This window comes from Pseudomonadota bacterium, from assembly GCA_026388255.1.
GTDB lineage: Bacteria > Desulfobacterota > Syntrophorhabdia > Syntrophorhabdales > Syntrophorhabdaceae > JAPLKB01.
Window position 1 is genome coordinate 1 of the sequence record JAPLKC010000134.1, and the last position, 45,001, is coordinate 45,001.

Sequence of the window (45,001 nt, forward strand, 5' to 3'; positions counted from 1 at the left end):
AAAACAGACATGGGTGTGAAATGCTTTAACTGCGATTCCTTCCAAAGACGTTTTTTCTGGTGGGACAGATCAGGGAAAGGACGAAGGGTGTTTTATTGTCAGCACTGCGGGAAGCATTTATATAGGAGTGAAGGCTGACCATCCTGAAAATTTGTATAGAGTAAGTCAATGATATATTCGGTTTATCTGACGTAATAAACGACCGTTTATATAGAGCAGTTTTTTACTATGAAAGTAACATTAATCTTTTGAATTATTGAACAAAAAAACTATAAAAAAGGGGTTTATATAGACAATGAAAATTATAGCGTATCTTAGGGTTTCTACAAATACCCAGGATCTCAATAATCAGAAATTTGAGATACTAAATTATACAAACAAAAACAACCTTAAGGTCGATGAATTCATCGATGTTGAAGCATCCAGCAGGAAGGACTCCAATACAAGAAGGATAACGGAACTCTTGGCTAAAGTGAAAGATGGTGATATGATCATAACCGCTGAACTCTCAAGATTAGGCAGAAGCATTGTTGAGGTGATAAATATTGTAAATGAATTGATAACAAGAAACATCCGTCTCATAGTTATCAAGCAGGCACTTGATATTAAGGGAAGCCATGACATGCAGTCAAAGATTCTCATCACCCTCTTCTCCCTATTAGCAGAACTTGAAAGGGATCTCATATCGGAGAGGACAAAATCTGCCCTTCATGCGGCTAAAATAAACGGAAAAATACTCGGAAGGCCAAAGGGCAGCATATCTAAAAGTAAGCTTGACGGTAAAGAGGATGAGATACAGATGTTTATACAGAAGAAGGTAAGCAGATCAGCCATTGCAAGGATACTTAATACAAGCAGGACGAACCTTAAAGAATTTATAAGAAAGAAAAGGCTTGCGCAGGAGAAATCCACCATATGAAAAAAATTTGTTATAATTTAATCTGTATTTCGGTAAGCAATGCGATTGTTCAAGGATTTGTTTTCTAAAGAATCTGATGGTTCAAAACTATATATCGATTTTTCAATGCTTTGGACTAATTTTTCCTTGAGGTTGTTGAATACCTTAACCCAATCTTCAATTGTTTTTCCGGGAAATAGTCGCCGGTCATAATATTCATCGATTGTGTCATCAATTAATAAAATAAGTTCCGTAGGTCGTAGAGCTTCCATCTCATAGTGTTCGTATATATCAAATATTTCATTGTTTTCTGCATGCTTCCCTAAAATCTTGGCCAGAGGATGAGGTAGTATATTAGGAATGTGCTCAAAATTTATCCCTATATGTCGAATTAACGATACCCTGTTAGAAAATTGTTTTGCTACACATTCGTACATCTTGCGGCCTGCAGCGCCCCAATTACCCAAATATAAAATGACGAATTCCTTTGGCTCACGCAGCGACATCTCTTCAAATCTTTTATAAGCATCCCGTAATTTTCTTTCAGAAAATATGTCATTGGCATGACAGACTCGAACCTGCCTTGGATTTCCAATCTCATTTCGAATGTATTCAGCCAGATCCGGGTGTTCAACCCAAAGCTCAATGCAATATCGCTGATGGCTCCATAGTTCAAAAGATGGAAGATTAAGAGAATTTCTTACCTGTATTGAAAGATATTTTTTCGGATTCAATAAATTTGCGTTAATGCCATAGTATCCAGTTTCCCTTGATATTTTGCTGCAAGACTCACCATATTTTTTGACCGTGTCAATTGCAAACCCATCATCACGAGTCTGTGGAAAAATGTGTCGCATGTAGGAACCCCAGGTATGTTCGATCAGACCTTCTTTAGCCAATAGATAATATATTTGCTTATTTGTTAATGACCTGTAATATCGCTTATAAAATTTGAATACTTCATCTGGATCGTTTGTGTTTAAATATTTAATAGCTTTTTTCATTTTCATTCCGTATACCTCCTATATTTTATTTTGTCATTGCGGTTCATTAACTTCACCTTCTTGCATTTTTTATTAACGCTTCGCCTCAGGGGCTGGCGATAAATGTTTGAGCGGTCCTTGGTAGCCCATATAATTGGGTTGATTATTTTTTTAATATTTTTGTTTAATTTGAAGATTTGATGTGTTTTTTTATTTTCCATAAAAGTGTATTACTTACTTCACACAAAAAATTAATTGTCAGTAAGTTTATGATCGGTACCATAAGTTGATCCTTTTAGCCAACTTATGGTACCAAATGACAAAGACCAACTTATGCTACCCACTGTAGTTTTACGAAAATTATCTCAATTTTGGTGATAATACGGAAAAATTGAATGATAGAGATAGTAGGTTAGCACCTGTAATTCTTAAAATAATTGCCCAAGTTAAATTAAAAACAGGCTTAAAAAATGGTATTTGCTACGCCTACAAGTCGAGCATTGGGTATATCATAAAGAACCGTGGATTACGTAAGGAAATATACACTTTGGTCCGCAATGCAACAAAAGCAACAAGGCTACAACCGCAAACGTTCATTAAATTTGGCCAAACCGGGCAGCGTTGTATTTAATGCTCCAGATCGGCATCCCACCATATACAAAAGTGACCCTAAATCGTTCCGGATTGTCCCTTTTTCTATCCACAACGGGTATTTCCGTTATCGAAATGCCCGAAGGCATCTGAGCCTGTAAACCATAGGCAGTAATTTCTTCAACAAAACTGCAGAGGCGGTCCAGCATATAATCCACAAACTGAGAAACAGGTTGACTAAAGATTTGCGGTTCCACCGCCCCAATAACATCAGAGACCGCTTGGTAGGTCATTCTGGGCAGCATCCACCCTTCATGCAGGTCATTTCTGACCATAATCAGGCGCTCAGACCATTTTCGAGTTTCCCGAAGGTAGGCAGCTAATTCCGGTTGTGTTTTTGCGAGTGCTGTAACTCTATTCTCAAAGGTTCCTTGTTTCTTATACAAGAAGCTAATATCCATCTTCATAACCATCATAAGTTTTTGCATACCATCTTTAAGCACCCTCACGGAGCCGTTAAGGAACTCTTCAACTTGTTTCCTCAATTTACTATCAATTGGTTCATCAATCCTAATTACGTGACCGTGTAAGCTGGCAATTTCACCTCGTGACACCTTGTAATTATGTTCGGCCAAAATTTGAGTGATTTCCTTTGATGTGGTCCGGACGTTCATCAGTGTCTCTACAACAAATTTATAAATCTTGTCAAACTCTTCAGATTTTTTGTCATCCGTAAAAACAGCCTCTCTGAGATTCAGAATCCCGACAAACAAACGAGCAATAAAAGGCGAAGCTGTGCCTTCATCGGCAAATTTTATGACAGTCCACTTCGGTTCCTCTGGTCTTACCACCAAGTTGGTTTGCTTCTGAATGCGCACCAACATTTTGTTAAACTGGGCTTCTTTTATAGGAAGAACGGTTGAAATTGCTCCGTTGGACTGTCTTATGATCTTTGCGTTCATTACCTCTGCTCCGAGAAATAAAAGAATTCCTTCCAAGGGTAGCTTCCCGACCAGTTGCACTATTCCGCCATCCTGCCAGGGAATAAATCGCAAATGAGAAACAAGATTTCCTTTGTTATCCTCAAGGCGGAACAAAGGAGGAGCGACTATTCCTCTTTCCCATAGTTCGTTACGCGCAGGGACCAGGTCACCGGTCAGGTTGAATTGGTATGCACCAAGTGTGATCCCAAGAGGTGCAACGCCTTCCAAAACTTCGTCCATGCTATGCATTATTGTTCCTGGAGAAAATGTCTGCAAGTGTGCGAATACAGAAGCGCACATCCTGTTCAATGAAAGCAACCCAAGGCCACGCGCAAAGACATGAACATACATGGGAGGGACATAGGAATAAGCAGTGTTGGGAAGGAACAAATCGCCTTTTATGGGCTCGCCAGGAAACGCCATCGTATAGCTAACCGAGCCCTGCGTGAGGATTGCGACCATGTCCGGCCACTCTGCAGACGGGCGGCTTTGGTTCAATACAATCATTTGTTCCCCGATTGCCTCGATTGGACCAACAGAGTCTATGGCAAATATGATGCCCAATGGCGTGATATTTATCGGATATTTTACGTCTGGCACTGGATCTCTTTCCAAGCGCTTGATCGCAGCAATGTGTTCATATCCTGCACGGAGTTCTTCTGGGCCGAGAGTCTTTACTGCATATATGGCGCACGCGGCTGCATCCGCATCGACCTTAGCTGGTTGTCTCTGTGCTTGGCCTGTCGAGGCCATATAGATGAGTGAATCGAAGGTTGTAGTATTCCCGACACTGTCGGTCATATAAGCAGGGCCTGCTTTAAATGGCCAGGTCAGAAATAGATTCAAGGTCTTATTTAGTTGTTCTGCAATGGTTTCACCAGAAATCTGCACTGACTTAAGCAGGGATTGGGCTGCCAAGTGGATGTGGTGTGCGACGGAATTCTGTGTCGATTGCTGATCACTCACTTTCTTAGTCCTTTTGATATAAAAGCAGCGAAACCAAGGTCAGTATTTTGTTTCGTGCAGTATGATTTTGTGGATGTTGTTAGACAACATTACAAACTCCCTGATCCTTGCTTTGATGGGTTTCCAAAGTTGGTTCCTCTGCCTGTTTATCGCCCATACGTCCATTGTCCTCCGATTTCACTCCTATTTCAAAGCGAGAATTCTCGGGAAGCATTGTCAAATAACATTTAAAAGAGGCCATCCTCTGCCGAGAATCAGAAGCACTGGTTTCATATGCCCAGTTGACTACTACCCTCCTTTGATCGAAAGTAAGTATTAAAGTATTTATTATAGATGTCTTTATTTTAGTTCTCATACCCTGAAAACGGAAAAAACACGTGCTCGTGGATCTTTTTTTAGATTTTCCGTCCAGTTATCTCTTTGATCGTTTATCCAGCCCATTTCTCCAAACAATTTGAGCAGTAATGCTGCGGCTCTTCGGCCATCGGAATTGGGTGCTTGGACAAGTTTTCCGATAATTTTGTCCAACATATTCAAAATGGAATTGATGTCTTTATCTTTTTTATCCTTTAAGATTTCCATCAGGCGTTTACCTTTTTTCCGTTGTGGCATAATCATCACATTATAAGACCTCTCCGCAACTTCTTTTAACACTAAAGTGTCAGTGGCTGTCCTAGCATAGATTGCATTTAAGGCATTAAGTACAGAAATAGACTGGTCATTGGTTCCAGTAATATATAAGGCTAAGAGCATCTCCCACAATATCGGCAGAATTGCCTCTTCTGTCTCTGGAATCTCGTCTTGTATCCACGAAAACATATCTTTACAAATAGATAACGAAACTCTGTGAAGAAATCTTGACAGCGCTGCTGTTTTGACAAATCGAGTAGCATCTTTTACATCAGAGACAATTGACATTCGTGAAAATGGACTATCTATGCCGGGAAGATGCTCTGGCATGGGTTGATAATTTCGGCATAAATCAATCAACCAAATACCCGCTTCATCAATGACATTTTTATCTTGTTGACTGGTTATTATGCTCCAAATAGGAAGCAAAGTGATAAAATCACGTTCGGAACAATAACTATTGCCTATGGCTGCCTTGATGGCTTTGTCAATGCGAGCCAACTCTTTTTTACTTAAGTTACCCCAGTTCATTCGTCGAAACAAATGCGTTTGAAGATCCAACATTCCAATGCGAATTTGTGGTTTGGCCCTTCTATTGGCAACAGATTGAGCGTATTGAAGATATTTTACAACGTATGCCTCCCTTAATTTACTACCTTCAAGCGTATTACTCACGGCACTATTATCTTCATCTACCGATAGCAATAAAGCACGATCATACATCATTTGAGCAGCTAAAGCGGGGTCTTTTTCAAGAAAGTCAAGGATGAGAAAAGCATATTCTCTTAAATCAGAACGTTCCAAGGATGCGTTATATACAATCGAATATCCATATGGATAAAGATCATTTTTGTTTCTATTTATGGCAATAGTGTTCGCCCATTTATGAGCAAGATCTTTGGGTGCCTTGATCAAGGCCTCTTTAAGCATTGCGTTGGAAATATTCCAGAAAAAAGGATTATGAAATAAATCAGTTAGCAAAATATCTACGATATCCCATTTTTTTCTATCCAAATCGTTCCATTTAAAAATGTCTTCCCACCAATTTAACATCTTCATGTCAAAGCCCCAAAATGCTTCCTTTTCTGAGAACACAACAATGGCGATCTTGAAAACATCCTCAAGGCAATTCAGGGGTATCGCATCACTTACAACACTGAAGAAATTTACAAGACCGCGTGTTTCGATAGGACGTCTTGATTTTAATAGAGATTTGATTAGACTCTCAATTTCGGATTTTGCATCTTTCATCAATTCAAGACTATATATTGCCCTCTTGACATCATTAAAATGCCGCGTTTTTTCATTTTGTAGCGACCAACCTTTGACGGCATTAAATATGCCATTTCGTAAATCATCAGCCCGACATGCAACAATAGGCTTATCTTTGTAATCAATGGAAAATAAACCAAGGAAAATAGATGCCTTGCTCTGCGTATTTAATGATTCTAAGTAATTCCGGAGGTCCCAATTGCGAAGGGCATTGATTTCTGAAATAAGTGGTAGTCGCCATAGTTGGACAGACTTTGAGCCTATAGGCTTTCCATGCTCAGCATCGGAAAAGGCATCATTTAATACCAGCGAGAACTCTTGATTTCGCAGTCGTCCAAATAACCATTGTTGGTTTTCCATGTATAGTCTTTGGATTCTGTATACGCCTGGAAATTGGTCCGTGTCCAACCTAACAATAAATCTTGTCATGTTAATGAGACTTTGGACGGGATAGAGTCTATCTTCATCCTCCTGTGCTAGCTTTGTTAATCGGGGGAGCAATCTTTTCATTTCATCAACATCTATGCTGTAGAAGGCATTCCAAAATTCTTCTAAGGCGTTTTCAGCCTTATAAGGAAACGCACCTGGCTCAAATAGGCAGGTATGTTGTTTTTCTGTCCTTTCCCGGGTCGTCATTATCATTTTTTGCAAATCCTCATTCTTTGCATACAATGCGTGAGATTCCCATCGCTTACAAAAGGAATGCCACATCAAAACATTTGAAAAACCTTCCTTTTTATCGGGATAAAGATAATGGACAAAATCTATGACAAGAGGAAGAATCATACAGAGGATTTCATTGGCGTATTGATCGTTCTTCGCCGCGAAAAAGGATTTTGGGATCTCTTCAAGCGCTTTTATGTCCGCCTCCCATTTTTCCCCATTAGGCATTAGGACATCAATAAAAAACTGTATTATAGTGTGCCAAGCATCATTATTGCCTGTATTGCTCGTTTGCGGCTTTTTGTTGAAAGATTCCCAAGCACCATCAAGAACGATACTGAAATCCTCTTCCTCCAGCATCCAATAGATTACCAAGTAAAAAGCCCAGGCCAAATCTTCGAGATTGACAACTGGAATCACTCCCTTGTTTGCTTCCTTCCTTAAAGCTATCGCGGCGAGTTGCCGTGCCTTGGCACCCTGACCATCGAGATGAGCCCTAATCGCTGAATCTCGTAAATATTTAATTGACTCGCAATGGGAAAGTTCCGTCGTCATAGGTTGGCCTCAAAAATGCTTCTGAAGGTAATTTCCTCATCAGAAAGGGGCTCCGGTCGATCATCGGATAGTCCAATGAGTCGATAGTAATTCACAAGGTCTAATGTCCTAAATGTTGCGTTGCCTGTAATTTTACCCCATTTTTTTCGAACGTCAGCATTCGGTTCTCTGGCAAATGAAAAGACGCTCTGTAAAAGACGCTCCGGTGTGCAATCCCAAAAATCACGCAGCGATGGCAAATTCCAGGGGATAGATACCATCTCGTCTTCTTCGTTATATGTGGGATCACCCAGATCTGCTTTTAGAGCGGATAAATCATCATTATATAGGAGAGTGGATGAAAATTGATTTTTCAAGGCATCGATTGCATTTTTATGTCTTGATCCACTTTGGCAGCCACTGGGATCATTTAATATCTGTATTCCTCTTTGATCTGTTCCATATTGCAGCCATCTGAATGTAACTGTAAATTTGTTTTTCTTGATATATACGCGTTCTTTTGTCAATAAATGACGAATCCAATGAGCTTTATTCAAAACATTTCCTTGTCTGTGAAGAAGAAGGGTTTCAGTATCGCATCTCAGAGAATCTTCATCCAATATGTCACACACAGCGACAACAGCAGCAATACCGCAGGCGCGATCAGCGGAAATTTTATAGCCGTCTGCCGACATATAAGGCACCATTTTTCTTATATTTGGATAGTGTTGCGATTCCTTTTGCCACGACCATTCTTCATGGGCCATGGAGATGTAGCATAGAAGATCAAAAAACTTTGACTGGGCAAATTTTGTATATCCCTCAGCCTCTAAAATTCGCTTTAATAATCGTCTTAAACGTTTACAGTGGGTTTTCCTGACCCAGTTTGCCACATTTGACATGCCTTTCGTCGATTGTGCTGTCTCCATATCCAATGGATCTTGGGATAGCATCCCCAAGTCATGCGTAAGTATGGCAAGAATTAGCAATGTTGCTTCGTCTGGATTAAGTAATTCCACTAAAAATTTGTCATCACCCACAGTCCATTGATCGGCTCTATCTACCAAACTGACAAGATGTGGGATTCCATGATCTGTGAATTCCGGAAGATGACAACTCTGGACAAGAATATCTACAACCTTCAGCACATCCCGGATAATATTTGCAGCACCTCCAGGCAATGATGCTTCCAAGGCCTTTCTACATAGATTGGTGGACAAGATGAAATCGGAAGCAACTCGAAGATCGGTTTTGAAATCGAGAATATTAATGGCCATTATTATTCACCCTTCTGTAAAAACTAACTTATGTGAAGCAAATCTGATCAGTTCTATATGACAAAATTACTATTTATCTTAATATATTGCAATATAGCTCAAAGAGCAAAACAAAACAGAATAAACTGCCATTAAATAATAAATTCCGATTGTAATGGAGATACTTAATAAGAAATTCAAAAACTCTCTTTCAGCTACAAATGTTTACAGCCTATCTTTTAGCAGTTATTATGGACAATTTTTCTCTTCTATGTTTCAACCGGTTATCAATAAGCTGGCAAAATATATTTTCCGGAGTCTATTATGCGGAAGTAATATATAGGTAGACAGTAATTTTATTAGGTGATCGAAAAAATAGCCCCAGGGGTAAAAAATATCTATACAAGGGGCGCATTCAATCCCAAGACTTCGCTATGGTTAACCGAACGAGCCTTGAAAAATACAATATATATAATATGACTAACCGGGTGCAGCCCGGCACAGATTATTTATTATCAAAATGCATAGATTGACCATTTCATATATCTATCCGATTCATCAACATCCATACTGACTACAATAAAAAGCATACAGAGACTTTGACGACTATCTTCACCAAATTATATAGAAACTACATGCCGGCATAGTTTTCCCGGCATGTAGAGATAACCCATAAACTATCCGACCTATGTCGCTCATATTTGATGATTCATTTATTTTGTACGAAGCTACCCATATTTGTAAAAGTTTACAAATGATGCCCAACAGAGGGCCATATTTCATTTATATGATATCAAACAGGTTTTTATGAGTCCTTTCTGCCAGTAAACGGTCAGAATGAACCCAAAAAAACAAAAGGCAAAAAATCCCGCAATACAGTAGTGCAGTTTGTTTTAAAAGATTAGGGATGACAGCTGCTAACCCTTGAACAGCTGATGGACCAAACCTGGGAGCCGACCGCCCAAAAAAGACGGCAAGGAGGCATGTTATGACAGGCAGTGTAATAGGACAGATCCAAGCTTTGTTTCAGAAAAGCGGTATCATAAGTATAGGCACAAAAAGGCACCAAGCAAAAGCATTTGCAAGGGCTGCGGGAGCCAGTACAAGTCAGGAGGTTGCGGATAAATGCTTAATAACCTCATACGAAACATTGGACAAATACAGAAATATAGCAATTCTCTTAGGAAAATATATAAAAACAGAATACAGACAATGGAATGTCGAATTGACAACTGCAAATGATATAAAAGATTATCTGGAATTTGTCATCGATGAAGGCCTATCTTTACGGACCTTTAAAACTTACGCAGCAGGGTTGGGCAAGCTTGCAATGGCTTTAAACATGTATGCGGTAAAGTTCCATAAAGCAAATAAATACGATTTTAGTGAGGCGATAAACAGCCTTCGCCCCATTGCCAAAGCGGAACTGGACCTCAAAAAGGAAACCCGTGAATATGCAAATCCAAAAGCATTGATCGAGGTTATTCGGGATCCTCTGCTTCGGATAGTGGCATTAATTCAATACGAAGCTGGCGCAAGAATCCGGGAAGCTGCATTAATAAAGTGTTATCAGCTATATGGTACTTGTATTGATGATGTAACCGGAAGGGAAGTGGGCAGAATATTCCTGCCTTCAATTTCCACCAAAGGTGGCAGGGAGCGCGAAGTTTATGTTTCCCTCCAGACCTATACAGATCTATCCCGGATACTTGATAGTAATAATGGAGTGCTGAAGATAGACCACGATCATTATCGGTATAAACTGAAGAAGGCAGCAGAGGCGACCAATCAGAGGTACACAGGGAGCCATGGTTTGCGACATAGCTTTGCCCAGAGGCGGTTACAGGAATGTTATCACAAAGGGATGGGTGAAATTACAGCTAAATTGAGGGTGGCACATGAAATGGGTCATTCCCGACCAGCAATTACAGGGTTATATCTGAAAAAACCAGCTGGTATTCTTGGAGATATAAGCAAGCAGAGATGATATATGGATAAGTTTTAATAATTAAACGAAAGGGCCGCGGAGAATTCCAGCGGCCCTTTTTTATTGTGTATGGAACACTCAATATTGTGTATCCGGCAAAGACTGGCAGATCATCGGTCCACCCTCTTCTTCGAGCTTTTCATAAATGTTCTTCAGACCTGTATGGCTTATTTTATGTCCAGATTGGTGTGACATTTTTTCGGCTATCGTTCTCCAAGGCTCCGGCTTGGGCTGTTTATCCCTCAACATCTTGATATCACAATAATGCTGTTCGGCTAACATTTGCACAACTGATGGCTTGCGTGATGCCCTGGCTTTCCTGTGCGTCTTTTGCAAGGCATCTACTTGCCCTGCCTCTTTCATTGTCATTCTCCTTGATGGGGCAGACGGGTTTTGAGCTATCTTATACTCTCTTACCGCTAAAATAAATGTGGCATGGTAGTAGGCGGGGGTTCGAGAGTTGTCTTTCTGGCAACTTCTTTTTTGGGAGACTTTCGTATGAAGGCCATGTACAGCAATCCGCTCTTCTGGCAACAGGTTTGCGTAGTATTCCATAAGCCGTTCATGGTCTCTATCTGTTAATTGGGTAACGTTTCGAACATATTCTATGTCTGTCATTTTCACTCCTTTCATTAAGAGTTTCTATCGAGATTTCTTCGGTCTTCATATGGTCACTTCTATATAATACTTCTCTTATGCAATACAATTCTATCGGGGTGAGGTTGAAACATGAGCTGTATTAATATCCGCAATAATCATTATAGGTCAGGACAGGAAATGATCCAGGTGACCAAACCGCCATTATAACATCAATAGGAATTATATTTATTGTTTTTCTTGCCTTGACTACCTTTAATCCATTTGATAACATTAGAAAAAACAAGTTTTGGGGATTATGGGGAAAAGATTTCTCATGGGATATGGAGGCATGGTCTATCGGTGCGGCCTATAAGATGTACATGGCAGGTGAGAAGTTTTTCAGGTACTATAAACAATTGAAAGAATCGGTATATAAGGAAAAGAGTGAACTGGAACTTGTTGAATAAACAATGCATCTTATTCGGGTGTAAATTTGCAAGAAACGTGATACTGACTATTAATTATGCCGGAAAGACAGATTATGAGATTGGAATATTGAGACTATACAAATTGTTATGAATACAGACCTGACTTTTATTACTAACGAGAAAGGCCAAAGCCTTAAAAACCGTTTCGAGACGCTCATTAAAGACACACGCTTCTTTGACTGTCTTGTCGGTTACTTTTATACCAGCGGTTTTTTTAACATTTATAAATCTCTCGAAGACACAGAACTGATAAGGGTTTTGATCGGCATCAGTACAGACCGCCAAACCTTTGATCTTATTCAAAAAGGTGGGGAACCGCAGCAAAGAGAACTGCAATTCTCTCATGCTGAAACGAAACAACGCCTCGAAGGTGAAATTGAAAAAGAGTTTGAGCATTCCGACGATAATCAGAACATTGAGGAAGGGGTGGAGAATTTTATTGAGTGGATACGAAATAATAAACTCCAGATCAGGGCATTTCCTTCAGATAAGATACACGCTAAGGTTTATATCATGACTTTTAAGGAAGGCGATCGTGATATGGGTCGTGTAATTACCGGCTCCAGCAACTTTACGCAGGCCGGATTCATAGATAATCTTGAATTCAATGTTGAACTGAAAAATCGCACTGACTTCGAATTTGCTCTCAATAAATTCAATGAACTCTGGGCTGATTCAGTTGATGTCAGCGAAAAATATATCGAGACGATCAAAACTAAAACATGGCTCAACCAGACCATCACGCCCTATGAACTTTATCTGAAATTTCTCTACGAATATTTCAAAGACGAACTCAGCCTGACAGATGAAATCTTTGTTCGTTATTTACCTGAAGAATTCATGAAACTGGAATACCAGGAGCAGGCTGTTCTAAATGCAAAGAAAATTCTTGAAGAATACGGTGGCGTATTTGTTTCAGATGTAGTAGGTCTCGGAAAGACCTACATTTCTGCGATGCTCGCGGGACAGCTTGACGGCAGGACGCTTGTTATCGCCCCTCCTGTCCTTCTTGACACCAACAATCCCGGCTCATGGAGCAATGTCTTTTCTGATTTCCGTGTTCCTGCCGATTTTCAATCAATTGGAAAGCTGGACGATTTACTGAAAAAAGGTGTTGAAAAATATGACAACATAATTGTTGACGAAGCACATCGTTTTCGCACAGAGTCCAATGTAACTTATGAAAAATTGGCGGAGATATGTCGCGGCAAACGAATCATCCTTGTCACTGCTACTCCTTACAATAATTCACCAAAGGATATACTTAGCCAGATAAAGTTATTTCAAAACGCGAAGAAAAGTATAATCCCAAACCTCCCAAATCTGGAAGCTTTTTTCAATGGATTAGATAAGAGGCTGAAAAACCTTGATCGCCAGAGAGATTACCAAGAATACATAAAAAGGGTCAAAGAAAATGCTAAGGAAATCAGAGATAAAGTCTTGAAATACCTCATGGTCCGTCGTACCAGGATGGAAATAACGAGGTTTTTCTCTCAGGACCTTGATAGACAAAATCTGAAGTTTCCCGATGTGGAGGTCCCGATACCGCTTTTCTACGAGTTGGATGAGCATGAAGATAATGTCTTTAGCAAAACAATTGAACTTGCTGCGCAGAAGTTTAACTATGCCCGCTATATGCCGATGCTTTACTACAAAGGGAAAATCGATCAGCTCGAAGAGCAGTCTCAGAAAAACATGGGTAAATTCATGAAGATATTGCTCGTAAAGCGTCTGGAAAGCAGCTTTCATGCATTTAAAAATTCTATTGCCCGCTTTATACATTCCTACGAGCAGTTTATCCAGGAGTATGATAAGGGCAATGTCTATGTGAGCAAAAAGTACGGGAATAAAATATTTGAACTGTTAGAAAATGATGATGATGAAGCCATTCAACACCTCATCGAAGAAGGGAAGGCGCAGATATATGATGCTTCCGATTTTAAAGATGATTTTAGGCCTGTGTTACAGGCTGATCTCGATATCCTCCGGGAAATCAAGGAATTATGGTCATCAATTACCAGAGACCCGAAGTTACATTCCTTTCTTACAGAGCTTCAGAAGAATCAGGATTTGCAGAAGAATAAGCTTATTATTTTTACTGAATCAAAAGAAACTGCAGAATATCTTGCCGGTCATATTAACACCAGGCTTAAGGGGGAGGTTCTTTCATACAACGGTTCATCAGGAGAAGCCGTACGGGATAAGGTTATTGAAAACTTTGACGCAAAGGTGAAACATAAAAAAGATGATTACCGTATACTGGTTTCAACGGAAGTACTTTCCGAAGGCGTCAATCTTCACCGGGCCAATGTGGTTATCAATTACGACATTCCCTGGAATCCTACACGCATGATGCAGCGCGTAGGCCGTATTAATCGTGTGGATACATCCTTCGACAAAATCCATACCTTCAACTTTTTTCCAACTAAACAATCGAACGACCAGATCAAGCTGAGAGAATCGGCGGAGTCAAAGATCAATGCCTTCCTGACACTCCTTGGAGGTGATGCTGCGCTTCTCACAGAAGGCGAACCTATTGGGTCTCACGAACTTTTTAATCGCCTCCTCAGTGCAAAAACCATTACCGGCGAGGACGAAACAGAAGAGAGCGAATTAAAGTATCTGAACATTATTAAAACCATTCGTGATGAGCATCCCGAAATTTTTGATAAAATAAAGCGCCTTCCAAAAAAGGCCCGTACCGCAAGGGAAAACAGAGAATATCACAATACGCTTTTAACTTATTTTCGTCGTGGAAAGCTGCAAAAGTTCTTCCTTGCCGGTAATGTCCGCGATGCCCGGGAACTTGATTTTTTAACTGCTGCCAAGCTTCTTGAGGCCGGGCGCGAAACAATTCGCCATAAAACAGGTTCAGATTATTATGAGTTGCTTTCCAGGAACAAGGAAGCATTTCTGTTTGCTACCAATGAGGAGATGCCTGAAATAACTGCACGAGGGGGTGGCAGGGATAGTGCCTCGCAACTACTGCGTATTCTGAAAGCGGTAATGAAAGACCGCCGTAAACTTACTGAAGACCAGGAGATATATGTTAAAAAGATTATGCTACGGCTGGAAGAAGGGGCTTTACCGAAGCAGACCGCCAAAGAAACCCTTAGGTCTCTTAATGAACTTAAGGGCGGCCTGGTTAACCCGTTAAAGGTGCTTGGGGTGTTGCAAACTTCCATATCTACAAGGCTGTTGGAAGAACATTTTGCCGCAGGTGCAGGTGCTAGAACCGGCAGGAGAGAAGTAATCCTGTCGCTTTATTTAACTGAGCATTAGGGGGGATTATGGAAGAAACAAAAATCGCATTATTCAAAGGTAAAGGGATTCGTAAAACCCTATACGAAAACGAGTGGTGGTTTTCTGTAGTCGATGTATGCGTTGTATTGACTGAAAGTGCAGACGCGGGAGCATATTGGAGAAAGTTGAAACAGAGACTAAAGGAGGAAGGAAGTGAAGTCGTGACGTTTTGTCACGGGTTGAAGTTGCTTTCGCCCGACGGACAGCACAGGGAGACGGACTGTGCCAATACGGAAGGCATTTTCCGTGTTATCCAGTCAATCCCTTCCCCTAAAGCTGAACCTTTCAAACGCTGGCTGGCCAAAGTGGGATATGAGCGTGTTCAGGAGATAGAAGATCCTGAGCTTGCTACAAAGAGAACCCGGCTTCTGTATAAGCTCAAAGGATACCCTGATGACTGGATTGAAAAAAGGATGCGCGGTATTGCCATCCGTGAAGAGCTTACCGATGAATGGCAGAATCGCGGAGCGCAGGAAAAAAGGGATTATGAGATTCTCACCGCTGAAATATCAAAGGCAGCATTTGGACTAACTCCAACAGAATACAAGAAACATAAAGGATTAAAACGCGAAAACCTCCGCGACCATATGGACGATTTTGAACTTATCTTTACTATGCTCAGTGAGCGGGCCACAACTGAAATCCACCGTACCGAAGATTCGCAGGGTATGAAAAAGCTCAAAGAAGACGCGAAGGCAGGTGGCGATATTGTCTCCAAGGCAAACTATTTAAGAAAACCTATGGAAAAGAAAAGGCTGCCGAAGAAAGCAAAGTAATGGACAGAGACCAGGCGCAAAGTATTGTCAGAGAAACATTGGAGAGCCCTTTCGACAAGGGCAGATTTACATATTTCATCAAGAACCTCCTTAACTCAATCGAAGAAGCCCCATTTTCCTATAAGGGTAATTTTATTCCAGATGCGTACGACCAATACATAAGTGTCCTTGAACGTATTGGCAAATATTCCGATGGTGAGCATAAGATTGACATCCTTGTGGTGAAGCTTAAAAAAGAGACTTCCATCGAACGTGCCCGCACCATGCAGAGAAATTTCATTGCTTGGTATCTGAACGGCAGCCGCGGCGGAGATATGAAAGACGCGGCGCTTGCTGCCTTTGTTTCACCCGATCAGGAAGACTGGCGATTTTCCCTCGTCAAGATGGACTATCGCGTTGAAGAAGGCAAAAACGGGAGAATGAAGATCAAAGAAGAATTCACCCCTGCCCGCAGGTGGTCTTTTCTCGTAGGCAAGAATGAAAACAGTCACACTGCACAAAGCCGGCTTGTTCCGATCATGGCCGACGATGAGCACGACCCAGCCCTTTCCCGGCTTGAAGAAGCCTTCAACATTGAAACGGTCACCAGAGAATTCTTTGAAAAATATCGTGAACTTTTTTTATGGACCAAAGAAGCCCTTGATAAGATTGTCTTTGAAAATCAGGCGGTCAAGACTGATTTTGAAACAAAGGGCGTCAACGCTGTTGATTTTGCCAAGAAGCTGCTCGGTCAGATCGTCTTTCTCTATTTTCTTTAGAAGAAAGGCTGGTTTGGTGTTGAGCGCGATGCCGACTGGGGCACAGGGCCAAAGAATTTTCTCCGTGAGCTTTTTATGGGCAAACACGGAACATACAATAATTTCTTCAATGAAATCCTCGAACCGCTCTTTTATGAAGCACTGGCGAGGGAGAGAGATGGCGATTTTTACAGCCGTTTCAACTGTAAAATTCCCTTCTTGAACGGCGGCCTCTTTGATCCCATTGGAGGCTATGACTGGGTACATATGGACATTCTTCTGCCCAACGACCTTTTTTCGAATGATAACAAAACCAAAGAAGGCGACAGCGGCAATGGCATCCTCGACATATTCGACCGTTACAATTTTACCGTTAAAGAAGATGAACCCCTTGAGAAGGAAGTGGCCGTTGATCCTGAGATGCTCGGAAAAGTTTTTGAAAATCTCCTGGAAGTAAAAGACCGCAAATCGAAAGGCACCTATTATACGCCCCGCGAGATCGTCCACTACATGTGCCGACAAAGCCTTATAAACTATCTCTATAATGAATTATCTGCCGGGGTTGTTGCCTACGAAAAAGTCGGCGAAGAGCAGCTTGACATGTTCGGCAATAAAGCAAAGACAGGACAACTGGATTTGACTATAGAATACATGTCGGGACCTGCCATTCCTAAAAAGGACATAGAAACGCTTATCCATTACGGTGAGCAGTTGGGTGAAAACGAAGCGACAGTGGAAGCAAAAGGCAGGGAAACCGATAGATACTCCTATCAGTTGCCTGAAAGCATCCGGCAAAATGCCCGGATCATAGATGACAAGCTTGCTGCCATAAAGGTTTGCGACCCTGCTATCGGGAGTGGCGCCTTTCCCGTGGGAATGATGGGTGAGATTGTCAAGACCCGTAATGTCCTCTCTGTCTTTATAAAAGAGCCTTCGCGGACAATTTACCATTTTAAGCGCCATTGCATTGAGAAATCCATCTATGGCGTTGATATTGACCCCGGCGCGGTAGAAATAGCAAAACTCCGTCTCTGGCTATCCCTTGTCGTAGATGAGGATGATATCCGGGAGATCAAGCCGCTGCCGAACCTTGACTACAAAATTGTCTGCGGGAATTCCCTTGGAAGCGTCAAAAGGGACGTACTGAACGATCGTCTTTTTGCCGAATTGGAAATATTGAAGTCGCACTTTTTCGACGAGACAAGCCCTGGAAGAAAAAGGGAGGAAAAAACCCGCATTGACGCATTGATCGCGAAACTGACAAATAACGATACCCATTTTGACTACAACATCTTCTTCAGCGAGGTCTTCGACCATCGGGAAGGTTTCGATATCATCATTGCCAATCCCCCCTATGTGCGACAAGAGGGGATAAAAGAGTTAAAACCCATGCTTTCTAAAGAGTTCGGTAAATTCTACTGCGGTACTGCCGACCTTTATACATATTTCTATAAACGGGGTATAGACCTATTGAAATCAGGCGGTCATCTCTGTTTCATCGCTCCCAACAAGTTCATGCGCGCAGGCTATGGGAAGAACACGCGGGAGTTGCTGACGGGCGTAGTTACGCCAAAGACAGTCATCGATTTCTGTGACCTGCCTATCTTCGATGCCACCACATATCCTTCAATCCTGCTTGTGGAAAAGCGTCGCCCCGGGCCGAAAGAGACAACCCTTGCCGCCACTTTTACCGACGCTTCACAACTGGAGCGGCTGGAAGAAGCCCTTGACAAAAAAGGTTTCTCCATGCCAGTTACGTCTTTGAGGAAAGAAGGCTGGGCACTTGAAAAGCCGGAAGTCTTATCCCTTATGGAAAAACTCCGCAAAGCCGGTACGCCTTTAGGTGAATATGTGAAGGGCCGGTTTTACCGGGGCATATTAACCGGACTTAACGAAGCATTTGTCATTGACGAGACAACGAAGAAGCGGCTTATTGCTGAAGACCCGAAAAGCGCAGAACTAATAAAACCCTGGCTCCGGGGACGGGATATCAAGAGATGGAAGGCGGAATGGGCAGGGTTGTATCTTATTACCATCCCAAGCAGTGCCAATAGGGATTGGCCCTGGTCAAATGCAAAGACAGAAAAAGCGGCGCATGACGTTTTTGAGCAACACTATCCTGCCATCCATTGCCACCTTACGCAATGGGAAGATAAACTGAGAAAAAGGGACGATCAAGGCAAATACTGGTGGGAGCTGAGGTCATGCGCGTATTATGAGGAGTTTGAAGGGCCAAAGATTATTATCCCTGCAATCACGAGTGGTGTTGAATATGCTATGAATAGAGATGGATTTTTTTCTAATGATAAGACCTCGATCTGTGCTTGTGACAATCCCGAATATGTTTGTGGGCTGTTGAACTCAACTGTTTTATGGTGGTTTATCAAACAGCTTGCCGCTACTCGACGTGGAGGATACTATGAATTCAAACCTATGTATGTCGAACAACTTCCAATGCTGCCTGCCACCCCATTCCAGCAAGCCCCCATCATCGCCCTCGTCAATCAAATACTCGTTGACCCTGACTCCCCCGACGTCTCCCGCCTTGAAGCCGAGATCAACAACCTCGTCTATCAACTCTACAACCTCACTCCTGACGAAATCGCCATTGTTGAGGGTAAAAGAGGCAAGCAATAATGTTTTGGTTAGATGATGATTACAACAGCCCATTTAACGGTGCCGACATATATCTGGAGATTGACAAGTTCCAGGACTCATGCGGTAAACTGAACATTAAAGCAAATGACAAAGCGCTGGAGGCATATGACAAGCACGGGCTGATATGTCCGCTTTACCGCATAAACAGACCAAAGGATTACCTGCAAACAATATTTGAGCAAACATATGGGCCTCAGGATGTTAAGGTGGTTTCAGTGCCTGATGAGCATGGAAATCTTTTGCAATTTGAATATGAGGAGTTAAACCGGTGGCACATAGAAATATTGCCCGAATTTGAAATAACGTTAAAGGAAGGCCATCCGCTTGATCAAGCCCACAAAAGAGGCGAATGTTTTGTCGAAGTCCCATCAAAGGACACATTTAAAGACTGGAAAGAATATGAGCTTAGGCTGCAAATGACAGTCGATGGAGCATCTATCAGACATATGGAATCAACTGCCAGACACTTCTATGCCCCATGGCAGATTTACTTAATTGAGGAGGCCAACCAGTGGCATACCCGTACGATCAACGTTCTCGTGCCTCTTGGCGAAAATGAGACATATATCCTGAGCGAAACTCCCCGAAAGCTTTCGCTTACGGACTGGCAGGAACAGTTCAAATCCCTCTGGGTATATCGGTTCAAGGAGAGTCTTCTTTTCAGAAAGACTTCTTATTTTGTAAAAGAGAACATTCTGGAGGAAGATGATGCGAAAAGATTTTACAGTGATCGTAGTAAAATAGCGGAAACCATAAGCAACCAACATTCATATGAGTCATGGATAGGCTTTCTTAGGACGCTATGCGGTCTCTACTTCAATTATCGGGGAAGGGAGAAATATAAACTTTCGAATGAGGTAAAGAAGGACATAAGTGAAACAGTCAGCCTTTTGAGGTTTGGATTGGGGAAGAAATACAGGGATATAATCAATGATGTAGGGATGATCCTTGGCGGACAAGAGTTCTTCTACGTTCCACCCCTTGAGAGGATATATCCGGAATATGAAAGCTTTTTAAGAAGAGAAACAAAATCATCTTTGGATAGCGTTCTGGAAGACTATAACAAAGAAGTTCCTGCTGTTTTAAAACTTGGTCAGGGCGCTGTTGATGACATTATAGACCACGCATTCAAGATAGGGAATGAGACACTCCTTGTTTCAGTCATCGGCATTAATAAAGAATACTTCTCGCCATCATATTTCGGTGAAGAAGGAATCTGGTCCTACATGCGGTCACTTGCGGTAGCTGTTGAATCATGGGTAAAAGAGATAGCAAGCAAGAATGATTTCAGGCCAGCTATTGTGTTTTTGGCGACCGGAGATTTTGACTCATGTTGTGATCAATTGCAGAAGAAAGTAGGGAAGACAAACATGGATGTTCAAAGCTACGTTGAGTTAAGGCAATTTCTTGATGAACTCAAGACCGTGAAATTCATAAAAAAATCAAAGGATTTGACATGGATGAAATATTTAATCAGGGCTTATCTCATAAGAAACTATGTTGCCCACCATACAAAACTGGAGCCTGAATTGTTTGGAAAAAACTTAATAGATTTGTATAGATCATTGTTGTTTTTAGTGTTTTTTTCATGGAAATCGAAATGAGAATCTATGACTATAGTCCTGTATTAAATCCAAATCGCTACCTTGCCTATCAACTTTACAGCCTCATAGCCCAAGAGATCGAAATGATTGAGGGGGATAGTTATGTCAGATAATTTTTTCTATCAAAAGAAGGAATGGTCAAAGTACAAAGACTTAATTCTTGGTTATTATTTAACCCCATATCTGGAAAAAGTTAAATATCTGAAGAAACCAATACTCATCATAGATTGTTGTGCAGGACCAGGGTTGTTTGATGATGGATCAGACGGCTCGCCGCTGATAATTGCCAAACATGTTAAGACCCTATACGATAAAGGGGTTAATATAAAAGGCTTGTTTCTGGAAAAGAAAAAGAAATTCTTTGCCAAGCTTCAAAATAATCTCGGACCATTCAGTGCCTATGCTGAAGCCAAACATATAGATTTTATGGGTTACCTTGAAAACGTACGATCGATGGCGAAGAACAGCACTATTTTTCTCTATGTAGATCCATATGGAATAAAAGAACTTCTATTCTCTGAACTTTCCGAAATTTACAATGCAATAATGGAACACAATTCGAGTGTCGAAGTATTGCTTAATTTTAATAGTCCTGCATTCGTTAGATGCGCGCTGGTTGCTCTTAAGATGGATACAAAAGATTTTGATGTCGAAATAGATGACGATTTTCTCGATGAAATTATTTTTAATGTGGAGGGCATGACAACGGACCAAATGGATGCAATAGCCGGTGGTAACTACTGGAAAAGCGTGGTGTCCGATCTGAGCCTTTCTTTCTTTGAGAAAGAACAAAAAGTTACGGAATTCTACATGAAGCAAATGAACAAATATTTCCCAAACGTTTGCAATTTCCCGATACAAAAAAAGTACGGACAACTACCAAAGTACAGGCTTATTTACGGGACAAGGCATGAAGATGGTATTCTACTTATGAACGATACAATGTATAAAGCACGAGAACAGTTTCTGAACAATGAATTTGCCGATGGGAGACTATTTGACACGCGACCGCATGAAGAATTAAAAGATATATCATTGTTCACAAAGCGTCTTTTTGAAATAACCGAAGAAAATAAACCTATATCGAGAAAAGATTTGAAAATAAAAGCTATGCAAGAGTTTTTTTGTTGTTATAATAGCAGCGATTACTCAGAGACTATTAAAAAACTTCTCATTGGATCAAAAGGAATGAAATTATACAGCCACTCTGGGAAAACAAGGATTAACGATGATGTGTTGCTCTCGACAAAGCCTTTTACATAATCACGACGAAACCTCATTAGTTTCTGAACTCTGGGCTCTCCGTGACAAATGCGACAAGAAAAGGGCCGAAGAGATTGCCGAACGGTCACTTATTCCTCTCAAATGGATTGACAAAGCGCCGTCCCCCAACGGGGAGAAGGGTATCGAAAAGCTCCTGGCCGAAAGAGGGGTACTCCTGCTTCGCAATCGAACTAGTCCTTTTATTGAGCAATTTCAACACCCCATCGGGCGGTGCGCCAAATTCTACAAACTCACCGCTTACAACAACTGTAACTTCTGGTGTGAATACTGTTATCTCTATTTGACGTTTCGCACAAATCCTATTTCGGCACATTTTGTAAATTATGAAAAAATGTTCAAAGAGATAGTTGCCTTTGATAAGAGCGATATACCAGAAGTGTTACGGGTACTTAATCTTGGAGAGTTATGTGATCCTTTAGCTGTCGAGAATGTAACTGGATTTGCGGAAAAACTCATACCATTTGTGGCAGAAAATACCACGAAAACAAAATTACTCTTTCTCACCAAGAGTGATAATATTGAAATATTGCGACATCTACCCCATGGTGGAAAATCAATAATGTCCTTCAGTGTCAACACCGATAAAGTCTACAAAAACCTTGAGCACCGCACGGCATCGCCAGAAGCACGATTGCTTGCCGGGCAACAATTACAAAAAGACGGATATGAGATTCGCTTGCGCTTTGACCCCATTATCATTTATGAAGGATGGAAAGAAGACTACCTTGCCCTTGTGGATAATATCTTCCGCTATGTTAAGCCCAATCGTATTACTATGGGCGAATACAGACCATCTAAGGGTCTGGCAAATCATATCCGTTCTCGCTTCCCGGAATCTGCTCTGTTACAGATAACAAATGGACTTATCAGCGATGGCGTGAAGCTTAGGTATCCGGAGAAGAAGCGCGTTGCCGCTTTCCGCGCCATACTTGATAGGATAAGACAACACGATTCAGAGGTTAAAATCAGCCTGTGCAAAGAGAGTCCTGCGATATGGAAACAGTTGGATATGAAGTTAAACGGGTTATACTGTAATTGTTTGGGTTAGCAAAAGCCTCATCATCTACAAGAAAAAGGATAATATTGAGATAGGTGCGGACAATATGATCAAAAAGTTGAAATAACTAATTTTACCAATGTTTTTATTATGACCTGCCCACAAGCACTGTACACCAGGCTGTAAACTAAAATTTTAAAAACATGGTAAGCATGGACATCGCTTCATGATATATAATTGATTGATATAATGGTAAGTCTTTGATTTTGTTTGAAATGGGGAAAGTGCCAAAAGTGTCTCATAACCCTTTTCTCCCTATTAGCCGAACTTGAAATGGACCTCATATCGGAGAGGACAAAATCTGCCCTTAATGCAGCTAAAATAAACGGGAAAATCCTCGGAAGGCCAAAGGGCAGAACATCTAAAAGCATGCTTGGTGGTAAAGGATGAGATACGGATACTCATGCAGAAGAAGGTAAGCAGATCGGCTATTGCAAGGATACTGAATACAAGCATCCTCTGGATCAATTACAAACTTATATTTATTATTCCTTTTTGATTTTACTTTTGTGTTTTTAGAAAAATCATTTTTTTACTCCATGAGTTTCCTCCTTACAGATCACGCCTACGTGTTACATTGCTCTGTTTGCTATTTCCCAGCATCCTCTTTTCTCTGCCTTCTCTTCAGAATGATAGCTACGGCTTCTTTGGTGTGTATATGCGTGGTAAATATCTTTGAGAGAAAATGACCCATCAATACCCTGCAGATTCTAAAAATGAATTTAATTTCCTCCGGCATCATAAACACAATTTTCCATTTGACAGCGGATAGAATCTGGTGCCAAGGCGACACATTCTCCTTATATGCTAGTGGTTTTGCCACTTGACCATCGATGGGATAGGAAGCCAGAATACTATTTTTGACATTTTTATTCAGCGTTAAATACCCTCCTATGTTCAGATGTAGCCGTTACTTGATATCCCTCGGTGGCTATCTTCCTGGCAACATTCATCTCTTCATCAGAAACTACTTTGGCAAGAAATCTATCGAAATGGGGATCAACAATTCTGCTGATCCAATCAAACAAAACCGATTTTACTTTGAGTGAATTCTTCGCAAATCTCAAACACCGGCTGCACCTCTCGGTTTTCCACTTGGGGTTCGATTTATCAATTGCATAGGCGGTTGCACAAAATGCAATTATCCATTCAAAAAGTTTGTGTATAACAAAAAAACATGCCGATCTCTTTTTGGCCAGTTCGACAAGCATCAATGTGCATTTTTTGCAGACAACGCTTTTTGGATCTGCCTTGTTTCTGTCTTCAACACTGTCTGTCTTTTGCGTACCGCCTGTTGGAATATTTTTCACATTGATAGTCTCCTTATTCTGGTGAAAAAAATACTTCTCCGTGAGATCCATAATCCGCCTTGCGATCTCCACAGGGGGTTCCGGAACTTTTTTGAAACTTGGGAAACACCCGGGATCAACGCTAAAAATTTGTCCATGTTTGTCTACCACAAGATCGAGATCTCCCCACTCAATACCTGTTGCTTTCTTGAAGGCGCCAACCACCTGGACCAACTCCTCCCAAACGGAAGCGGGTCTCATATTTACGTCGTCTCCAACGTTAGGGTCCTTTTCGAAGCAAAAGATATCATCTCCAATAAAATCAACACGATAATGCCGTCCATTAATAAACTGTTGAATGTATATCGGCCTTCCGGGATCATCGGCAAGTTTATGGAATTCAGACCAGTCTTGAATTAGCGTTAAATTTTTACCTCCTGAACTTGCTATTGGTTTGACAATAAATGGCAACGGAAAGTCCTGATACCGTGCGAGATTGCCCTTAAGGTTATAGGTAGACTTTGGGTGAAGGATCTTTGCCCTTTCCATAAGCTGATCACAAAGTGGACGGATTCGGATGGCCTCCGCGACGAGAGGATCAGGGATTACTTTCGCACCGTGGCTCTTAGCCCGATACCCCGCATTCAGAAATTTTGGCTTTTTTGTCTTTAACACCACTAAATCGAATAATTCCAAGCTTGTTGCCTCAAGGAAGTCTCCATTGAACACTTGAACTTCATATGCACGCTCTTTCATCACGCAGACAAGGCCCTTTGTAAATTCATTATTCTTTTCTGCCAACAGTGCAATTTTTGTCATGAATTTCCTCCATTTGATTTAATAATTGGTGGTTCAGCCTTTACATTGTTTCTGGAAAGGTGTGCTTCTTCAGGACACAATCCTTTTCGAAAACACTTAGGTTTTGATCCTTTTTTTCGATATCTTTCTAAACACATGCAACACATTGCGCTCGGCAAAATGTAGGGGCATAATTTTGTGCATGGGCAAATACCCGTGTTTTCACTCTTTCGAGGACATTTAAAACGGCGCCCATGAGCAATGGAGATATCTTTCACGGGATTTCTTCGGAACATAATACTGGCCAATACAAAATTGCCTGCCCGTCTTGCTATGGATAAACAAATGGGGACAGCATTGGTTTGAATCGATTCTTTAATGCAAAGGCAGCAGACACCTTTACATCTGAACCTTACAGCATTCAGTTTTTTCATGAGCCTGCCACATGTATATATTCATGAACATATCGTTATAAAAACACGTGCAATTTTTTGATGTTGCAAGCCGTTTTCTTACATAGTTGAATGTATTGCCATTCCATATTTCTTTAAAAGATTGCTTTCTAAGATTGCCAACATGTTGAAGCTGCTCCACGCAGGGATATACATCACCTGTAGGGGTAATTCTTACGACCCAGTGTCCGGCTAAACATGGTAGATGACAGAAACGTTTCGGATCCTCTAAATAGTCAGGCATCAAGGCATTATAAAAATTTTTGTCCAGGCCCGTATCGTGGAGAATAGATTTCAGCTTACCGATAGATGATACGATCTGTAAACCATCGGTCAGCCGATACAGGTTGTGAGAACCATTGTGAAGAGGCTGTAAGAGAATGCTATCTACAACTTCGTTCCAATAAGAGACAAAAAAAGCAATTTCGTCAAGGTTATCTTCATGAAGTAACATTCTGCAGGAAATAGTTGTGCCATCTTTGATTCTTTTTTTTATGATTGATCTAATGCCTAATTCAGCATGCTGAAAAAGACCTCTTACACCTCGCATTTTATCATGGCTCTCTGGTTTTCCATCCATACTGACTATGATATGATCAGTATGAGCATTTATAAGTGCGTCAGACCTTTCAGCCAACAGAGCGCCATTTGTACAGATACTTACGCAAAGACCAAGCTTCTTGATATAGCGAATAATATCAGGAAGATCCTTGACAAGGAGCGGTTCTCCGCCTGCTATGCATATAAAGCGGGTGCCTGCTTCTGCTAACTCCTTGATGATACGGAATATCTCATCTGTGGTCAGCTCGTCGTGTAGCTCTTGCTGTGATCTGCCGCAATGCAAGCATCTGGCCTGGCAGCGATACGATAGGTCAATAGCAGCATACTTCGGACCGGTGTTTAAATTCAATCCACAGTAAGGCGCAATAGATGAGATAGCAGCCCTTGATAACTCGGAAATTCCTTTTATAGTTCCTGTTTTTGCCCTAATGTAACTGAGGGCAGCGGTCCATTCATGGCCATTTTGATATTTACGAAGCGGATTGTTCCGGTTGTTTTTGCTCATATCGCCTCCTTATACTTGGTGGATTCGGCACAGAGAATCTTCGTACCGGAATTGTCGATGTTGGTAACCATGATTTCATGTCCATACTTCCGCCAGGTGTTCACGATGGAAGGTGTGTTTGCCTTAGCGACCACGGCGGCAATGGCAGGCCCTTTGCCAGAAACCCCGGCACCTAACGCTCCTACCCTGAGGGCTTCAAAGACTGGTTCTGAAGAATAGCCAAAATGGGGGGCATGCAGTAGCCCAGAGAGTGTCATGGCGGTGAACACATGTCCCGTAGCGGCTATTCTGTAAAGCTTCTCAATAAGGTGTTTATGAACTTTTAAGGCCTCTCTAGATCCGGTAGGCACCTGCCTTGTCTCTTTAGGCGGCGCTAGGATAATGACATCCAAACCGCTATCGTCTAAATTCTCTCTATGTAGGAGCCTGCGCGACCCGCAATCGGCAAACACTAGCCCTCCACAAAGGCTGGCAAAACCGTCATCAACACTGCCAAATGTGCTTACACCCGTATCAATCTCTGCGCTCCGAGCAATCGCCATTATATGGTTTGTTCCCAAATCCAATCCGAGGGCGTCGGACGTTGCCATCACAGTGGCGTTCGCAAGAGAGGAACTGCTCTTTAAACCCCGCTCGATCGGTAGGTCGAAATCGATATCGATCTTCGCATCGAAGGAGCGATATGCTGACGTTAGGCCTGTGGTCTTTCTAAAGCACATTTCAACGAGACGTGTCCCCTTGTCTGAAGAGTAACTGGATGCAATCCTAATCCTCGTATCACCCGATGATATAGGCTTCAGAAGGACTGTCACCGTTTGTCCCAGCCCTATAGCAAATGCCACCCCCTGTCCTGTTGAGTATGAGTTGATGACGGAACATGCTCCTGGCGCACGTGCCGATCCAATCCTGACACCATCTTCTTTCTGATCTCCTCTGTTTATCCTTATTCCCATCGAATCACCTCCTCCATAAACTTGCTCAAATTCGATAACACATCACATGCCAATAGAACGATCTGTTTACCACATAAACAAAGGCCCGGGGTTAGAGATAAAAGCAACCTACTCTCTTCCCCCGGGCCTTTGTTTCCTGTTCCCCGGAACCTCAAGCTATGAATTAAGATCTACTCAGTCATTTTTCGGACAGTCTTTACTGAGTTCGTTCTGTATTTTAGCCCAAACTTATTTTCGACAGCAGATAGTGTGACCTCGCCGTGGCCAAAAAGTCGCAACCATTGTACAATATCCGCAAATAGAAGATACGTGCGTGCCTCCGCATCTGCACCTACCTCGGACCTCAGTCTTTCCATTTCTTGTTCTAATATCTCCTTTTCCTTCGCCTTCATATTTGCTCCTTTAGAAGACACCGCGATTACTTGAACGCCCTTGCATAGTCACGCAACCACAACAATATCTTTTCCTTTCATGCTTTGTCATTCCCGGATCCTTCACTGAAATCATCGGAAAGTAACCTCTATGCCACTTTTAAAGCGTATCATCAAGAAAACGGTGGGTCACTAACATTGTCCTAACAACAAAAATCTATCATTTGTCACCTAAGGAGCAATTCAAAAGAGGTCGGTTTGATGTTGCAGAAGATCAACAAAAGAGGTTTGAGCTACACATATACCACAAACAACAGATATAAAATTCAAATGCGGCGGCTCCAGAAGCCAGATCTGAGAAACATTTGTTTGGTATCCTCCTGTCGATTGGACAAGCACACAGTGTCAGTAGATAAGTCAAATACTTCAGGTACACGTAAGTGAAGGTGTATCTCGCTTACACCGTCTATTATTTTTTTTCCCGGGTCCCTCGAAGGATGCTGGTGAATGAGCATTGCATGATTTGTTTTCTCCGTAAAAAGCCGATTCAGATCACGGCAACTCTGAACATTATCCTGATCGGTGCTTATTACTTCACAGGACCAGTCCGTCTTACCTCTTGGTTTATCCGGGTCGAGAGCCCACTGAATGAGACGGTATGAATGTCTGGGCCGCCGGACATATTCCTCAGGAGAAGGGTCTGGTTCACCAGCCCTCGTAAAGGCAAAACTCATCTCTGTTCCATCATCTGAAGGAATTAAGACATGCATTATAAGATCAACAGCGCTCCACACGGATTTCAAAGTCTTCTTGATGGAATCTGTGTAACCCTTACGGAGCGAATTCTTACTGAGCGTGTAAGAATTTGAGTAAATTGGGGATGCGTTTATCTCAGACAGGAAATCCTGTGCATCGGGCAGATCGTGATCATCAGCACGTAGTTCCGAGAATATTAGAATAGGTACCCCTGGCAAAGTGGCAGGTTGTCCCTCCAAACGGTAGCCTTGAAGCCCGGAGCGGATAGCTTCATATATGTGAACTCCCTGGTCGCGTTGTCCTTTAAAAACTAAATCAAGCACAATCAAGTCGTATCGATTCCTGCAAAACAATTCCAGCCCTCTTGGTTGAAGTGCCCGCGCATTCCAGGTCTGTGCAAAATCTAGCCTACAATTTCTAGCGATTTCATCCGATAGCTCTTTAAACATTGCTTCCAACGCCGACCTATCACTCGGGCTCAGGTCGTCATCCAAGATAAGCACATTTATTGTTTGGTCAGTTTGCTTCATGGTGAAGTCCATTCCTTTCATTCAGGTAAACTCTCGTTGACAACAATTCTTCGATCACCCCAAGAACGTCTTTTAATTTAGAGGGCCACTTATCTTCCAGCAACTCGTCAACCTTCCTGATAAGCTCTATCGAAGCATAGTCCCCTAAAATGAATCTGATTTGTCGGAGTCCTTCCATATATTTATCGATATCATCCGGAGATGACCGATATCTCGAAAACCCGTGAAACACTCTCAAGATTAACTCTGACGGCTGACAGTAATGGCGAATTTGCATCTCCGCCCTCTCATGGGTAGATTCCGGCACAACAAGAGTCGGCCAATCTGGCGGCATTTTTCTCTCAATCCGACAAAGAATCTCCGGCACATGACCGAACTTAATAATACTTGATTCGAGCCACCAGTAACTCCACGGACCCTGAGTACTTACATCATCGCTGAAAAGATCTAGAACATCGGGACGTGGTACACCATAAAAACATATAGGGCTAAGAATTTGAGCTTGTTTCCGGATTGAAAAAAGGGCGTGGCTGACCAACTGTTCACTGCTTATGCGCCATGCAACGAGAACCGGATCCGGTCTTGCACCAGGTTTTGTTTCACGTATTTCTTTCCATGATGACTCTGTATATACGTGATAAGCCTTATCATCACTAAGAAACAAGATTGCCAGAGTGCTTGCCAGTTCCCAGTCTCCCTTTTCTGATACCACAGCCACAAACTTGCCTGTCGCAAACTTGCGCATTGTCATTTAGGGCACTCCGACTCAGTTCCTTGAAGGTTGCAGGAACTGCACTTACTTCTACCCGAAATCGTTCGTGCCAGACCTCCTAACGATGTTTCTCTGAACTTCTCCGGCATGGCTTCACCGGCCTCTCGAAGAACCCATAGCACTTCATCGGGGAGGATGTCCGACTTCACGCCTTTATATGCAGCCACACCTGCGATGAGTGCCTCTGCAGCCTTCATGCCAGAACGTTTAATACATGGTGTCTCTACCTTGCCTCCAACTGGATCGCAGATAAGACCTATGGAATTCTTAAGCGCGAGAGCCACTGCATTCATAACCTGTTCTTGATTATTGCCATCCCCCAAATAATCGCAGACGGCAGCAGCAGCCATTGCCGCCCCAACTCCTGTTTCCGCTTGACAGCCTAATAAGGCTCCCGCTGTCGGCACCACGTTGTTGATAATCAGCCCAACCATTCCCGATACAAGCAGCGCGCCCTCGAGCTTTTCAACCATTCTCCCGTCCAATTTCTCGAGCTTGTCCATCAGGCTATGTGGCTCGAGCTTCAGCTTATACTCCTCATCTGGGTCCTCAAGCAATTCAATAAGGCTTGCTATGATCTTATCGTTAAGAGCCAGAGCAAAGAGGGCTCCTGGAAGTATTCCGCATGCTCCAGCGGTAGGGGCGGCAATGATTCGTCCCATTCTGGCATTTTGTTCCTGGACCGCGAGCGAGAAGGCATAAGCTCGCCAAGCTAACCCAAGAGACTCATTCTGTGTTTCGAGAGGAATAGCCGCATCGTCATAGAGCTTCTGCGCCAAGTTCTTGCTATACCCTGAGTGGGCCGTCTGTCCTGGATCCAATTTCAGACCTTCCAAGATTGAGAGCAACATAACCCCAAGAACACCACGTAAGCTCAACAACATCTCCACACCATCGGTGGATAACGTCTCACTTTCCTTCGGTTTTTGAATGGACTCCTTGTTACGTCCAGACAAACTCATCTCGTATTTTTTAGCTTTCTGCTTAATTGTTCCTTTGTTCCTAAGTGCTAAGCCCTCAAGCGTTGTGACTAATTCCGGAATAACAGAATCTTTCATGCTTTCCATGGTAGCTCCTACGCTGAAAAGCGGGCTCTCATTCTGATCTCTCATTTCTGTTATGTCCAGTTCTGTAGAACCCTCTTTGGAATAGATGAAGATTTCCTTACACCCGGAGAACTGTTTCCTATTCTCATTTAGCATATCCTCAGAAAACTGTTGGGAAAATTTTGTGCCATTGGCATTCATCTCCATTCCGCTTATCTGAACATTTCCTCCGCCCCAAGAGCGGCAAGCGAGGCGCCCAAGTTCCTGCCCCTGCTCGCCTTTTAAACGGAATTGAATTGTGTTAGGGTGTAGTTCGGAAGGGCGGTTTTCACCCCAAAGTAGTCGAATCTCTTTTACCCCGATTGAGTTATCCTCCGGCCATGTTCCTATTTCAATTTCGCGTATTTGGGATTCTGGAGACTTTATCGGGAAGAACGCGAGCCGCCCATTTGGAAGATCCTTGCTCGATGGCAACTTGCCTAGTAGTCCGGTTAGAACAGCGTGATCCGATCCATGGCCCCTCCCTGTCGTCCGGAAAGATCCAAGCATCTCGATGTCAAGAGACAGGTTGCTTCCTGCCAGCCCATTCTTTCCAATTCCCTGAATCCAGTTCCTACACAATCTCCCTATCCGGCAAGCGCCCGCTGTATGAGAACTCGATGGTCCTACCATATCTGGTCCGACAATATCAAATATGCTCAGAGGTGAAAAATCTGAAACCACCATGAAATGCAAGTCGTCGGAGAATCCCATCAAGGCCTGACCCATCTCCCTCCCGGTCATTCCGTCAGTTGAGATTTCGAAAACAAAAGCAGAAATGTTATTCGAAGGACTCATTCTATCGCGTTCCTTATATTGACATTCAACCCTGAGTTTTCTATTCAGGGACCTCATAAAAACAGCGCACAATCTCTGTTTCAACTTATCTGCGTAAAAGTAAATATCTTGCTCTTGTGCCTCGGCTGGCGTTCTCATTGCTATCGCTACACGATAAATGTTGTCGTCAAATGCAAGTGGGGCGAAGACGAACCGTCGGTTCTTCTGAAGAACCTGCAGGGCGAGGACTGCTACATTGCACGGTTCGTCTTTGATACGACCCTTCGAAGCTTTGCATAACGCTTCAGCAAGTTTCTTTGCTATGGTCAATGCACCCTGGATATCTTTCGGCCCCAAAAATTCTCCTATGTATGCAGCCAGCGTTATTTCTTGGACAGATTGTACGCCCGCAAAATTAGCACACCAATCATCGAAGTCGGGATCCGAGACCCATTGTGCCAGGAATTCAAGATCTGCATATTGAGCATCGTCAACGAGGATGGCACGGCCAAGTTCAACAGTGCTTTCCAAAGTCAGGTCGTGTTTGATTCTAGGGATCTTGATCTCATCTACGTTCCAGTGTTTATAGAGGACCTTTCTGATTGTGGATTGCCACTCTTTGGGTACAACTGAATCCGCCTTAGATTCTTGCCTTTGATTCAAATCTCCGTATTGTTGCATAAGGTAGGCGTCCGGTCTCTTGCAAAGATAGCTTACGGCACCCACGTCTCTGAAGTCATTGATTATATTTACAAATCCCCATCGAGAGGCAACAATAACAGGCGTTCCGGGAAGAAGTTGCCTCAAAGCTTCCAAGTACTCACGAGTGACATTACCATATCCTTGCCATCCAAAGTCAATGTCAAGTATTACTAAGTGTGTCGGCCCTTCTCCGGCAGATTCTTTGATTTTATCTTTTGCTCTATCAAGAAGCACTCTAGGCGATGTTATCTCTATAAATTCGTTATCCACTCTGGGAAGGCCTGTCAAGAAAGCAAATGACCAGGGTTCCAAGGCGGCCATTCGATCAAACCAGGGGAATAGTAGCGGATAGAAATCGTCAATCACCAATATACGGAAAAGGTTTCTACTTTTACTCCCTAGATGAGGAAACAATTGAAGTTCATCACAAGCAATATGGAACTCTTTAATCACATAGTTTGCCAATGCTAAGATTTCCTTCCGGTCTTGATCGACGCTTCGGAACTCATCTGCAAGATCAGGAGATACAGGGTTTGACATTGGCCCTATGTAGTTTTTGATCTTTCCAACTTTGACTCCGCAGATATTTTTTGTGTCATCCATCATGGCATCCCGCAAGTGATCCCTGAAGTCCCTTAGCTTGTCGGCGCCATCTTTACTCTCTTGCGAAAATTCTTGAAAACCGTCTTGTAGAGATTCTATCAGTTCAAAGAGACGTAAAGGACCGGCCAAGGAGCGGCCACCTTCATAATTTGTGCTTTCCTGATGCAGTTGGTCAACCTTATTTCTTACCAGATCAAAGAAATAGGGAATTAGGTCCCTAAATGGTGCTTTCATAACAGTTGTAGCTGCACCTGTTGGGGTTGAATCTTTATCTGCCACTTTCTTAAGAGTTTCCCATATATCGAACTTAGGATTTACACTTACTATCTCCTCAATCGAGATATACTTAGAATTTTGCAAACAGCGCTGCTTTATGAATGCACCGATAGCCGAAGCATTCGGTACTAATCTACGAGCAACTTCAATTTCCCCAACCCCCAGATATTTATCATATGTTTTCATTATAATGACCCCCTAACTTGTTGGGAAGAGTTGTTCAAGGAATTCTTTATCTTTCATAAGACGTTCTTGAGTGAGTCTCCATTTCATTCCCAAAATTTTTGATGTCTCCTGAAACGTGTTGCCATAAATTGCATCAATTTTTCCCAGTATCCAGTCGATGGCGAGCCATTTCAGACTTGGATCAAAAGTCAATGATTGCCCAGTAAATAGATCAACAAACTCTAGCGCATCATGGATTTCTTCTGGATCGTAAGGTTTCCGTGACAGGAAGTCATTTCCGAAGTGTTGGAAGAAAAAATTATGACACTTACCAAAATCGCGTTTGGTCCTTTCGATCCTTCCTGGACCAGCTAAGTCGAAAACTATCTTCTTCTTGTTTTCAATAACATCCTTTTCATCAAGGTTGTCTTTCTTAAGTGTCTGATCACACCAATCTCGAAATTCCTGATGATATGTGCCACGAAATCCATATTGTACCCCGATGTTATAAAGCCTTGGATCTTCCGAAATAAGCCAAACAAGGATCCGTTGGGACCCACTTTGATAGACTTCATTTGCTTGTTTACACCACTCCTCAATTTCTTTTTCATTGTATTTTGCTCTTGCTGTATGGAGTATAATAGCATGCGGTAGGCTATTATGATGTTTGCATTCTTCAAAAAAGCTCTCATGGATCGCTTCAGGCTTGTTCACACCAAACAACCTGTATCGCTCTCGGTCATCGCTTGCCGGATTAGCATCATAGATCACTACCTTATAACCATCAATAGGTTCTTGAGGTACCGTTGGGCCAGTCAAACTCTGCAGTTCACAATTCTGCAGTAACAAGAATGCCACTTGGGTCTCCTCTCCATTGGTAGGTAGCGGCATATCAAGAATCTTCTCAGATGCGTTTACCTCTTTTTGTAATGTTTTCAAATCTTCAATAACTGCCTGGGCAGCACTCTTCCATGTTCCATCTTCTGCTATTTTATCTGGCTCAGTTATACCATCATGTCCAAGAAGGTAAAGTCTTAGTTCGCGATCCTGCACGTATCCCCTTTGTGCTTGAAGGGTTCTCATCATGACTCGGATGCCCTGCCCGGCCCCCTCCTCTTTGCCTGCTATGCCAGGAGTTTTTGTTTGGTAGATCTCGAAGGGAAGTTTGTGGTTAATGTAGTTCCTAAGCTCCCCTTGTATGCCATGTGGTTTATTGTCCCAAAACAAAATTCCAGCTGCTCTGTGATTGTTTTCCAAATCACAAATGTGAAATGTAACGTTGATCCGCACTGCGGATTCGCTTTCCTCATTGACTACGTATTTTCCATCCACTCCTTTGTATACTGCGGCATGCTTAAAAGCGTTATGCACCAATACTTCTAAGATTGTTTCTATCACCCCAGGCAAAATATCAATAAATAAAGGACTCTCCTCATGCCATGGAACGCGATGCGCAAAAAGACGCAAACGTCTCCAATACGCGGCCTCTTTACCACCGCATAACTTTAGATCATCACTTTCTTCTGGCAAGTAAGTCCACATTTGCATCCCAGGTAATGTGAGGAAAAGATCAAAAAGGTTCCTCATGGTCACGTGGTGGCCTGACGATTTACGTTGATGCTCCGATGACTTAGGCGCTAAAATATCAATTCCTGATTGCATACCGGCAATTCTCTGCCTAGTGATCATGCCCGTCTTCTGAAACTTTAAATAATGCCACCTGTCTTTGATCTTTTTTGGATTAAGGTCTTTAGGCAAGCCATACCTCTCATCCCTCGGAATCAACATTTCTCCGTAGAAATCACTGGAACCCAGGTTGTGCTTGGTGAATGCATGTCCAAATTCCCGGAAATAGTCAGAGAAAACTTCGAAGGTCGCAAGTTGATTTGCAAGTTTGCCAGACATACTCGACGCCTGCCGCGCAAGCTTGACAAACCTTGAGCGAGAGAAGACGGCATCAATTCCTGGAAAAAGAATGTTTGTCAACCATTCTATGACGTCATCCGAAAGTGCACGATGTGCCTGCTCACAAATTAACGACCGGGCAATTGCCATAACTGTTTCACTTAGCCCAAGGACAGACATGAAAGCAATCTCGGCAATGTGCGATAATTCAACTTCCAGAATATCGGAGCAAAACGCTAACTTAGTCTTTTTGCCGTTGGCATCAATACGGTACTCTTGATTCACCCGGTAACGAGATTCCTCCAAATCTGGGTCAAACAATCTCGTCTTGCCAGATAGACAGCAAAGACCGAAACCGAGCCTTTGTTCTGGATACCAACGTATTGGAAAAACTAGTTTGTCCTTCGGCAGGCTCTCATCAAATTCTCTGATTGCTCCCGTGAGTTTATCTGCCCGGCTTTTTTCTTCAGGTTTTTCTTCAGGATAGTGATAGCCTCCATAGACACGCATCATTGCTGAACCCGACCAAGATGTTTTGAGGATATTGCTCCACTGATCATTTAACATAGCATTCAACTCTTCACACCATTTCTTCTTTTCACTCTCGTTATAGCATTCATCATAGTGCGAAATGAGTTTTTTGAGCACTGTGCCAGCATCTGCTCCTTGCATTTTGATTCCCCTATCATAGGGGACAGAAGGAGTGAGTTTCGATGGGTTATTGAGATATATCATTGGGAAGAGGAGTGCATAACAGAGATTATTTTCCAGTAAGGTCTTCGGGTCCTTTGGATCTTCCGGCAATTTCTTGGATATTCCCTGGCTTAACGAAAAAATCTGTTCAAGTAGTCTCGGAATTCTTGGTATGCAACAACATAGTGTTATATCGTTAGGAAATGTTTCTGGATCAAGTACCCAGCCATATTGATAACTATTTGTTCCCACCTTTACGCTGGAAAAGCACAGAAAATGATGCCAGCGCCTGATAGTCAAGGTTCCCAGAGATAATACATATCGGATATTGTCTAAGGCATCAGAGATTAGGTTATATCCAAAGTTGTCCACCTCTTCCTTCTGGTCGCCGTTGTTGGCTCCAAGCAAAACAATCTCTTCAGGTACTTTTTCTTTTCCAAAGGCTTGGTTGATTCTCTCAGAGAGCATTTTCAATTGAAAAGAGCAGTTTTTACAACTAGTTAAATCACTAAACGCCTCACTTTTTTCGGTCCTTCTCAAGAGAAGAAAAACAAGTAGGCTGCTATCTAGACAAGAGAACCGTCCAATCTCTCTTATGAAATCAGGTTTAGAATCGTTCCATGAATCCAGTTCATTCTTGAAATCATCAAAGGAAGTTTCTGGCTTGAATTCATTCCCGTTTTGCACCCACCATATATCAATGAGGGTCTCAATTTCTTTAGTATTATAGCCTATACCAAGACTGTCTAGATCGGACGATTCAAACACCTTTCTCTCATATTTTCCTTTCTTCTCTGTAAACTTTACACAAATAAACCGGTCCCAGTTCGGATCTGGAATCCAGTTTTTCGGATAAAATCCACAATCTTTGATTTGTAATGATAAGCAACGCTTAGAAAGAATCGGGATCAAGCTTTTCGCAATGGGATCTCCGTTTTCTATGCTTTCGCAGCGGAACACACACCGAAGGACTTCGATTTTCCAGTCAATATCATTACTTTCCTTCATATTTTTTAATATTATCTCCCTTTATTCCAAATATTCTTTTCGCAATCTCTACCTACCGCATCATGGCCATCAGATCCTTTTCGGTAAGACGCAAATCCGCGTTGTTCAGGTCGGATGTAATCATCCCATCTTGAAGAACCATTACTCTCTCGCATCGCTCTGCAATATCTCGAAGGCGATGAGAGACAAGGATGACCGTGCCCTTTCTAATCTTCATCTCTGATAGAGCCAAATCAAGAATTCTTTCGCCAGCGTACGGGTCGAGAGCGGCGGTTGGTTCGTCAAGGAGCAAAACCGCTTCCGGGTATTCGATTGCGAGTAAAACTGACAGTGCTTGTTGCTGACCTCCGGAAAGGAATCTCACTTGCTCCTTGAGCTTGTCTTCCAAGCCCATTCTTGCTTTGCTCAGAAGCTGGCGGCATTGCTCTTTCACTCGTTTGGAATAAGCCCACATGAGACCTCCCATCTCATGGTTTCCTGCAAGTACATAATTTTCAAACACAGTCATGGTAGGAGCCAATCCGGCATCGGATCTTTGTGAAATGAGAGAGACTTTGGGTCGACTTACTAGATGCCCCTTCGCGGAGACGGTCGTTGATCCAATCTGTACATAGCCCGCGTCGGGCACAAGAAATCCACGGATGATACTTAATAAGGTTGACTTACCTGAAGCGTTCCTGCCAACCAATCCGACGCTCTGCCCATATGGTATAGTAAAGTTTGTTCCGTTGAGGACATCAAAGCGCACTCCTCCCTGCAATCTGTATGCAAAATTAACGTTTTGCACACTAATGGCGCAATCGCCCCGCGCAGCAGGGTTAGATGCTTCGGTTTCCGATTTGTCTCGTAACTGATCCATATTGACTTCTTATCCTATCCATACCGATGAAAACAAGTGCTAGAATAGCGGTTGTCACCTTGAGGTCTGCCGCAGCAAGGCCCAATCTCAGGGCAATTGCCACAATACCTTGATAAATCACCATACCGGCGATCGGCGCGAGCATGAGGGTTCCGACACGCTCGGGACGTATGAGTGTTTCACCCATTACTATTGCAGCCAGAGAGATGATCACAAGACCGCCCCCCATCGAGACATCAACAAAGCCTTGGTATTGGGCAACCAATGAGCCTGCCCATCCAGAAATTGCGTTTACAATGGCAAGTCCTAAAATATAGTTGCTTTCACGAGGCAGACCGCGTAGCTCTAGTGCCGTGGAAGAATCACCTGTTGCACGTAATCTGAGCCCTACTGGTGTCCAAAGAAGTGCGCATACAGCCAAATACACGAACAAGCAGGCTGACGATATGACAAGAAGAGGAAGCAGGCTGTCCCTTTGCATGACCAGGGAGCTAATAAAAGAATCTGCATTCATCAAGGATAGGTTCGATGTCCCCATTATTCGCAATGAAACCGAGTACAGGATCAACATGAGGAGAATTCCGCTGAGTAGCTTAGAGACGCGAAGCCTTGTATGCAAGAGGGCAGTTAGCATTCCCGCAAATGCACCCATCGCAAGCGAGACTATCATCGCGATCCAACTGGGGACCCCAGATAATAGCAGTACCCCAGAAACGGAGGCACCTAAGGTAAATGACCCATCAGGAGTAAGATCCGGAAATCCGATTACTCGGAAAGCCAAAATTACTGCTATTGCTTGAATGGAATACAAAAGCGCTATCTGAAGGGTCGTATCTACTGCACCTATGATCACTGTTTAATGACCTTCGCTTTTTGAAGAAGGGATTTGGGGAATTCTACTCCTTGCTGTCTGGCAGCTTCTAGGTTGATAATCAAACGATTCGCGGCCCCAAACATGACTGGAATGGAACCCGGAGGAGTTCCTCCTAATACTTTAACAGCAATTTCTCCGGTGGCACGACCCAGTTGAAGATAGTCAATCCCAATGGTAGCCACAGCTCCCATTTCCACACTTCCTTCATCACCGACAAACAAGGGAATTTTATTCGCTCGCGCTACGTTGATCACAGCGTCCAAAGCAGAAAGAACCGTGTTATCAGCAGGCATGTAAAATATGTCACATCTTCCGACCAAAGACTGTGCAGCAGGAAGAACTTCTGATGTATTGGCAACAGAAGCTTCAACCTTCAGGAACTTCCATTTGTTTAGCAAACTGTCAATAATCTTTATGGAAGCTACACTATTGGCTTCACCCGGATTCCTTATGATACCTATAACCCTAGCATTCGGTAAGAGAGTTCTAATCAGTTGCAACTGTTCGTCGTATGGTCCTATATCACTTGTGCCTGTACAATTACCTCCTGGAGCTTTCATCGATTTCACCACACCTGCGGAAACAGGATCGGTCATAGCTCCAAATATGATGGGAATTTTCAAAGTGGCTCTTTTTGTAGCTTGTACAGACGGGGTTCCCACGGCCAGTATGAGATTGGGTTTTTCAGCCACCTGCTTTCTGGCTATCTGGGTAGCTATAGAAATATCTCCGGTGGCATTTTGAAGATCGTATTTAACGGCGGTGTTCTTACTGACCGCCCACCTATCTACAACTTCTTTGAACCCATTGTAAACGGCATCAATATTGGGATGATGCACGTACAGGTTAACACCTATTTTGACCGGTTTAGGTTTCTTCTCGTCAGCTGAAGTGTAGCCTGGGATAAACATAGACAATGCAAAAGCGAAGACAATCATGCGGCGGCAGATGTTTTTACGAGACAACAACCAATTCATTGTTTCCTCCTTCCTTCCCCAATGGAAGCAATAATGTACATTCCAGACAGGACGGGCTAACCATTTCCATCAACTCAGGTGAAGTTTTCTGATAGTCAGGTCTATCAAAGACTTAGATCCCATACCTTAAAATTACACGCCGGATTTAACAGCAACGAGCGGTGGCATTATCTTCTTCATTAAAAAGGCCACTGCAAGAACCGTATCCGGTTGATCCCAGCCACTTTCTTCAAGCCCCGATCGGATAGTTCGCTCAAGCTCCCGCTCAAACTTGTTCAATATATCATCATGGTTAAAGAGTTCCATAAGCCTTTCCTCCAGCAAATTCAACGTAACCCTCCTTTATGTTTTCTTTCGTTTTCATGAGCGAGATCCGCATCGAACTTCCTTCTCTGTCCCCGTATCTTCACAGTTATCCCCTCCCTTATTTAGCAAGAGATCTTCTTCTTTCTGCGGTGAAACCCCATTAACCCCATTCGGAAAATTAAAATGAACTGGCAAGCCGTTACCGTCTTCCATTACTCGCCTCAGTCCTTCGATATTGCAAATGCTATTCGATGATAAAAACTGCTTTAAAAAATCTTTGAAAAGTATTTGCCGCCTCTGTTCCTTAACCTCCTCCGGAATTTTTGGTGTAAGCTTTGAAGCTCTAGTCTCGGGGCGATCTTCATAAGTGAAAATCTCAAGGAAATGGAAGGGAAAAGCATTTAGGAGAAGTCTTGTTTCTCCGAAATCGAAATCAGTTTCTGATGGAAACCCAACCATGAAGTCAGTGCATATCTTTACGTTAGGAAAAGCATCATAAAGATCACCTAAGATCTTTCTAATTTCGAAAATATTGTGCTGTCTCCTCATCAACTTAAGAACACGGTCAGAGCCCGATTGAATGGGAACAGAAAATTTCTTCGCTATCCTATCGGAATGCAGTAAGTCAATTAATTCTGTTCCGTAATGGCATAGCCAATTAGGATTTAGGTTGTCCAGATATAATTCAATGTCAAAATCAGTGCTTATAATTGCTCTCAAGAGCTCGATAATTGATGTATTCCTATCAAGTCCATAAGCACCTAAATCTTCTGAAATGATCTTTATTCTCCTAAAACCATGCTCTATGGCATCCTGTATGTCTCTTTTTATGTCTCCAATGCTACGACTTCTTGTTCTTCCATTTGCAAAAGGTATCGCGCAATAAGTACAGTATCCCATACAGCCGGTCGAAATTCGGATTGCTTTTCGTTTACCATCCTCAGGCTCCTCAACAATTGGGGGAATAGTCTCAATCTTCACTCTTGTTGAAATAAGGTTATTGAGGCTATCTATCGTTCTAGGAGAAAAAACAAAACCGTGGAAAGCTTCTCGCAATCGATTGCCATTTATTGACGGTAAACAGCCGCCCACTACAATCTGGGATTCAAGCTTCTTTGTCTGTATTAACTGATTAAGACGATTCATGTTGTAATTTTCAGCAGCCTGTGAAAAGGCACATGTCATCAAGATTATAACCGAGGCATTCTCGTATGACGCCATGTGCNATTGGTTATGCATCCGAGGGACTCTATGTAGAAGGTTTTCTGGTTGTCCAAGGTCATTTTCTCGCTTCCCTTACTTGAGTGTGAAGGTTCAATCGTTTTGCTCCATGACAGTAGCCCTGATATAGAGCATCAGGCGCTTTATGAGATAAGGAATGTTTACTAAATATGAATATGCCAATAATCAACATCTGCCGAATAGTTATCTTCACATTAAAGAATATCGCTAAAATCATGAGATTTAACAATAACAATCTACTAACACAAAAAGAATGATTGTATCAAGACATGATTTATTACATCTCATGTTGCTTCTGGATCAGAATCATCTTGCCCTGCCCTGAAGCACTGTACACCAAACTGTACACCAAAATTTAAAAAACATGGTAAATATGGTAGACATGGACATTGAAAGATGATATACAATTTATTGATATAATTGCAAGTCTTTGATCTTGCTTGAAATGGGAAAATGGACAAAAGTGTCTCATAACCCGAAGGTCACTGGTTCAAATCCGGTCCCCGCAACTATAGGAATAAAAACCGTAAAGGGAAAGTTCCAACTTATATGAACATAAATCAATATTAAAGAAGGTATTGGTAAAGATAAGGGGCAAACATGACAAACCTTATGGCTTTTATTCCTATATTGCCGAGTCCTGGTTTTACAATACCAGTATTACTGGTGACCAGCGGCAAGTAAAATCACATAATGAATTATCGGGCAATCCACAAACTGTGGGGAAATTTCCCTGAGAGCTACTCCAGATTCAAAGATCTTATAAATGCTGTCGTGCCAAAATTATAAGCATTTATAACATACTGATATCATAAAACAATAAAATAGTTTTATGTATTTTTGTTAATTCTTGTGGGATGATTTCAAAAAACATTGGTTGCATTGCATTTTTTTGTTAGATCGGTTTTTTATTAAATTATACAATTTTTTTGGGGGGGGTCTTAATCTTTAGTAAAAATAGAAAAACTATTAATAGAAACAATTTGCATTACATTAACGAAAGAGAGGAAGCATGCGAACTATTGGGCTAATGCCCCGGCGGATCGATTACCTTACGAAAGATGGCATAACACGAATATCAACTGCGGATGAAAGCAAATGGGGATATATCATTTATAAAGAATTGATCGACAACTCGCTGGACACGCTGGATGAACATTTTGCCGAGCGAAAAATCACTCATAAGAAAATTAAAATTGAATTCAATGAAAATATATTTTCAATTAAGGATGGTTGTGGAGGGATACCAGAAGAAATTCTTGATGCAACACATCGTCTAGACGCATATATATCGAATAAAATGGATCAAAGGATCCCGACAAGAGGTTTTCTTGGCAACGCTCTCAAACTTGTAGCTGGCATATGCCATGTATGGGACCTAAGGCTTTTCTTTATAACGCAAGGGAAGAAGGTTATGTATATAGTTGACGAGGAGAAATTGGAGTTTAAGAAGAATATTCTGGCCGACAAGCAAGAAGATTGCATTGTTATCGAAGGTAATATAAGACTTACTTATGAGGATGCCGAAGCATTGCTTCAACAATATAATTTGTGTAATCCAGATGTTGAATTTATTTTAAATGACAAATTATTTAAAGCCCGTGCAGAACCCAAAAAAAAGGTAATAAATACCTCACCTTATTGGCATACTATTCAATCATTTCGGAAATATATGGAATCTCGTAGCAGATACGACCATTCGATTACCGTAAAACAACTTTGCCATAATCTTATCGGAATGCAGAGGATTTCTTTGAATTTGGATAAAATTCCAAAAAAACTATCAGAATGTTTGCGTAAAGGGAGCGACATACCTGAGAGATTACTGGCCGACCTGAAGAACAATACTCAAAAACCGGGTGCAGGTGTACTTAGGAAGCATTTAATAGGTCGAGACCAAGTTTTAAAATACTTTGGCGAATCGTCGCTCGCTGGCTATAAGTACTATTTAAGCACTGAAAAAGAAAGAACGGCTCCTTATGCTATAGAAGGTTTTTGTATTTCCACCAAAAACGAAGACATAAATGCAGTAATCCCATTAGTAAATAACTCGGTGACGTATGGAGATGACCCTTTTGAGTTTAATCATAAGGAAATCATTTTTTGTAAAAAAGAATATTATACTAATTCTCTTAACAGACTATTATCTGAGGCATCCTTTTTTAAAGGAAAAGGGAAATATTTGTTGATACATCTGGTATCACCTCTGATCGAAATAAAAGACACTGCAAAAGCAAAAATTATATCAGATGATTTCATCGACAGACTAAAAACAATTGTTGAACATCTTTGTGCCAATACAATATTTGAAATTAATAAGAAGCTCAAAGAGGAAATTGTAAAGGAACACGAAGATACTCAGAAAAAAAATGAAAGGAGGTTGCAAAAGAAAATACAACCTGAAGAAAAATCGAAACGTACCAACAAAACTGGTTTAATGAGAGATTATTTCATGAAAGGATATTCAACAGCTAGTGGGGAGAAAGAATACCCTGTAACAATAAGGCAAATATTTTATGCAACAAGAGAGATGATCAATAAAGAGCATGGAATTAATTTGATTCAATCGGATTACGAGAATGCCTTTACGCAAAAGATAGCAACAGAATTTATAGAAAAAGATTTGGAACGGAAAGCAAGTGGATTATCCAATGACAATCTGGAAAATAGGGTTTTATTTGAACGAAGGGGATACTTTCAGGATCCTTTTTCGAAAAATGAGCTTCCTTTGGGGACTAAGGAGGTAATCGAATTTATAACCAAAAAGTTCTCAAGCGGAGCTGAAAGAAGAAGCGATTTTAATGACAGTCACTACTATCTGTCTTTTGACATTCCATACGAGCTAAGATTTAACCATGTTCTTTTTGTCGAAAAGGCCGGTTTTAATATAATTTTCAAAGAGAGTGGCTTGCTGGATGATCTAAACCTGGGTGTTATGTCCACGCAGGGCTTTGGGACCAGGGCTCTAAAAAGGCTGGTAGATTTCTTTATCCAGAAGGGGATTAAGGTATACGTACTCCATGACTGTGACATTGCCGGTTATTTAATCAAAGAAAGACTGGCGAAAGGAAGCCCAACATTCCCGAAAGGATTGGCGGTAACACCAATTGGACTGACATTAGAAGACGTTGATAAATTGGGAAAACGGGATCAAGCAGAAGAACTATCATATGACAGAAAATACAACAAATCACTTAACATGTTTACAGACGAAGAACGAAAATTCTTTGTTGTCGATAAAGAAAAGAACATCTACAGAAGGGTTGAATTGAATACTCTTACATCGCCAGAGC

30 protein-coding genes are annotated in these 45,001 nt (G+C 42.0%); 12 read left to right on the forward strand and 18 right to left on the reverse strand.

Features of this window, described 5'->3' with window-relative positions; all coding sequences use genetic code 11:
* Positions 1–295: 295 nt before the first annotated feature.
* A complete protein-coding gene (locus NT178_18370) occupies positions 296–919 on the forward strand; it encodes a recombinase family protein (GenBank protein MCX5814484.1) in 624 nt (207 codons plus the stop codon).
* A 17-nt stretch (positions 920–936) separates the two neighbouring features.
* Here the strand turns inward: NT178_18370 and NT178_18375 are convergent, their stop codons facing one another.
* The 4 genes from NT178_18375 to NT178_18390 form a co-directional block, all read right to left on the reverse strand.
* A complete protein-coding gene (locus NT178_18375; protein MCX5814485.1) occupies positions 937–1,908 on the reverse strand; it encodes a hypothetical protein in 972 nt (323 codons plus the stop codon).
* Positions 1,909–2,477: 569 nt separating this feature from the next.
* Positions 2,478–4,421 carry a hypothetical protein gene (locus NT178_18380; protein MCX5814486.1) on the reverse strand — a complete coding sequence of 648 codons (1,944 nt, stop codon included), beginning with the start codon at positions 4,419–4,421 and terminating at the stop codon, positions 2,478–2,480.
* Between the two features lie 351 nt (positions 4,422–4,772).
* Positions 4,773–7,541, reverse strand: coding sequence for a hypothetical protein (locus tag NT178_18385; GenBank protein ID MCX5814487.1), 2,769 nt, complete (start codon positions 7,539–7,541; stop codon positions 4,773–4,775).
* Positions 7,538–8,797: a hypothetical protein gene (locus NT178_18390; protein ID MCX5814488.1), complete on the reverse strand. Its 1,260-nt coding sequence runs from the start codon at positions 8,795–8,797 to the stop codon at positions 7,538–7,540. Before NT178_18390 ends, NT178_18385 begins: the two co-directional genes overlap by 4 nt.
* A 967-nt stretch (positions 8,798–9,764) precedes the next feature.
* Between NT178_18390 and NT178_18395 the strand changes: the two genes are divergently transcribed.
* A complete protein-coding gene (locus NT178_18395; GenBank protein ID MCX5814489.1) occupies positions 9,765–10,763 on the forward strand; it encodes a hypothetical protein in 999 nt (332 codons plus the stop codon).
* A 78-nt stretch (positions 10,764–10,841) separates the two neighbouring features.
* Here the strand turns inward: NT178_18395 and NT178_18400 are convergent, their stop codons facing one another.
* Entirely contained in the window at positions 10,842–11,381 is a 540-nt protein-coding gene (locus NT178_18400; protein ID MCX5814490.1) for a hypothetical protein, read from the reverse strand.
* 224 nt (positions 11,382–11,605) lie between these two features.
* Here NT178_18400 and NT178_18405 point away from each other — a divergent pair, with 224 nt between their 5' ends.
* The 9 genes from NT178_18405 to NT178_18445 all read left to right on the forward strand — a co-directional run bounded on the left by NT178_18405 (position 11,606) and on the right by NT178_18445 (position 23,639).
* Positions 11,606–11,809 (forward strand): hypothetical protein, encoded by a 204-nt coding sequence (locus NT178_18405; GenBank protein MCX5814491.1) that lies wholly within the window; start codon positions 11,606–11,608, stop codon positions 11,807–11,809.
* 108 nt (positions 11,810–11,917) lie between these two features.
* Positions 11,918–15,112: a helicase-related protein gene (locus NT178_18410; GenBank protein ID MCX5814492.1), complete on the forward strand. Its 3,195-nt coding sequence runs from the start codon at positions 11,918–11,920 to the stop codon at positions 15,110–15,112.
* Between the two features lie 8 nt (positions 15,113–15,120).
* A complete protein-coding gene (locus NT178_18415; protein MCX5814493.1) occupies positions 15,121–15,909 on the forward strand; it encodes a Bro-N domain-containing protein in 789 nt (262 codons plus the stop codon).
* Positions 15,909–16,667: a hypothetical protein gene (locus NT178_18420; protein ID MCX5814494.1), complete on the forward strand. Its 759-nt coding sequence runs from the start codon at positions 15,909–15,911 to the stop codon at positions 16,665–16,667. Before NT178_18415 ends, NT178_18420 begins: the two co-directional genes overlap by 1 nt.
* A gap of 75 nt (positions 16,668–16,742) precedes the next feature.
* Positions 16,743–19,283: an Eco57I restriction-modification methylase domain-containing protein gene (locus NT178_18425; GenBank protein ID MCX5814495.1), complete on the forward strand. Its 2,541-nt coding sequence runs from the start codon at positions 16,743–16,745 to the stop codon at positions 19,281–19,283.
* Complete coding sequence (locus NT178_18430; protein MCX5814496.1) at positions 19,283–20,908, forward strand: hypothetical protein; 1,626 nt, start codon at positions 19,283–19,285, stop codon at positions 20,906–20,908. The genes NT178_18425 and NT178_18430 overlap by 1 nt, the downstream gene beginning before the upstream one ends.
* Before the next feature lie 102 nt (positions 20,909–21,010).
* Complete coding sequence (tcmP, locus tag NT178_18435) at positions 21,011–22,171, forward strand: three-Cys-motif partner protein TcmP (GenBank protein MCX5814497.1); 1,161 nt, start codon at positions 21,011–21,013, stop codon at positions 22,169–22,171.
* Positions 22,137–23,240 (forward strand): hypothetical protein, encoded by a 1,104-nt coding sequence (locus tag NT178_18440; GenBank protein ID MCX5814498.1) that lies wholly within the window; start codon positions 22,137–22,139, stop codon positions 23,238–23,240. The genes tcmP and NT178_18440 overlap by 35 nt, the downstream gene beginning before the upstream one ends.
* 282 nt (positions 23,241–23,522) lie before the next feature.
* On the forward strand, positions 23,523–23,639 hold the full coding sequence (locus tag NT178_18445; GenBank protein MCX5814499.1) for a hypothetical protein: 117 nt from the start codon (positions 23,523–23,525) through the stop codon (positions 23,637–23,639).
* A gap of 479 nt (positions 23,640–24,118) precedes the next feature.
* Here NT178_18445 and NT178_18450 read toward each other — a convergent pair whose 3' ends face one another.
* The 13 genes from NT178_18450 to NT178_18510 all read right to left on the reverse strand — a co-directional run bounded on the left by NT178_18450 (position 24,119) and on the right by NT178_18510 (position 41,687).
* Positions 24,119–25,357 carry an ATP-grasp domain-containing protein gene (locus tag NT178_18450; protein ID MCX5814500.1) on the reverse strand — a complete coding sequence of 413 codons (1,239 nt, stop codon included), beginning with the start codon at positions 25,355–25,357 and terminating at the stop codon, positions 24,119–24,121.
* A 378-nt stretch (positions 25,358–25,735) separates the two neighbouring features.
* Positions 25,736–26,854, reverse strand: coding sequence for a radical SAM protein (locus tag NT178_18455; GenBank protein MCX5814501.1), 1,119 nt, complete (start codon positions 26,852–26,854; stop codon positions 25,736–25,738).
* The gene (locus NT178_18460) at positions 26,851–27,807 is read right to left on the reverse strand and encodes a shikimate kinase (protein MCX5814502.1); all 957 of its coding nucleotides are present in this window, start codon (positions 27,805–27,807) and stop codon (positions 26,851–26,853) included. Before NT178_18460 ends, NT178_18455 begins: the two co-directional genes overlap by 4 nt.
* A 170-nt stretch (positions 27,808–27,977) precedes the next feature.
* Positions 27,978–28,199 (reverse strand): hypothetical protein, encoded by a 222-nt coding sequence (locus NT178_18465; protein ID MCX5814503.1) that lies wholly within the window; start codon positions 28,197–28,199, stop codon positions 27,978–27,980.
* Between the two features lie 305 nt (positions 28,200–28,504).
* Positions 28,505–29,464 (reverse strand): hypothetical protein, encoded by a 960-nt coding sequence (locus NT178_18470; protein ID MCX5814504.1) that lies wholly within the window; start codon positions 29,462–29,464, stop codon positions 28,505–28,507.
* Positions 29,451–30,215, reverse strand: a complete 765-nt coding sequence (locus NT178_18475) for a hypothetical protein (protein MCX5814505.1) — start codon at positions 30,213–30,215, stop codon at positions 29,451–29,453. Before NT178_18475 ends, NT178_18470 begins: the two co-directional genes overlap by 14 nt.
* A complete protein-coding gene (locus tag NT178_18480; GenBank protein ID MCX5814506.1) occupies positions 30,212–33,865 on the reverse strand; it encodes an L-serine ammonia-lyase, iron-sulfur-dependent, subunit alpha in 3,654 nt (1,217 codons plus the stop codon). The genes NT178_18475 and NT178_18480 overlap by 4 nt, the downstream gene beginning before the upstream one ends.
* A gap of 12 nt (positions 33,866–33,877) precedes the next feature.
* Positions 33,878–37,450 (reverse strand): hypothetical protein, encoded by a 3,573-nt coding sequence (locus NT178_18485; GenBank protein MCX5814507.1) that lies wholly within the window; start codon positions 37,448–37,450, stop codon positions 33,878–33,880.
* Positions 37,451–37,502: 52 nt separating this feature from the next.
* On the reverse strand, positions 37,503–38,309 hold the full coding sequence (locus NT178_18490) for an ATP-binding cassette domain-containing protein (protein ID MCX5814508.1): 807 nt from the start codon (positions 38,307–38,309) through the stop codon (positions 37,503–37,505).
* Entirely contained in the window at positions 38,269–39,162 is an 894-nt protein-coding gene (locus tag NT178_18495) for an ABC transporter permease (protein ID MCX5814509.1), read from the reverse strand. Before NT178_18495 ends, NT178_18490 begins: the two co-directional genes overlap by 41 nt.
* Positions 39,159–40,160 carry an ABC transporter substrate-binding protein gene (locus NT178_18500; protein MCX5814510.1) on the reverse strand — a complete coding sequence of 334 codons (1,002 nt, stop codon included), beginning with the start codon at positions 40,158–40,160 and terminating at the stop codon, positions 39,159–39,161. The genes NT178_18495 and NT178_18500 overlap by 4 nt, the downstream gene beginning before the upstream one ends.
* A gap of 132 nt (positions 40,161–40,292) precedes the next feature.
* Positions 40,293–40,490: a hypothetical protein gene (locus NT178_18505; protein ID MCX5814511.1), complete on the reverse strand. Its 198-nt coding sequence runs from the start codon at positions 40,488–40,490 to the stop codon at positions 40,293–40,295.
* Positions 40,491–40,520: 30 nt separating this feature from the next.
* Positions 40,521–41,687, reverse strand: a complete 1,167-nt coding sequence (locus NT178_18510; protein MCX5814512.1) for a radical SAM protein — start codon at positions 41,685–41,687, stop codon at positions 40,521–40,523.
* A gap of 1,033 nt (positions 41,688–42,720) precedes the next feature.
* Here NT178_18510 and NT178_18515 point away from each other — a divergent pair.
* Positions 42,721–45,001 (forward strand): hypothetical protein (locus NT178_18515; GenBank protein MCX5814513.1); only part of this gene is annotated, 2,281 nt, incomplete at its 3' end.

Excerpts from the sequence above, each read along its gene's own strand:
- NT178_18370 (MCX5814484.1), top strand. The coding sequence starts at position 296 with ATGAAAATTATAGCGTATCTTAGGGTTTCTACAAATACCCAGGATCTC.
- NT178_18375 (MCX5814485.1), bottom strand. The coding sequence starts at position 1,908 with ATGAAAATGAAAAAAGCTATTAAATATTTAAACACAAACGATCCAGAT.
- NT178_18385 (MCX5814487.1), bottom strand. The coding sequence starts at position 7,541 with ATGACGACGGAACTTTCCCATTGCGAGTCAATTAAATATTTACGAGAT.
- NT178_18390 (MCX5814488.1), bottom strand. The coding sequence starts at position 8,797 with ATGGCCATTAATATTCTCGATTTCAAAACCGATCTTCGAGTTGCTTCC.
- NT178_18395 (MCX5814489.1), top strand. The coding sequence starts at position 9,765 with ATGACAGGCAGTGTAATAGGACAGATCCAAGCTTTGTTTCAGAAAAGC.
- NT178_18400 (MCX5814490.1), bottom strand. The coding sequence starts at position 11,381 with ATGACAGACATAGAATATGTTCGAAACGTTACCCAATTAACAGATAGA.
- NT178_18410 (MCX5814492.1), top strand. The coding sequence starts at position 11,918 with ATGAATACAGACCTGACTTTTATTACTAACGAGAAAGGCCAAAGCCTT.
- NT178_18415 (MCX5814493.1), top strand. The coding sequence starts at position 15,121 with ATGGAAGAAACAAAAATCGCATTATTCAAAGGTAAAGGGATTCGTAAA.
- NT178_18420 (MCX5814494.1), top strand. The coding sequence starts at position 15,909 with ATGGACAGAGACCAGGCGCAAAGTATTGTCAGAGAAACATTGGAGAGC.
- NT178_18425 (MCX5814495.1), top strand. The coding sequence starts at position 16,743 with ATGGGCAAACACGGAACATACAATAATTTCTTCAATGAAATCCTCGAA.
- NT178_18430 (MCX5814496.1), top strand. The coding sequence starts at position 19,283 with ATGTTTTGGTTAGATGATGATTACAACAGCCCATTTAACGGTGCCGAC.
- tcmP (MCX5814497.1), top strand. The coding sequence starts at position 21,011 with ATGTCAGATAATTTTTTCTATCAAAAGAAGGAATGGTCAAAGTACAAA.
- NT178_18440 (MCX5814498.1), top strand. The coding sequence starts at position 22,137 with ATGATGTGTTGCTCTCGACAAAGCCTTTTACATAATCACGACGAAACC.
- NT178_18445 (MCX5814499.1), top strand. The coding sequence starts at position 23,523 with ATGGACCTCATATCGGAGAGGACAAAATCTGCCCTTAATGCAGCTAAA.
- NT178_18450 (MCX5814500.1), bottom strand. The coding sequence starts at position 25,357 with ATGACAAAAATTGCACTGTTGGCAGAAAAGAATAATGAATTTACAAAG.
- NT178_18455 (MCX5814501.1), bottom strand. The coding sequence starts at position 26,854 with ATGAGCAAAAACAACCGGAACAATCCGCTTCGTAAATATCAAAATGGC.
- NT178_18460 (MCX5814502.1), bottom strand. The coding sequence starts at position 27,807 with ATGGGAATAAGGATAAACAGAGGAGATCAGAAAGAAGATGGTGTCAGG.
- NT178_18465 (MCX5814503.1), bottom strand. The coding sequence starts at position 28,199 with ATGAAGGCGAAGGAAAAGGAGATATTAGAACAAGAAATGGAAAGACTG.
- NT178_18470 (MCX5814504.1), bottom strand. The coding sequence starts at position 29,464 with ATGAAGCAAACTGACCAAACAATAAATGTGCTTATCTTGGATGACGAC.
- NT178_18475 (MCX5814505.1), bottom strand. The coding sequence starts at position 30,215 with ATGACAATGCGCAAGTTTGCGACAGGCAAGTTTGTGGCTGTGGTATCA.
- NT178_18480 (MCX5814506.1), bottom strand. The coding sequence starts at position 33,865 with ATGAAAACATATGATAAATATCTGGGGGTTGGGGAAATTGAAGTTGCT.
- NT178_18485 (MCX5814507.1), bottom strand. The coding sequence starts at position 37,450 with ATGAAGGAAAGTAATGATATTGACTGGAAAATCGAAGTCCTTCGGTGT.
- NT178_18490 (MCX5814508.1), bottom strand. The coding sequence starts at position 38,309 with ATGGATCAGTTACGAGACAAATCGGAAACCGAAGCATCTAACCCTGCT.
- NT178_18500 (MCX5814510.1), bottom strand. The coding sequence starts at position 40,160 with ATGAATTGGTTGTTGTCTCGTAAAAACATCTGCCGCCGCATGATTGTC.
- NT178_18510 (MCX5814512.1), bottom strand. The coding sequence starts at position 41,687 with ATGGCGTCATACGAGAATGCCTCGGTTATAATCTTGATGACATGTGCC.